The organism is Enhygromyxa salina, from assembly GCF_002994615.1.
Lineage (GTDB): Bacteria > Myxococcota_A > Polyangia > Nannocystales > Nannocystaceae > Plesiocystis > Plesiocystis salina_A.
In genome coordinates this window covers 1-42,807 of record NZ_PVNK01000249.1, presented here as the reverse complement: position 1 = coordinate 42,807, position 42,807 = coordinate 1, and the positions used below count along the sequence as shown (strand labels likewise).

General features: G+C 69.7%; 35 protein-coding genes and 1 pseudogene. 20 read left to right on the top strand and 16 right to left on the bottom strand.

The features are described 5' to 3' along the window. Positions 1–496: 496 nt before the first annotated feature. The 4 genes from ENSA5_RS28760 to ENSA5_RS28745 form a co-directional block, all read right to left on the bottom strand. Positions 497–3,625, bottom strand: coding sequence for an efflux RND transporter permease subunit (locus ENSA5_RS28760; protein ID WP_106394912.1), 3,129 nt, complete (start codon positions 3,623–3,625; stop codon positions 497–499). Then, a complete protein-coding gene (locus tag ENSA5_RS28755; RefSeq protein WP_181198248.1) occupies positions 3,622–4,851 on the bottom strand; it encodes an efflux RND transporter periplasmic adaptor subunit in 1,230 nt (409 codons plus the stop codon). The genes ENSA5_RS28760 and ENSA5_RS28755 overlap by 4 nt, the downstream gene beginning before the upstream one ends. 328 nt (positions 4,852–5,179) lie before the next feature. Next, on the bottom strand, positions 5,180–6,934 hold the full coding sequence (locus ENSA5_RS28750) for an aldo/keto reductase (RefSeq protein ID WP_106394910.1): 1,755 nt from the start codon (positions 6,932–6,934) through the stop codon (positions 5,180–5,182). Positions 6,935–7,160: 226 nt separating this feature from the next. Continuing rightward, positions 7,161–9,068, bottom strand: coding sequence for a type VI secretion system Vgr family protein (locus ENSA5_RS28745; RefSeq protein ID WP_106394909.1), 1,908 nt, complete (start codon positions 9,066–9,068; stop codon positions 7,161–7,163). 215 nt (positions 9,069–9,283) lie between these two features. Here ENSA5_RS28745 and ENSA5_RS28740 point away from each other — a divergent pair, with 215 nt between their 5' ends. From ENSA5_RS28740 to ENSA5_RS28730, 3 genes are all read left to right on the top strand, one after another. Then, entirely contained in the window at positions 9,284–9,910 is a 627-nt protein-coding gene (locus tag ENSA5_RS28740; RefSeq protein ID WP_106394908.1) for a DUF6484 domain-containing protein, read from the top strand. 9 nt (positions 9,911–9,919) lie between these two features. Then, positions 9,920–11,320 carry a hypothetical protein gene (locus ENSA5_RS28735; RefSeq protein ID WP_106394907.1) on the top strand — a complete coding sequence of 467 codons (1,401 nt, stop codon included), beginning with the start codon at positions 9,920–9,922 and terminating at the stop codon, positions 11,318–11,320. Positions 11,321–11,439: 119 nt separating this feature from the next. Beyond that, positions 11,440–12,099: an NADPH-dependent F420 reductase gene (locus ENSA5_RS28730; RefSeq protein WP_106394906.1), complete on the top strand. Its 660-nt coding sequence runs from the start codon at positions 11,440–11,442 to the stop codon at positions 12,097–12,099. A gap of 5 nt (positions 12,100–12,104) precedes the next feature. Here ENSA5_RS28730 and ENSA5_RS28725 read toward each other — a convergent pair whose 3' ends face one another. Further along, entirely contained in the window at positions 12,105–12,563 is a 459-nt protein-coding gene (locus ENSA5_RS28725) for a nuclear transport factor 2 family protein (RefSeq protein WP_106394915.1), read from the bottom strand. A 134-nt stretch (positions 12,564–12,697) separates the two neighbouring features. On the opposite strand from ENSA5_RS28725, the gene ENSA5_RS28720 reads away from it, so the two are divergent. From ENSA5_RS28720 to ENSA5_RS39855, 6 genes are all read left to right on the top strand, one after another. Continuing rightward, a complete protein-coding gene (locus ENSA5_RS28720; protein ID WP_106394905.1) occupies positions 12,698–13,564 on the top strand; it encodes an SDR family oxidoreductase in 867 nt (288 codons plus the stop codon). Between the two features lie 60 nt (positions 13,565–13,624). Further along, on the top strand, positions 13,625–14,716 hold the full coding sequence (locus ENSA5_RS28715; RefSeq protein WP_106394904.1) for a metallophosphoesterase family protein: 1,092 nt from the start codon (positions 13,625–13,627) through the stop codon (positions 14,714–14,716). Between the two features lie 67 nt (positions 14,717–14,783). After that, positions 14,784–15,419 carry a hypothetical protein gene (locus ENSA5_RS28710; RefSeq protein WP_106394903.1) on the top strand — a complete coding sequence of 212 codons (636 nt, stop codon included), beginning with the start codon at positions 14,784–14,786 and terminating at the stop codon, positions 15,417–15,419. Positions 15,420–15,424: 5 nt separating this feature from the next. Next, positions 15,425–15,874 (top strand): Fur family transcriptional regulator, encoded by a 450-nt coding sequence (locus tag ENSA5_RS28705; RefSeq protein ID WP_106394902.1) that lies wholly within the window; start codon positions 15,425–15,427, stop codon positions 15,872–15,874. A gap of 18 nt (positions 15,875–15,892) precedes the next feature. Beyond that, positions 15,893–18,361, top strand: a complete 2,469-nt coding sequence (locus ENSA5_RS28700) for a TonB-dependent receptor (RefSeq protein ID WP_106394901.1) — start codon at positions 15,893–15,895, stop codon at positions 18,359–18,361. A 26-nt stretch (positions 18,362–18,387) separates the two neighbouring features. Next, positions 18,388–18,933: a MerC domain-containing protein gene (locus ENSA5_RS39855; RefSeq protein ID WP_106394900.1), complete on the top strand. Its 546-nt coding sequence runs from the start codon at positions 18,388–18,390 to the stop codon at positions 18,931–18,933. A 79-nt stretch (positions 18,934–19,012) separates the two neighbouring features. On the opposite strand, the gene ENSA5_RS28690 is transcribed toward ENSA5_RS39855, so the two are convergent. Continuing rightward, on the bottom strand, positions 19,013–19,567 hold the full coding sequence (locus tag ENSA5_RS28690; protein ID WP_106394899.1) for a hypothetical protein: 555 nt from the start codon (positions 19,565–19,567) through the stop codon (positions 19,013–19,015). A 128-nt stretch (positions 19,568–19,695) separates the two neighbouring features. On the opposite strand from ENSA5_RS28690, the gene ENSA5_RS28685 reads away from it, so the two are divergent. The 6 genes from ENSA5_RS28685 (at position 19,696) to ENSA5_RS28660 (ending at position 26,036) form a co-directional block, all read left to right on the top strand. Beyond that, complete coding sequence (locus ENSA5_RS28685) at positions 19,696–20,304, top strand: hypothetical protein (protein ID WP_106394898.1); 609 nt, start codon at positions 19,696–19,698, stop codon at positions 20,302–20,304. After that, a complete protein-coding gene (locus ENSA5_RS28680; RefSeq protein WP_106394897.1) occupies positions 20,301–21,074 on the top strand; it encodes a hypothetical protein in 774 nt (257 codons plus the stop codon). Before ENSA5_RS28685 ends, ENSA5_RS28680 begins: the two co-directional genes overlap by 4 nt. Further along, a complete protein-coding gene (locus tag ENSA5_RS28675; protein ID WP_106394896.1) occupies positions 21,071–21,760 on the top strand; it encodes a hypothetical protein in 690 nt (229 codons plus the stop codon). Before ENSA5_RS28680 ends, ENSA5_RS28675 begins: the two co-directional genes overlap by 4 nt. Before the next feature lie 44 nt (positions 21,761–21,804). After that, a complete protein-coding gene (locus ENSA5_RS28670; RefSeq protein WP_106394914.1) occupies positions 21,805–22,551 on the top strand; it encodes a response regulator transcription factor in 747 nt (248 codons plus the stop codon). Further along, entirely contained in the window at positions 22,548–24,080 is a 1,533-nt protein-coding gene (locus tag ENSA5_RS28665) for a sensor histidine kinase (RefSeq protein ID WP_106394895.1), read from the top strand. The genes ENSA5_RS28670 and ENSA5_RS28665 overlap by 4 nt, the downstream gene beginning before the upstream one ends. Before the next feature lie 360 nt (positions 24,081–24,440). After that, positions 24,441–26,036 (top strand): NAD(P)-binding domain-containing protein, encoded by a 1,596-nt coding sequence (locus tag ENSA5_RS28660; protein WP_106394894.1) that lies wholly within the window; start codon positions 24,441–24,443, stop codon positions 26,034–26,036. Positions 26,037–26,066: 30 nt separating this feature from the next. Here ENSA5_RS28660 and ENSA5_RS28655 read toward each other — a convergent pair whose 3' ends face one another. After that, positions 26,067–27,596 carry a cytochrome P450 gene (locus ENSA5_RS28655; protein ID WP_106394893.1) on the bottom strand — a complete coding sequence of 510 codons (1,530 nt, stop codon included), beginning with the start codon at positions 27,594–27,596 and terminating at the stop codon, positions 26,067–26,069. 24 nt (positions 27,597–27,620) lie between these two features. Between ENSA5_RS28655 and ENSA5_RS28650 the strand changes: the two genes are divergently transcribed. Together ENSA5_RS28650 and ENSA5_RS28645 are read left to right on the top strand one after the other, a co-directional pair. Beyond that, positions 27,621–29,099: an NAD(P)/FAD-dependent oxidoreductase gene (locus ENSA5_RS28650; RefSeq protein ID WP_146156215.1), complete on the top strand. Its 1,479-nt coding sequence runs from the start codon at positions 27,621–27,623 to the stop codon at positions 29,097–29,099. A gap of 117 nt (positions 29,100–29,216) precedes the next feature. Continuing rightward, entirely contained in the window at positions 29,217–29,687 is a 471-nt protein-coding gene (locus ENSA5_RS28645; protein ID WP_106394891.1) for a hypothetical protein, read from the top strand. On the opposite strand, the gene ENSA5_RS28640 is transcribed toward ENSA5_RS28645, so the two are convergent. After that, positions 29,675–30,787 (bottom strand): 3-oxoacyl-ACP synthase III family protein, encoded by a 1,113-nt coding sequence (locus ENSA5_RS28640; protein ID WP_106394890.1) that lies wholly within the window; start codon positions 30,785–30,787, stop codon positions 29,675–29,677. The two genes, ENSA5_RS28645 and ENSA5_RS28640, sit on opposite strands and share 13 nt — an antisense overlap. Positions 30,788–30,817: 30 nt before the next feature. Continuing rightward, positions 30,818–32,491: a thiamine pyrophosphate-dependent enzyme gene (locus ENSA5_RS28635; protein WP_181198247.1), complete on the bottom strand. Its 1,674-nt coding sequence runs from the start codon at positions 32,489–32,491 to the stop codon at positions 30,818–30,820. Positions 32,492–32,548: 57 nt separating this feature from the next. Here ENSA5_RS28635 and ENSA5_RS28630 point away from each other — a divergent pair, with 57 nt between their 5' ends. Then, positions 32,549–33,706: an aminotransferase-like domain-containing protein gene (locus tag ENSA5_RS28630; protein WP_106394888.1), complete on the top strand. Its 1,158-nt coding sequence runs from the start codon at positions 32,549–32,551 to the stop codon at positions 33,704–33,706. On the opposite strand, the gene ENSA5_RS28625 is transcribed toward ENSA5_RS28630, so the two are convergent. Further along, entirely contained in the window at positions 33,696–34,895 is a 1,200-nt protein-coding gene (locus ENSA5_RS28625) for a metallophosphoesterase family protein (protein ID WP_106394887.1), read from the bottom strand. The two genes, ENSA5_RS28630 and ENSA5_RS28625, sit on opposite strands and share 11 nt — an antisense overlap. Positions 34,896–35,264: 369 nt before the next feature. Here ENSA5_RS28625 and ENSA5_RS38985 point away from each other — a divergent pair, with 369 nt between their 5' ends. Together ENSA5_RS38985 and ENSA5_RS28615 are read left to right on the top strand one after the other, a co-directional pair. Next, positions 35,265–36,473: a fibrinogen-like YCDxxxxGGGW domain-containing protein gene (locus ENSA5_RS38985; RefSeq protein ID WP_258183042.1), complete on the top strand. Its 1,209-nt coding sequence runs from the start codon at positions 35,265–35,267 to the stop codon at positions 36,471–36,473. 113 nt (positions 36,474–36,586) lie between these two features. Beyond that, positions 36,587–37,354, top strand: coding sequence for a lysophospholipid acyltransferase family protein (locus ENSA5_RS28615; RefSeq protein WP_146156214.1), 768 nt, complete (start codon positions 36,587–36,589; stop codon positions 37,352–37,354). Position 37,355: 1 nt separating this feature from the next. Here ENSA5_RS28615 and ENSA5_RS28610 read toward each other — a convergent pair whose 3' ends face one another. The 6 genes and pseudogenes from ENSA5_RS28610 to ENSA5_RS28585 all read right to left on the bottom strand — a co-directional run. Continuing rightward, on the bottom strand, positions 37,356–38,231 hold the full coding sequence (locus ENSA5_RS28610) for an STM4011 family radical SAM protein (RefSeq protein ID WP_106394885.1): 876 nt from the start codon (positions 38,229–38,231) through the stop codon (positions 37,356–37,358). Then, the gene (locus tag ENSA5_RS28605; protein WP_308726581.1) at positions 38,228–39,607 is read right to left on the bottom strand and encodes an STM4012 family radical SAM protein; all 1,380 of its coding nucleotides are present in this window, start codon (positions 39,605–39,607) and stop codon (positions 38,228–38,230) included. The genes ENSA5_RS28610 and ENSA5_RS28605 overlap by 4 nt, the downstream gene beginning before the upstream one ends. After that, positions 39,604–40,437 carry an STM4013/SEN3800 family hydrolase gene (locus tag ENSA5_RS28600; protein ID WP_106394884.1) on the bottom strand — a complete coding sequence of 278 codons (834 nt, stop codon included), beginning with the start codon at positions 40,435–40,437 and terminating at the stop codon, positions 39,604–39,606. The genes ENSA5_RS28605 and ENSA5_RS28600 overlap by 4 nt, the downstream gene beginning before the upstream one ends. Before the next feature lie 179 nt (positions 40,438–40,616). Beyond that, positions 40,617–41,303 (bottom strand): HAD family hydrolase, encoded by a 687-nt coding sequence (locus ENSA5_RS28595; protein ID WP_106394883.1) that lies wholly within the window; start codon positions 41,301–41,303, stop codon positions 40,617–40,619. Continuing rightward, complete coding sequence (locus tag ENSA5_RS28590; protein ID WP_146156213.1) at positions 41,300–42,268, bottom strand: RpnC/YadD family protein; 969 nt, start codon at positions 42,266–42,268, stop codon at positions 41,300–41,302. Before ENSA5_RS28590 ends, ENSA5_RS28595 begins: the two co-directional genes overlap by 4 nt. A gap of 183 nt (positions 42,269–42,451) precedes the next feature. Continuing rightward, positions 42,452–42,807 (bottom strand): annotated as a pseudogene (locus tag ENSA5_RS28585) (hypothetical protein); the annotation flags it as partial.

Sequence of the window (42,807 nt, the reverse complement as noted above, 5' to 3'; positions counted from 1 at the left end):
CTTTAGACCCCCACAGGCGTCAGCGACTCTGCCACGCACGGCCGCAAGCGGCCGGTCGGTCGCTCGCTCCGCTCCCTCCCTCGGTGGGCTGGGATGAGCTTCGCAGTCGCCTCCGTGGCCCCCTAAAAGGGGGCTCGATTTTAGATCCCCACAGGCGTCAGCGACTCCTTTAGACCCCCACAGGCGTCAGCGACTCCTTTAGACCCCCACAGGCGTCAGCGACTCTGCCACGCACGGCCGCAAGCGGCCGGTCGGTCGCTCGCTCCGCTCCCTCCCTCGGTGGGCTGGGATGAGCTTCGCAGTCGCCTCCGTGGCCCCCTAAAAGGGGGCTCGATTTTAGACCCCCACAGGCGTCAGCGACTCCTTTAGACCTCCACACGCGCCAGCGACTCTGCCACGCACGGCCGCAAGCGGCCGGTCGGTCGCTCGCTCCGCTCCCTCCCTCGGTGGGCTGGGATGAGCTTCGCAGTCGTTTGCGTGGCCCCCTGGAAGGGGCTTAGCGCTGCGAGCCTGGGTCGTCAGCTGGGGCGTGGCGACGCTTGGCCCGCCGAGCCTTGCGCTGGGCCTGCCTGCGCTCGGCCTTGCGCCGGATCACGTAGAGCGAGGGCACCAAGATCAGCGTGATCGTCGTCGCAAAGATGAGCCCGTAGCCGAGCGCCAGCGACATCGGGGACAAGAGCGCGTCGCGACCACCGAGCCCGTAGGCCGTGGGCATGACCCCCGCGACCGTGGTCAGGGTCGTGAGCAGCACGGGCCGCAGGCGCTCCGACGCGATCGTAGCGACCTCGTCGATCAGCTCGCGCATGCTCCCGTCACCGGAGCCGGTCCGATTGAGCGAGGTGACCATCACGATCGAGTCGTTGACGACCACGCCCGACAAGCCGGTGATCCCAAGCAGCGCAAACAAGGAGATCGGGATCTGGTGGGCCGCGTAGGCCCAGACCACGCCGATCAAGCCGAGCGGGACCGCCGAGACCACGAACATCGCCTGGGTCATCGACCCGGTCAGCAGCATCACGACCATGACGATGCCGACCAGGGCGAGCACGAAGACCGTCGGCATCTCGCCGAGGGTCTCGCCGGTCTTGGTCGCCTCGCCGCCGATCTCGACCCGGACCTGGGGCTCGAGCTCCGTGTAGCGCGGCAGGAGCTCGGCCTCGATCTGCTTGGCCAGCGAGGTCGCCGTCTCGCCCGAGCTTGGATCGATGCCCGAGGTCAGGGTCGTCGCGCGAATACCGTTGCGGTGATGGTAGGTCGCGAGGGCGTCGACCTCGATCGGCTCGACGAAATTGCGCAGGGCGTGGAGCTGGCCCCGCTCGCTCCGGACCGGGGTCAGGAGCAAGAGATCGAGGTCCGAGCGCGCGGCCGGATCAAAGCGGACGCGAATGTCGACGCGCTCGTCGAGATCGCGCAGCTCGGTCACGGGGATGCCGAAGAACGCGGCCTTGACCGTGCGCGAGACCGTGTCGACGCCGACCTGCTCGAGCGCCATCCGGCGGTGATCGAGGCGCAGATCGACCTGGCGGATGCCAGGCCGCTGATCGCTGTCGAGATCGACGACCGCGGGCAACCCCTGCAAGTAGGCGCGGACCTCGTTGCTGACCCGGCGGCGCAGGGCGTCGTCGTTGCTCGACACGTGGATCTGGACCGGCCGACCCAGCGGCGGCCCGATCCGCGCGGCCTCGTAGACGATCTCGACCTCGTCGGGCACGTGGAGCTCTCGCTTGACCCGGGCGATCCAGGCCTGGGCCGAGTGCTCGCGCTCGTTGCGGAGGTACACGGTCACGTAGCCCTCGTGGTCCGATACGCCGCGGGCCCGCTCGCTCCGACGCACGGCCTGGTGGCCAACCCGCGCCGTGATCCCGTCGACGTCGTCGCCGACGATCGCGGGCAGCTGCTGCTCGAGCCCGCGCAGGATCGCCTCGGTCCGCTCGATCGGGGTCCCGAGCGGGGCCGTGACCTTGAGGTAGAAGGCCTCGGTGTCGTCCTGGGGAAACAGGGTCACGGGCATCGAGGTCCGCATGTACTGCACGGTCCCGACCAACAGCCCCGCGAACACCAGCGGGACGAGGACCGCGTAGGGCAGCAGCTTGCGCAGAGACGCCGAGTAGAGCCGCTCGAGCGCCTTGATGAACCCGGCCTTTTGCTTGGCGTGCCCGCGCCTGCGCCCGCCGTGCCCGACGATGTGGCTGGGCAGGATGAAGAAGCACTCGAACAGCGAGACCGCGAGGGTCAAGATCACGATCGCCGGGATCGCCCAGGAGAACTTGCCGGGGATGCCGCCGAGCATGAACAGCGGCGAGAACGCGAGGATCGTCGTGAGCGACGAGCCGATGACCGGGACCGACATCTCCTTGGTCCCGGTCAGCGCCGCGTCCTCGGGGTCCATGCCGGCCTCGAGGTGAAAGGCGATGCGCTCGGCGATGATGATCGCGTCGTCGACGACGATGCCGATCACGAGCACGAAGCCGGCGAGCGAGACCATGTTGATCGAGATGCCCAGCGCCGGGATCAAGGCCGCGACGCCGAGCAGCGCGAAGGGCAGCCCGAACGCGACCCAAAACGCGATCCGGCCCGAGAGGAACAAGAGCAGCACGCACAGGACCAAAACCACGCCGCCGACGCCGTTGGTGATGACCACGTCGAGGCGGTTGCGCGTCTGGCGAGACAGATCGTTGAAGGTGTGGACCTCGACGCCCGGCGGCAGCGCGAAGGTCTCGAGCTCGGCGTAGACCGCGTCGACGGTGTCGAGGATGTCGGCGCTCTCGCGCTTGCGGACGATCAGGCTGACGCTGTCTTCGCCGTTGGCGTGGACGCGCAGGCCCGTGTCTTCGCGGGTCTCGCGGATCTGGGCGACGTCGCGCAGGCGCAGGGCCCCGCCGCGCGGGCCCGCGAAGCGCAGGATCGTGTCGCCGACCTCCTCGGCGTCGCGGAACTCGCCCGAGAGCACGACCTGGCGCTGGCGTGGATAGCTGGTCAGCCGCCCGCCCGTGCTCTTGACGTTGCGACGCGAGAGCGCGGCCATGACCTCGTCGAGGGTCACCTGCTGGGCGCGGGCCCGGACCGGATCGAGCAGGACCTCGATCTCGGGATCGCCGATCCCGACCTCCTCGACCTTGCCGACGCCCGCGATGCCCTCGATCCGCGGACGCAGGAGCTCGACGGTCTCGACCATGGCCGCATGGGGCCCCGTCAGCCCGATCTCGAGGACCGCGGACTTGGCCGGGTTGAAGCGCGCGAGCACGGGCGGGGCCTCGAGCTCGGCCGGGAAGTCCTGGATCGCGTCGATCGCCTTTTGCAGATCACGCTCGACGGCCTCGACCTCGCGCGGGCCGAGGTCTTCGTAGAGGTCGACGCTGACGACCGAGAACCCGTCTTGCGAGGTCGAGGTGTACTCCTCGACGCCGTCGACCTCGCGGATCGCCTCTTCGATCGGCACGGTGATCTTCGACTCGACGTCGTCGGGCGAGGCGCCAGGGAGGATCGTGTTGATCGCTATCGAGTTGATCGTGACGGCCGGAAAGCCCTCGCGCTGGCTGCGGCTGACGACGAGCAGGCCGACCGCGATCACCGCGATCGTGATCACGTGGACCAGCTGCGGGCGGCGGAGAAAGAAGCGGATCACGGGCTCCGCGACCCTCCAGGCTCGACGCTGCCGGGCTGACGGGGGCGACTCGCCAGCGGGCCCGCGGCCGGGCGGCGCTCGAGCTCGACCAGGACCGCGTCGGCCAGGGTGTGCTGGGCCGAGGTCGCGAGGACCTCGCCCGGCTCGACGCCCGACAGGATCTCGACCTCGTCGTCACCGTAGACGCCGACTTGGACCTCGCGCTGCTCGACCACGCGCCGCTCGAGGCCGTCTGCGACCCCAGCTTGCTGCGCGTCCGAGGCCGGCGCGAGCACGAAGAGCGTGAGCTTGCCCGCCCGCCGGGTCAGGGCCGCGCGCGGAGCCAGCACGCGCTCGCTGCCCTGGCGCAGCGGCAGCTCGACGGTCGCGACCATGCCGCCGCGGATCCGCCGCTCGGGGTTGTCGAGGTGATACTCGACGTCGAACAGACCCGTGACCGGATCGGCCGCGGGCGCGAGCACGGCGAAGCGCGCGGGCGTCGACGCGCCGCCGAGGTCCTCGATCGTCACGCGCGCTTCGGCGCTCTGGTCGAGGCGCCCGAGCTCGCTGCCCGCGAGCCCGACCCGGACGCGGATCTTGGACAAGTCGACGAGATCGAGCAGCGGCGCGCCCGGCCCGATCGTGTCGCCCGCGTCGACGAGGCGCCGGGTCACGACCCCGTCAATCGGCGCGCTCATCCGGGCGTCCTTTGACGAGCGCCGGGCCGAGCCGAGGTCGGCCCGGGCCCCGTTGAGGGCCGCCGTGGCCCGGTCGAGGGCGTGCCTGGCCGGATCGAGCTGGGCCGCGGCGAGGCTGCCCTTGGCGACCAGGCCCTGCTTGCGCTCGTAGTCCGTGCGCGCGAGCTCGACGTCGTACTCGAGCGCCTCGACCCGGGCCGACGCGCCCGAGACCGCCAGGCGCTGGCGCGAGCCGTCGATGCGCACGAGCAGGTCCCCGGCCGCGACCTCGTCGCCGTTTTCGACCTTGACCTCGAGCACGCGCCCGCCGGCCTCGGCGCGGAGGTTGGCGTCACGCCAGACCGTGGTCATGCCCGTCGCCGTGACCTCGCGCTCGAGCACCCCGAGCCGAGCCTCGGCGGCCTCGACCCGGATCGCGCCCGCGCCCGGATCGACCACGGCCTCGCTCGGCGCAGGCGCCTCGTCGGCCTGCTTGCAGCCGAGCCCCAGGACCACGGCGACGATCGCCGCGGCGCCGCCGAAAACACCGATCCTGGGCCATCGGACCATGTTTGATTTGATCCCACGCACAGCCCGCGCGGTCAATGGCCCGGCGAGGGAGCACGCCTCGTGCGCCGCCGCCCGCTCCTCACTCGCCCTGCCCTGCTCGCGCTCCCGACCGTCGTCGAACTGTCCGCCGCGCTGGCGCGGCCGCAGAGCGCGAGCGCGAGCGCGGCTAGCAGCCCGGGGTGCAATGCATCGTGTCGCCTCGCGCCGGAATGTTCGCCGAGGGCGCGAAGCCAAAACGCCGCTGTACCGGGCGTACTGCAAGTTTTGGCGACAAAGCCATCGGCGAAAAGGCCAAGCGAGGCGGCGCGAGGCATTGCACCCCGGGCTGCTAGAGCTCCACCGTGCTGACGCTGCCCGCGAAGACGCTCTCGAGCGGCTCGAAGCGGGCCCCGAGCCGCTCGGCGAGGCCGCGCTCGGCGGCTCCCCGGCCCCAGACCCGACACGCCACGGGATCGAGGCCATGGGCTTCGACGAGCGCGACCGCGAGCCCCGGGAGCGGCTTGCGGCACCAGCACCCGATCGGCCCCGGCGGATGCGTGCACCACAGCGTCGGGATCTCGATGTCGCCGAGCCAAACCGAGTCCGGCCCGGGCGCACCCTCGGGGCGCCAGCCAATACCGAGCACGAGGTAACCCTGCGCGATGTGGTCCGCGAGCGGCCCCTCGTGCGCGGCCTCGAGCTGGCCCGGATCGACGAACACCGCCCGCGCCTGCCCGCTCGCGGCGCGGCGGACGAAGGGCCTCACGTCCACGGCGACGAAGCCCTCATCGAGCGTTGGCGCCTCGAACACCGCGCGGAAGTGGAGCTGGGCCCGCGGGGGGAAGGAATTGGGATCGCTGCGATTCGCTCGCTTCATCTCCTCGGGCCCGAGGACCTGGCCGTGGCGCTCGAGCATCCGCTGGCAGGCGTTGACCTGGGCGTCCTCCAGCGAGGTGTCGATCCACACGCAGCGCACGGGCACGCCGTGGGCCCAGGCCGTCTCGATCATCAGGTTGCGCGAGGACCGGCGCGGGTAGGTGTTGTCCAGGACCACGCGTCGGCGACCGCTGGCCAGCGACTGATCGAGGATCGGGGCGAGGTCTGCCAAATTCCCGCCCGCGTCGTCGCGGTTGAGTCGCAGGTAGCCCCGGTCGACGAAGTCTCGGACCTGCGTGGTCTTGCCGGACGCGGGCATGCCCATGATCAAGACGACCTCGCCGTCCGCGTGATCGGGTGGACGACGCGCGGCGATCGGAGTGGTCAGGATCCGCGCGGCTGGAAACGCTGCCTCGAGCCGCGCGCGCTCGTCCTGCGTCAACTCGAGCTCACGCGCGACGCCGAGATCGCGGGCTGTCTCGAGCCGCGTCGGGCCGGGGATCGGCCACAGGTTGTCGGACAGCGACAGCAGCCAGGCCAGGACCAGCGCGTGGACCGAGACTCCGCGTTGGTCCGCGAGCGTTGCGAGCACGGGGTGCCTGGCCAGCCCGCGCGTGCGCTTGGGCCCGCCGAAGGGGCTGTGCGCGATCAGCTGGATGCCCTCGTCTGCGCAGTAGCCCACCACCCCTGTGCGGATCGCCCCGCGGTCGAGCGGCCACAGCCCGACCTCCACGGCCGAGATCTCGGCGTGCTCACGAGCCTCGCGGAGCTGGTCGAGGCGAACGTTCGACACGCCGACGCGGCGGACCAGGCCGCGGTCCTGAAGCTTGGCGAGGGCCCGGACCGAGGTCGAGAGCTCGCGCTGAGGATCGAGCGCATGCAGGAGGTACAGATCGATCGGCGCGCCGAGCCGCTGCGCGGAGGCCTCGCACGCGGCGGTCAGATGCTTGGCCCGCCCGTCGGCGAGCCAGCGCCCGGCCCCCCTTCGGGTCAGCCCGCCCTTGCTGACAACCGTGACCTCGCCGCGATCGCCCGCCCATTGGTCGAGCGCTTCACCGACGAGCCGCTCGTTGTGTCCGATGTCCCGGGCGCTCGGGCCGTAGACATCGGCGGTGTCGAGCAGGCGCACGCCGCTGTCGAGGGCCAGGTGGATCACTGCGATCGCCTCGGCCCGCGTGGGCCCGCCGACGCTCGACAGGCGCATGCATCCGAGGCCGAGGCGGGTCATGCGTCAAGCTAGTACCACGTGCCCGAGCTCCGATCCGGCTCATCCACGGCGCTGAGGCCCAATGGGCCTGTGTCGCCGCTCTAGCAGCCCGGGCTGCTAGCACCCCGGGCTGCTTGCACCCCGGGCTGCTTGCACCCCGGGCTGCTAGCGCTGAATCAAGCGCTGCGCGCTCGACTCAGGCCTGGCAGCGCGCCGAAGGGCCAGACGCGACAGAGCTCGCGCTCGGTCAATTGCTCCCGATCTTGTTGCCCTTGAGCACGATGTTGCCAGAGCCCTTGAGCGTGAGGTTGTTGCCCTTGAGCACGATGTTGCCGTTGCTCTTCATCGTCATCGACGCGGCCCCACACTTGAGCGTGATCTTGTCGGCGGCCTCGATCAGCGTCTCCTTGTCGCTGGTGAAGCTCATGTTGTCGCCAGAGGTCACGGTCCGGAGCTTGCCGACGCTCTCCTCGACGTTGTTGCCGATGCTCTCGGTCCGATCGTTGCCGACGGTCTCGGTCTGATCGTGCTTGATGACGTTGGTCTGATCGTTGCCGATCTCCTGGTACTGATCGTGACCGATCGTCTCGCGGTGGTCGTTCAAGATCTCGACGAGCCAGTCCTTCTCGCCGTGGATGTAGATGTGCTCCTCGCCCTTTTGGTCCTCGAAGCGCAGCTCGTTGAAGCCGCCGCCGCCCGGCGAAGAGTTGGTCCGCCAGCCGGTCTGGGTCTTGTTGTCGGGCACCGCGAAGGGCGGCGGATACTCGCCGTTGTAGACGCAGCCCGTGCACAGCGGACGATCGGGGTTGCCCTCGAGGAACTCGACCATGACCTCCATGCCGATCCGCGGGATGAACTGCGTGCCCCAGCCGAGCCCGGCCCAGCTCTGCGAGACCCGGACCCAGCACGAGGACTTGGCGGTGTAGCTTGGCTGCTCCTCCCAGTAAAACTGGACCTGGATGCGGGCGTGCTCGTCGGTGTGGATCTCCTCGCCCTCGGGCCCGGTGACGATCGCGGTCTGGGGCCCGTGGACGCGGGGCTTGGGCGTGGACGGCTCGGGGTGGACGACCGCGTCGTAGGGCACGCACTCGAATTCGTTGGCGTAGAGGGCCTCGGCGCCGCCGTCGTCCTGGGCGTTGTAGTTGTGGCCGCCGCTGTGGGTGACCGAGGTGATCAGGTACTCGATCTCGAGATCGGCGCGCTCGGAGTTGGCGAGCTTGAAGCGCAGGCCCGGGCGCATGCTCATGCAGTTGCTCCGGCCCCGGGCGACGCGCCCGGCGATCGTCGACGCGTGGCGAAGATCGAGGGCCCGGTCGCCGAGGTCGTCGCTGATGTAGCGGCGGCGCCCGTGGGTGTAGACCCGGCGCTCGCGGCCGCGCGCGTCGGTCCCCACCGCGGGCTCGCTCAGGAGGTTGCGCGGGGTCATCCAGTCGTAGTCGCGGCGCAGGGTCCCGGTCGTGGTCAGCTGGTTGGCCCACTCGAAGGCCTGGATCGACTCGACGTCGGCGAGCTCGGGCTGGGTCCCGATGATCGGGACCTCGGGGGTCCCGTCGAGGTTCTCGAGCTCCTGGTACTGATCGTTGGCGTCGCGGAAGGTCAGGGTCTCGATCCCGGTCTCGCCGTCGTGCATGAACTCGTAGCTGATGCCCTCTTCCTCGAGCAGGCGGCAGACGTAGTCGAAGTCCGACTCGCGGTACTGGGTGCAGTAGTCGCGCGGGTCGCTGCCCCGGGTCACGCTGCCGAAGTCGACGGCCCGGCCGTAGCCGCCGAGGCCCTCGTCGAGGACCTCGCCGACGATCGTCTGGACGCTGACCTCTTGCCAGATGTGCGATTTGACCCGCTGACGCAGGAGCTCGAAGGCCGGCACGACCTCGAAGCGCGCGGTCATGTGGTGATCGACGACGCCCGTGTACTCGACCCGGCAGACCACGCCGCCGATCGCTCGCTGCTCCTGGCCGCCGCGGACCAGACGCAGGGCGGCGTCACAGCCGAGCAGCCTGTCGGTCTCGACCTCGGTCTCGGTCTCGGCGTCGATGACGACCCGGTAGGTGCGGTTGAGGCTCTCGGCAATGAACACGCGCGTGACCGTCCACGGCGCGCCCTCATCGGACAGCGTCAGCTCATAGGCAGCGGGCGGGAGACTGAGCTTCAGCATGATGATCCTCGCAGCTCGACCAGCGCTGCGTGTCGCCAGGCGCCCTGGCGACACACCGATACGGCGACGGCGGTCGTCGCTCGAAGGTGCGCTCGGAGGGGGCACAATACCGGCGCCGAGCCGTCCACGGCAACCGTGTTGTCGGGTCCTGACTCGGGCCTGCGGCCTGACAGACTGTCGCGCCCCGGCGGCCCCTGGTAGACTGCCGACCGGCCGTGAGCGAGTCTGCCAACCACGAGGGTGAGGGGTCGCCTGCGGGCGAAACCGCAAAGACCGAGACCGAAGAGACCGAGGAGACCAACCTGGCCGAGACCAAGGCCGGGCTCCTCGCTGAGCTGCTCGAGCTCGACCCGCGAGCCGCGGTCGCGGTCGCGGACGCTCGACTCGGCGTGCGGGTCGGCAAGCTGGTCGAGTGGGCGTCCGGCGCCGCACCCACCGTCGAGTTCGAGGGCAACGAGCGCGGTCCGCTCCCCGCCCGCGCCACGATCCCGCTCGATCCGACCCTCGTCGCCGAGGCGATCCAAGATCAGCGTGGCGTGGTCCTGACCTTCGAAGACGGCCGCCCCGACGCGCCGATCATCACGGGGCTGCTCCAGCCCCTGACCCACGACGTTGACGGAGAGGCCGAGGCCGAGGCCGAGGACGAGGCCGACACGCAGCTCGAGGCCCGGATCGACGGGCGCAGGGTCGAGCTCGAGGCCGCCGACGAGATCGTCTTGCGCTGCGGCAAGGCCAGCATCGTCCTGCGTCGCAACGGCCGCGTGGTGATCCGCGGCACCTACGTCGAGACGCGCTCGCGCGGGGTCAACCGCGTCAAGGGCGGGTCGGTCGAGATCAACTGAGGCCGTCCGATGCCGGCGCTGCTGTGGGATGTCCAGGACCAGCACCTCAGCGAGGCTGAGTTTTGCTGTGAGACCTGGGAGCGCAGCATCGACTCGCCGATCTACACGCTCGGCGAGGTCCGGGCGTTCCCCGAAGAGCGGCTCATGGCCAACATCATGGGCCTCGTCGTCGGCGGGCAGCCGGTCCTCGATCGCCTGGTCCGGCCGATCCTCGACGAGGACCTCGACGACGACCGCTTCCGCACCGCCGCGGCCGCGCTGGCGATCCTCGACGGCGCCGGGCGTGACGGGCCAGACATCGTCCTCGGCTACCTGACCATGGCGGGCAGCGAGGGCAGCTGGGGGCTGGTCCGGGCCATGCACCTGTCGCGGCGCACGGACCTCGCCGAGCGCCTGATCAGCTCGCTGCCCGACCACGACGGCCTCGCCCTCGCCGGGCGCCTCGAGGGCCTCGTCGGGTTGGGCGTCGACGTCGGCAAGCGCCTGCGGGTGTGGTTCAAGCACGACCTGCCCCGGGTCCGCCGGGCCGCGGCCTGGCTCGCGCGTCACTCGACCTCTTCGAAGGTGCTCAAGCGCCTGCTCAAGCTGATGCGCGACCCCGACCCCGGCCTGCGCGAGGCCGCGATCGAGAGCGCGCTGATCCGCGGGCTCCCCGGCTCGTGGCAGCTGGCCTGCGAGGCCGCGTTCGAGCAGCCCGAGCCGGGCCCCGGTCCCGGCCTGGCTGCGGGCGGCGCCGGCTCGCTGCGCCGCGCCGCGCTCGGCTGGGTTGCGATGCAAGGCAGCGCGGCCGCCCACGCCCAGCTCGTGACCATGCTCCGCGGGCGGCCCGACTCCGATCTGCTGTGGGCCGCGGGCGTCAGCGCCAGGCCCGAGGCGGCCGCGCTCGCGGTCGAGCTCCTCGACCACCCCACGCTCGCGCGCCTCGCTGGCGAGCTGCTGACCTACGTCGCGGGCCTGCCGACCACGGTCGACGACTACTGGCTCGACGAGGGCGCGCACGGGGCCTACGGCGCCGACGCAGACGAGGCCCTGCCCGAGCTCGACGACGACGACCTCGACGCGGAGCTGGTCCCGCCGGACGAGCGGCGCCTGCGGCTGCCCAACCCCGCGACCGTGCGCGCGTGGTGGTCCGAGCGACGCCACGCGTTGTCCCCGGGCCTCCGCTACTTCGCCGGCCAGGCGCTCGCGCCCGCGGTCGCCGAGCAGGCCCTGATCCGCGCGCCGATGCGGCGCCGCCACGCGCTCGCGCTCGAGCTTGCGATTCGCAGCGCCGGGATCGGGATCCTCGACACCCGGGCGCCGGCTCGCGTCCAGCACAGGCGGACGACCGAGATCTTCGCGACCCTCGATCGCCTCGCCGCCGAGGGCCGCGGGACCGTCGATTTTCAGGGCGGGCTCCCGCTGATGTAGGCCGAGAGCTCGCAGCCGAACTCCGTCCAGTCGCCGTCGTTGGTCCAGGGGGTGCCGCCAGCCGCGAAGACCTGCGTTCGTGCTCGGCTCGCTCGTCCCCTCCGGGCTACACTGCGGTCATGAAGATCGCAGTCCTCGGGACCGGGATGGTCGGCACCACCATCGCCACGAAGCTCATCGAGCTCGGCCACGAGGTCACGCTCGGCTCACGCAAGGCCGACAACGACAAGGCCAAAGCCTGGCTCGAGCAGGTCGACTCGGACCGCGCGAGCGCGGCGACCTTCGCCGACGCGGCGGCCAGCGCCGAGCTGGTGTTCAACTGCACCGCGGGGGCCAAGTCGCTCGAAGCCCTGCGCATGGCCGGCGCCGAGAACCTCGCCGACAAGATCCTCGTCGACCTCGCCAACCCCCTCGACTTCTCGAACGGAACGCCGCCCACGCTCTCGGTCTGCAACGAGACCTCGCTCGGCGAGCAGATCCAGGCCGCGTTCCCCGAGGCCCGCGTGGTCAAGACCCTCAACACGATCAGCGCCGAGGTCATGGTCGAGCCCCGCGAGCTGCCCGGCGAGCACGTCGTGTTCGTCTCGGGCGACGACGCCGACGCCAAGCGCTGGGTCGAGCAGACCCTGCTGCGTGACTGGCTCGACTGGCCCGAGGTCGTCGATCTCGGCGACATCAGCACCGCCCGCGGGACCGAGATGTACCTGGCGCTGTGGGTCCGGATGTGGGGCGCGCTCGGCACCCCCGCGTTCAACATCTCGATCGTGCGCAGGGGCTAGGGCTGCTAGTTGAGCATCCGGCCGCCGCCCGAGCCGCCGCCTCGGATGTCGTCGTCCTCGTCGTCCTCGTCGTCCTCGTCTTGATCGGCGATGCTGCGCGCGATCAGCCCGGCCTGGTGGTGGAGCATCCGCCAGCGCCCTTCCTCGCGCACGAACACGTTGGTCGCGGCGAGCTCGGCCTCGGGCAGGACCTCGACGCAGGCGACCACCGCGACCTCGCCGAGCAGCTCGACGACCTGATCCCGGAAGCGCACGGGCGTCGGGCGGCGCAAGATCCCCCGCCAGCTGGCCATGACCCGATCGCGGCCCCGGAGCAGCTCCCAGCCCGGATGCATGCACAGGATCTCGAGGTGGTCGGACCAGACCCGATCCATGGCCACGAAGTCACCGGACGCGAACGCGCGATAAAACTCGCGGTTGGCCCGCAGCAGCTCGTCCACGGCCAGTCGGGTCGCTTCGCTCATCGGGCGCAGCATAGCAGCCGGCGCCAGTTCGCCCCCTGCGAGATCCCGACAGGCCCTCTCCTGGCCGAGGAAGCGGCGAACATTCCGGCGCGAGGCGACACGAGGGACTGCACCACGGGCTGCTAGGATCAGGCATGTTCGCGCCCGAGCTCCTCTCGAACCACAATATCCTCGTCACAGGCGGCGGCACCGGCCTCGGCAAGGCGATGGCCATGCGCTACGCCGCGCTCGGCGCCAAGGTTGCGGTGCTCGGTCGCCGCACGCAGCCGCTCGAGGACGTCGTCTCGGCGATCACCGACGCAGGTGGCCGCGCGGCCTGGGCCAGCGCCGACGTCCGCGATCGGCCCAGCGTGGACGCGGCCCTCGACCAGCTCGAGGACGAGCTCGGCCCGCTGACCGACGTCGTCAACAACGCCGCGGGCAACTTCTTGTGTCCGAGCGAGGATCTCTCGCCCGGCGGCTTCGATGCCGTGGTCAAGATCGTCCTCTACGGCACCTTCAACATCACCCAGTCCCTGGGCCAGCGCTGGATCGAGCGCGGCCGACGGGACGGGGAGCGCGGCTACAGCGTGCTGTCGATCGTCACGACCTACGCGTGGATGGGCTCGGCCTTCGTGCTGCCCTCGGCCTGCGCCAAGGCCGGGGTTCTGGCCCTGACCCGCTCGCTCGCGACCGAGTGGGCCTGCTACGGGATCCGCCTCAACGCCATCGCCCCGGGCCCCTTCCCGACCGAGGGCGCGTTCTCGCGGCTGGCGATGCCGGGCACCGAGGCGCTCGGAAAAGACCGCGTCCCGCTCGGCCGCTACGGCGAGCCGCGCGAGCTCGCCGAGCTCGCGGTCTACCTGACCGCCGCGTCCTTCGTGACCGGGGAGTGCGTGACGATCGACGGCGGCGAGTGGCTCAAGGTGGGGCAGGAATTCGCGTCGATCACGGATCACCCGCGGACCCAGGTCAAGGAGGTGTTCGCGGCCATGCGGGCCAAGACCCATCCCAAGGGCTGAGGCGCGCGCCTTGCCACGAGCGAGGATCGCGGGCCCGTCCCGTGGCACCATGGACGCCTCGTGCGCCCCTCTCTCCTCCTCGCAATCCTCACGAGCGCCCAGCTGGCGCTGCTCGGCTGCACCGCCGTGCTCATCGAGTCGAACGACGTCGGCGGGTCCGAGGCCGAGACCGCGCAGACCAGCGAGAGCAGCGACGGCGACACTGACACCGGCGACACCGGCGACGGCGACGGCGACGGCGACGGCGACACCGACGGCGGCGACGGCGACGACGGCGACGGCGATGGCGACCCGTCCCGCTTCCGCGTGGTCGTGATCGCCGATCTCCACGTGCCCGGCCCCGACTACACCGGCGACGACGACTCCTTGCTGCTCGCGCGCGAGCGCCTGCTCGAGACCCGCGACCAGATCGCCGCGATCGAGCCGCCCCCGGCCTTCGTGGTCGTGCTCGGCGATCTCGTCCACGAGGCCTACGGGTCCGACGATCTGGTCTGGTACCAGACCAACGCCAACGCCTTCGCCGAGGTCAGCGAGATCTTCGACGGCTTCGGGATCCCCGTGTATCCGCTCTACGGCGACAGCGACTACGACGTCCCGACCACCCCCAAGACCTTCTCGCACCAGGTCTTCGCCCAGATCTTCGCCACCGACCCCTACTACACCGTCGACCACCTCGGCTGGCGCTTCGTGTTCGCCAACAGCCAGTACGGTCAGACCTACGACAAGGGCACCAACATCTACGATCCCGCGCTCGGCTCGTTCGGCAGCACGCAGCTGACCTGGATCGGCGACCAGTTCAGCGCGGGCATGCCCACGGTCTTGTTGAGTCACTTTCCGCTCTACACCCTGGCCCTCGACGAGGCGCCCAACAACGGGCCCTACCCGGACCTCGAGACGGTGCTCAAAGCCGACGGCGAGTCCGTCGCGCTGGTGCTCTCGGGTCACGATCAGCAGTGGACCAACCTCCCGGCGACCTATGCGGCGCCGCACATCGTGTTTGGATCGACGCGCTACGACAGCGACAATTTCTTGCTGATCGAGTTCACCGCCAACGCGCTGCAGTACGAGATCCTCGACCTCGCCAAGGTCGGCTGGGGCACGCAGGAGGCCGAGACCTGGATCTACGATGGCACCCCGATGCCAGCGGGGTGAGCCCAGAGCCCTCGCTGGCCCCCACCCCTTGGTTGACAGATGCAATAAGTTTGCATAAGTAAGCGAGATGCATTTCAAGAAGGCCCTCGGGGTGTTCTTCCTGACAGTCTGCGCCGCGACCGGGTGCGTCACAGGAGACGATGATCACGATGATCATGATCATGATGATGACGGTGATCACGACCACGAGACAGAGGTGATCTCGCGCGTCGAGCTTACCTTCACGCCTACCGGCGGCGGGGACGCTGTCACGGCAGCGTTCTCCGACCCCGACGGTGACGGCGGCACCTCCGGCACCTCCGAGCCGATCGAGCTCACGGCGGGGACGGAGTACGAGCTCACGATCACCTTGACCAACGACCTCGAGGATCCGCCCGTCGACATCACGGAGGAGATCCGGGAGGAGGCCGAGGAGCACCAGATCTTCATCGCGGACGACGCCTTGCTCCTGACCACCGCCTACGCCGACCTCGAGTCCGACTACGGGTCCAACACCGTCGACGAAGATCTGCCCGTCGGTCTGGTCCAGACGGTCACCGCAGAGACTGCGGGCACCGGCAACTTCCGCGTCATCCTGCGCCACTTGCCCGAGCTCAACGACAGCCCACAAAAGACGGCTGGGCTCGAAGAAGACTTCGCCGCCGGCACAGCCCTGCCCGGCGACGTCGATGTCGACGTGAGCTTCGAGTTGACGGTAATCTGAGGGGCGTGGCCGCGCGAATCAGCAAGTCCCAGCGTCGAGAGTTCGTCGAGGAACTGCACGAGGCAGGGTTGCGCGCCACCCCCGCCCGTCTCGCCGTTCTCGGCGCGGTTCGTCGCGCCTCGGCCCCACTGACCCACGCCGAGCTCACCCGTCAGCTCGACGGCAACGGCTGGGACGCCGCGACCATCTACCGCAACCTGATTGCGATCACGGACGCCGGCTTGATCGTGCGCAGCGACCATGGCGATCGACGCTGGCGCTTCGAGGACCGCGCCCGCTCGAACTCGAGGACCGAGCACCAGCACCCGCACTTTTTTTGCACGGACTGTGGCTCGGTCAGCTGTCTACCAGAGGTCGAGGTTCGCATGCCCCGAACGCGGGGCCTCCCGCGCTCGGCCGCCGACGGGGCCTACGACGTCCAGCTACGCGGCGTCTGCGACAGCTGCTCCGACTGAGCGAGCTGACGGCACATCATGATCGGGTCGCTCGCGTTGCTTGCGATCTTGGCGGCGCCCCCCGAGGCGCCCCCGAGCGTCGCTACCACCGAGGATGACTGCACGCTCCGCTGGCGCGTGGACGTCGTCGACGAGGACACGGGCGAGCCGGTGCCCGGGGCCACGGTCGAGATTCAACCGAGCGACCAGGCGCCGCGCCGCTACCAGACCAACGACGCGGGCACGCTGCTGGTCCGGCGCCTGTGCCCCGGGCCCATGCGCGTGTCCGTGTCCAAGTCGGACCACGCCAGCAGCAGCGAGACCGTCGAGCTCGACATGCCCGAGACCCTGTCCGTCGTCGGGCTCCCGGCGCTGCACGACCATCACAGCGAGCACGTCATCCTCATCCACGACGAGGGCCAGTCGACCGTGGGCTCGAGCGAGGCGCTCGCCGGCGCCGATCTGGCCAAGACCCGCGGGCAGGGCCTGGCAGACGCGATCTCGACCATGTCCGGGGTCACGACCCTGCGCGGGACCGCGGGCGGCATGGCCAAGCCGGTGATCCGCGGTCAGGTCGGGCGTCGCAACCTGATCATCTTCGACGGCATCCGCCACGAAGGGCAAAAGTGGGGCCTCGACCACGCGCCGGAGATCGACCCCAACGCGGCCGGGCGGATCACCGTGGTCAAGGGCGCGGCCACGACCCGCTTTGGGCCCGACGCGATCGGCGGCGTGGTCCTCGTCGATCCGCGCCCGATGCTGCGCTCCCCCGGCGTCGCCGGTGAGGTCAGCCTCCTCGGCATGAGCAACGCGCTCGGGGGCGGCGGGGCGTTTCGCATCGACCACGCGCCCGCGCGCGCGCCGGGGCTGAGCTGGCGCGTCGAGGGCAACATCGCCCGCCACCGCGCGGTCGTGACCCCCGACTACCCCCTCGACAACACCGGCGCGCTGACCTGGAACGCTGGCGGGCGCGTCGGCTACCTGTCCGAGCACGTCGACATCATCGCGGGCTACCGCCTGCTGCGTACCCAAGCGGGGATCTGCAGCTGCCTGCGGGTGTCGACCAACGAGGAATTCCAGATCGGGATCGCGCGCTCGGTCCCGCCCGAGGTCGACCTCTACTCGACGGAGTTTGCGATCGAGCGCCCGCGCCAGGAAGTTTGGCATCACCTCGCCCACGCCCACGCCCGCGTCGGGCTCGGCGAGGCCGGCGAGCTGCACCTGATCTACGCCTACCAGTTCAACGATCGCTCCGAGTTCGAATCGGTCCGCAGCAACATCACGGGCCCGCAGATCGAGCTGCGCCTCGGCACCCACCGGGGTGAGCTTCACTACGAGCACGTCGCCGTCGACCTCGGCTGGGGCTGGGCGCTCGTCGGGACCCTCGGCGGCGAGGTCAACTACCAGGTCAACGCCTTCGACTCGGCCAACACGCTGATCCCCGACTACCGCCAGTGGTCCGGGGGCGCGTTCGCGGTCGAGCGCTTCGTCGGCGAGCAGATCGAGTTCGAGTTCGGCGCCCGCTACGAGGGCCTCGGTCGCACGGGGTTGCTGTCCGAGCGTGACTTCCTCGGCCAGCGGGCGGGCGGGCGCCTCGACGAGTCCGCGTGCACGCGAGACGCCGACGGCGGGGCCGAGTGCCAGCAGCAGTTTCACACGCCCTCGGCCAGCGCTGGCCTCATCGCCCACCCCTCGCGCAAGGTCCCCGAGCTCAACCTGCGCCTCGACCTCAACTCCTCGGCTCGGATCCCGGCGATCGACGAGAGCTACATGAACGGCGCCGCCCCCTCGTTCCCGATCCTCGGCCTCGGAGACTCGCACCTGGGTGTCGAGCGGACCTGGGGCGCGGCGACGGGGATCGGCTATGGCGGCGACTGGCTCGAGCTCGAGCTCGCCGCCTACACCAACTACATCGACGACTACATCTACTTCACGCCCGAGCCCCAGGAGGGCCAGTGCGCGCCCTTGAGCTGCACGACCCGCGGGCCCTTCCCCGTGTTCGTGTTTCGCCCCGTCGACGCGCTCTTCGTCGGCGGAGAGCTGCGCTTCGACCTTCGCGCACCCCGGCTCCCGCTCGAGCTCTCGGGCGACGCGGCGTGGGTTCGGGCCTGGGATCTCTCGCCGGGCGAGACCTACCTGACCTACGTGCCCGCCGATCGCTACGGTCTGCACGGGCGCTGGCTGTGGCCCGACACCAAGGTCTCGTCGCGGGGCTACCTCGAGATCGGTGGGACCTTCGTCGATCGTCAGCGTCGCTACGACGTCGAGGCCGACTTCGCCGAGCCGCCGCCAGCCTACGTCATCCTCGAGGCCGGGGCCGGGGTCGAGTTCCCTACCGACGAGGTCCTGATGCGCCTGAGCCTGCGCGGGACCAACCTCCTCAACCAACGCTACCGCGAGTACACGAGCCTGCTGCGCTACTTCGCCGATGAGCCGGGCTGGGGGGTGCAGCTGCGCTTCGCCGTGGAATTCAGCGCCGGGATCGGCAGCGAGGGCTCATCCACGTAGCGAATTCGAGCGCAGCAACCTTGTAGATGCATGCGCTTTGCATGTACAAGTACAGCACGATGAGCACGACGGCGTGGAGGCGTGTCTGTGGTGACGAGGGGTTGGATCGCGCAGGCACCGTGGCCAGCAGCGTGTGCGCAGCTCACTGTGTGGTCTGCGCCGTGCTCCCCGCGGCCTTCGGCGTCCTCGGTCTGGGCTTCTTGACCGGACACGGAGCCGAGTGGACCTTCACGCTCGTGGCGGTCGCGTTCGCGATTGGCGCGCTTCACTTTGGTTGGCGACGCCATCGCTCGCGCGGGATCGCGCTCTTGATGGTCCTCGCCATCGTGGGGTTGCTCGCTTCACGAGGCATCGAAGGCGTCGAGCCACATCACGATGGTGAGCACCACCATGACGAGCATCATCACGTCGCATCGGCCGAGCCCCCTGGGTCGATACACCTCGCCGGCACGGCCCTGGGCGTCCTCGCGGGTCTGATGCTCGCGACCGGTCACGTCCTCAACATTCGTGCGTCACGCCGCTGTTGCCCCCCCTCGACAGGCCAGCTGGACCAGTGTCTGAGGCCAGCATGAAGGTGGTTTTAGACCCCCCCTGGGCGTCAGCGACTCTGCCACGGGGGCTGTTTTAGACCCCCGCAGCCGTCAGCGGATCCTAGACATATCCGAACAGCGCCGCGCGCAGCCGCTTGAGCTCATCGACGAGCTCGTGGTCGCCCTTGCGCATCGCCATGCCCGTCGCCCGGGCCTCGGCGATCAGCACGTTGACCAGCTTGTCGGCGAGCTCGAGCTGCGCGCCTAGCTCGCGCGCCGAGGCCTCTTCTTGTGCGGACAGCCCGTCCATCGCCGCGACCGTGGTCGCGCCCGAGAGCAGGTAGCAGGCCTTTTGACTGCCGGGCGGGAACAGCCCGCTCGCGTCCTCGAGCGTGACCCGATCGAGCTCGAACTCGACCACGTGCTGCTGGATGTCGTAGGGCAGCGCCGACATGATCATCAAGAACTTGAGCCCGGTCATCTCCTCGCGGCTGAGCCCATCGACCGCGGCGACGGCCTTGACCGCTTTGGCCAGGTTGATCTCCTCTTCGAGGGTCAGCTCGAAGCCAGGGGCGCGGACCGAATTCTCGGCCACACCGCGCTCGATCTCCGCGCGCACCTTCGGGTCCATGTCGTCGAGCAAGCGCCTGGTGCTGTCGGAGATCAGGTTGGTCATGGTCCGTGACCACCTTGCCAAGTCCGGGCGCAGACGTCCACCTGCGCACAAACTGCACAAAATCGCCGTGCGAGCGGTGCACGGTGGCGCAGGCCGCTGCACGAGCGCTTGCTAGGCCTGAGCCAACGATGCACGGCACGACCACGCTGACCCTCGACGCACCGCCGGGCCCCGGCCCGAGCGCGCCGCCCTCCCCTTCGAGCCACCAAAGCCCCCTGCGAGCCCGCGACCTCTCGCTCGCGCTGCTCGGCCTCTTCGCCCTCGGAGGCGCGGCCGCGCTCGGGACCCCGACCGGACCGGCCGCGCTGCGCCTGGCTCCCAGCGTGCTCCTGATCGATCTCGCCGCCCTGGCCCTGACCGCGCCCGCGCTGATCGCCACCCACCAGTTCTTGCGCCTCGCCGCCGAGCCCGAGGACCTCGCCGCCGGGCTCGGGCGCGCGCTGATCCACGGGGGCCGCGTGGCCGCCGGGCTCTCGATCGTGGTCCTGTTCTTCTCGGCGACCACCGATCTGGCGATCCCGACGCTCCTGGCCTCGCTCACGGGTGTCGGCGTGTTCACCAGCGCGACCGCTTGCGTCGAGCTGACTCGGTCCGAGCGCGAGGCCGCGGGCGCCGTCGCCCCGATCTTCACCCTGCTCGTGCTCGCATGGTTGACGCTGAGCTGGATCATCGCGCTGCGCGTGGGCGTGGACGTCGGCGCCTGGGTGCTCGGCTTCGGGCGGGGGTTCGGAGCATGAGCGCCAACCCAACTGCGGGGACTCTGGCCGTCGTTGGCACGCTCCTGCGTGAGCCCGAGCTGCTGCTCGCGAGCGACGACGAGGCCCACGACGACGACCAGGTCCGCGACCGCCTCGCGCTCCTGGCCCCGCGCCTGCTCGCGATCACGGCTGCGGGCGCGGCGATCTTCGGGCTCGTGATCGGCTCGTACCGCGGCGAGCTCCAGTACTTCTACGCGGCGCTCAAGACCCCCTTGCTGCTGTTGCTGCCCGTGCTCGTCGGCCTGCCCGCGATCCGAGCGTTCCACGACGCCTGCGAGGTCTCGGTCTCGTGGTCGCGCCTGGCCCTCGCCGCGCTGGTCTCGATCGGACGCACGGCCGTGCTCGCGGCCGCCTGCGGGCCGGTCCTGTGGCTGTACCTGTCGCTCCACCCCGACTACCACCGCGCGGTCCTGGCCACGGCCGCGTGCCTGTGCCTGGTCGGCTGGCCGGGGCTGTGGACGCTGATCAAGAGCCTCCCGAGCGGCGGCCGCCACCGCGCGCTGGCCAACTTCGCCTCGGTCGCGGTGCTCGGCGTGTTGCTGGCCCAATCGGGCTGGCTGCTGCGGCCCTTCGTGGTCCGGCCCCAGGCCGAGGTCACGCTCCTGCGCGAGGTCGAAGCCAACGTGTTCTCGAGCCTCGCGAGCACGGGCAGCTCGGCCCGCGGGCGCTACCACGGGTGGGAGGCCGAGGGCGCCGGCCTGCTCGGGCGCCGACGCGGCCCCGCGGCGAGCGAGGAGGCCCCGCGATGATCGCCCTCGCGCTGGCGCTCGATCTGCTCGGTGAGCCGACGCTGCTGGCCGAGCTCACCCGCGCGCGCCTGCCCTCGCTGTGGGCCGCGCTCGCGCTCGGCTACGTCGGCGTCGGCGCGGCCATGGCCTGGCACCTCGGACGTCGGGGCCACGGGCTCGGCGCGGCGACCAGCGCCCTGGTCTGCTGGCCGCTGTTGATCGGTCTGATCGGCCGGCCGCCGCCGCCCAGCGAGCTGCGGTTCACGAGCCCGAGCCCGAGCGGACCCAAGCGCGCGCGCATCGACGGATGCATGGCCGCGCTCCGCCAGGGTCTGGGCGAGGATCTCGACGGCGGCGCGGAGCTGGTCGACGCCGCCCAGTTGGCCAAGCTCGCCCGCTCGCTCCACCGCGCCGATCATCGCATCGCCCGGGTCGATCGCTTGCTGGCCGAGACCCAGGCCCAGCGCCAGCTCGGCGCCGACGCTCAGCTCGAGGCCGCGATCACCGGGCTGCGCCGGGCTCGCGACCACGCCAACCACGAGCTCGAGGCGGTGCTCTCGGGCCTGCTCTCGCTCCGGGTCCAGCTGGGCCTGTTCGCGCTCGCAGGGGAGTCCGAGCCGGTCCGCGAGCGCCTCGCCGAGCTCGAGGCTCGCGTGGCTGCGCTCGCGGAGCTATCCTCGATCGAGCTGGCAGGGGTGCCGTCGTGAGCCGCCTCCTGCGCCCGAGCACCCGCGACGTCGCCAGGCACGCGATGGCCAGTCCCGCCTCCACCTCCAAGCCCTCGATCCTGGTCGTCGACGATGACCCCAAGCTCCGCGAGGTCGTCGGCTACGCCCTGCGGCGCGAGGGCTACGAGGTCCACGAGGCCCGCCACGGCGGCGACGCGCTGACCTTGCTCGGCGAGCGCAGCTTCGAGCTGCTCGTCGTCGACGTCTCGATGCCCGAGGTCGACGGCTTCGAGCTCGTCCGCCGCCTCCGGACCCGCGACGACGAGACCCCGGTCCTGTTCCTCTCGGCTCGCAGCGACGAGATCGATCGGATCCTGGGCCTCGAGCTCGGCGGCGACGACTACGTGACCAAGCCCTTCTCGACCCGCGAGCTCGTGACCCGGGTCAAGGTCATCCTCCGTCGCCTGACCCGCGGGCGCGGCGAGGCCGGCCGCGAGGCCAAGCGCGACGGCCCTGGGCTTGCGATCGACGAGTCGCAGCTGGTCGTCGGCCAGCTGCGCCTGAGCCCCGACACCCACCGCAGCTGGTGGGCCGAGCAAGAGGTCGCGCTCACGGCGACCGAGTTCCGCCTGCTCGAGGTCCTGATGGCCCGACCCGGCCGGGTCTACTCCCGCGACGAGCTCAGCGAGCTGGCCTACCCCGACACGCGCCACGTCTCCGGCCGGACCCTCGACTCCCACGTCCGCCGGATCCGGGGCAAATTCCGCGGCCACGGCGTCGACCCGATCGAGACCGTGCACGGCGTCGGCTATCGACTGCGCCAGTCATGACCCCCGACCGGCCCAAGCACAACCTGCTCCCGGAGCTGTCGCTGCGGACCTGGTTGCTGGGCTCCCACCTGCTGGTCCTGCTCCTCCCGCTGCTGGCCTTGGTCGGGACCGGGGCGTTGGCGATGGATCTGCGTCGTCAGACCCGCGTCGATCTCGAGCACCAGGCCGACGTGCTGACGGTGCTCGCGGCCGAGATGCTCGCCGCCGCCCCGGCCGAGTCCGCCGAGTCCGCCGAGCTCAGCGAGCTCGGCCAGCGCTTCGATCCCCTGTTGATCGACATCGGCGCCCGGACCCTCGCAAGCGTGCGCATCGTCAACACCGACGCCCAGGTCGTGGCCTCGAGCGCGGGCGATCAGCTCGACGAGTTCGACATGTCCCACGACGAGGTCGTCGTCGCGGCCCTGCGCGGTCGGACTGGCGTGGCGACCCGCGATCGCGAGCGCTCGACCGAGCGCCAGCCGCTGTCGAGCCCGAGCCGACGCGCGCGCGTGCGGCTGTTCATCGCCAAACCAATCTACTCTTCCCCTGGGTCTTCCCCCGGGTCTTCCCCCGGGTCCGCGGCCGCCGAACCCGGCGAGCCCGAGATCATCGGCGCCGTGCTGCTGTCCCGCACCCCCCGCGAGGAGCTCCAGGCCCTCTATCACATGTCTCCGCGGCTGATCTGGGGCCTGCTCTTCGCCCTGCTCACGACCATCGCCCTGGCGGTGTTCGCCGGACGCCTGGCCACGCGCTCGCTCGAGAGCCTCGCCGACGCGGCTCGCCGCATCACCCACGGCAGCGGCAGCGAGGGCGCCAAGCTCCTGCGCAGCGCCGGCTCCCACGTCGACGAGGTCCGCGCCCTGGCCACGGCCACGGCGGCGATGGCCGAGCAGCTCCAATCGCGGGTCGAGTACATCAACGAGTTCGCCGGCAACGTCGCCCACGAGTTCCGCACCCCGATCGCGACCTTGCGCGGGACCGCCGAGCTGCTCCGCGACGACGAGGACATGGCGCCCGCGCAGCGCAAGCGCTTCCTCGACAACGCCCTCGACGAGCTCGAGCGGCTCGAGCGCCTCGTCGACGGGCTCCTGGCCCTCGCCCGGGCCGAGCAGCCCCACGGCGGCGGCAAGGTCGTGCTCGCCGACTTGCTCGCGGCCCTGCCCGAGCGCTGGCCCGAGGTCCGCGTGACCTCGCCCCAGCCGAGCGCCGCCGTCGAGGGCAGCGCCACCCAGCTAGCGACGGTGCTCGACAACCTGATCGACAACGCCTACGCCCACGCCGGGCCCGAGGTCGAGGTCGAGGTCGTCGGGCTCGCGCCCGGGCCCGAGGGCACGGGCTTCGAGGTCATCGACAACGGCCCGGGGGTCTCGGCCGCCAACCGGACCCAGATCTTCGATCGCTTCTTCACCACCAACCGCGAGCAGGGTGGGACCGGCCTCGGGCTCGCGCTCGTGCGCCGCATCGTCGAGACCCACGGCGGCACGATCGAGCTCGACAGCGCGACCGGACGCACCTGCATGCGGGTGTGGCTGCCGGTCGCGGACGACTGACCGGCGATCGTCCTGGTCCATGGTCCACGCTTTGCCCTTTAGGCCACTGCGTGAACTACCGTCATTGTAGGTCGGTGTTCACAAATCTGAGCATTCCACTGTGACTGAAACTCGGAGCCCGGGAGGCTCAGACGCCAGCCCACTGCCCGACGGGCCCCGAATTCGGCCTCAGCACTGCTGTCTCCGAGACTATAGCGGCCGGAGCGCACCCCGTGGGGCACGCGACTCTGACAAAAATGTTGACCATCCAGCCCCCCACTCTTACAGTCTGACTGCAACTCGTCGACAGGTCGGTTCAAACACACACCAATTTGTGTGGCCATTCGATCAAGCGCGACGAGGCCTGGGAGAGCTGGAGCCATGGATGAAGTACGCGACCATTTGATCATCGGAGCGGGCCCCGCCGGGCTCCAACTTGGCTACTGCCTCCAAAAAGCAGGCCGTGACTACCTGATCCTCGAGGGCAGCGACGGAGCCGGTAGCTTCTTTCGCGCGCAGCCACGCCACCGCAAGCTGATCTCGATCAACAAGGTCTACACGGGCTCTGACGACCCGGAGCTCAACCGCCGCTGGGACTGGAACTGCCTGCTGTGCGACGACGAGCGGTTCGCGTTCCGCAACTACAGCAAGGACTACTTCCCCCACGCCGACGACTTCGTCCGCTACCTCGAAGACTTCGCGGCCCACTACCAGCTCGCGATCCGCTTCAACACCAGGGTCGTCGAGATCGACAAGGTCGACGGTGTGTTCGTGGTCACCGACAGCGAGGGCGGAGTCGAGCGGGCCCACAACCTCGTGGTTGCGACCGGGCTGTCGAAGCCCTTCATCCCCGACATCCCGGGGATCGAGCACAGCGAGGACTACTCGAAGATGTCGGTCGATCCGATGGACTTTTGTGGTCAGCGCGTGTTGATCATCGGCAAGGGTAATTCTGCGTTCGAGACCGCCGACGCGCTGATCCCCACGACCGCGCTGATCCACGTTGCGAGCCCCGAGTCGATCGACTTCGCCTGGCGCAGCCACTACGTCGGTGACCTCCGCGCCGTCAACAACAACCTCCTCGACACCTACCAGCTCAAGTCTCAAAACGCCCTGGTCGACGCCAAGGTCAACAAGATCACCAAGACCGACGCGGGGCTCGTGGCCGAGTTCGACTATGAGCACGCAAACGGCGAGGTCGAAGAGGTTCGCTACGATCGCGTGATCACCTGCACGGGTTTTCGCTTCGACCGATCGCTGTTCGGCGAGGGCTGCCAGCCGACCCTGGCCTGCGGCGACAAATTCCCCGACATGGACTTTGACTGGCAGTCGACCAACATCGACGGCCTCTACTTCGCGGGCGTGCTGTCCCACCGCCTCGACTACCGCAAGAAGCAGTCGGGCTTCATCCACGGCTTCCGCTACAACGTCGAGTGCCTCGCCCGGCTGCTCGAGGAGCGCTACCACGGCGTCCCCTACCCCCGCGCCTACGTGGCCCAGTCGGGCCCGACCCTGGCCAAGGCGATCCTCGCCGAGATCAACCAAAGCTCCGCGCTGTGGCAGCAGTCCGGGTTCCTGTGCAGCGTGCTCGTGCCCGAAAAAGACGGGACCGTCAGCCACTACAAGAACATGCCGATCGGCTACGCCCACCAGCGCTTCGCCGCCACCCCGCGCTACTGGATGATCACCCTGGAGTTTGGTCAGGACCGGATCGACACGCTGCCCGAGGTGTTCAAGATCGATCGTCCGCACAAGCTCGACGTTAAAAACGCGCACCTCAGCACCGGCATCCATCCGATCGTCCGGCGCTGCTCACATGGACGCGCGGTCGCGGTCCACCACGTGATCGAGGACTTCCGCAGTGAGTGGCCCGATCCCCACCACTACAGGCCCCTCGCCGAGTTCATGAAGGTCCCGGCGGCCCGGCGCGAGGGCCAGGCGCAGGCGGCCAGCGAGAGCGTCGTCGACGCGATCTGAGTCCGCGCGCAGCTTCGCCGCCGCCAGCAGTCAGGCCAGCGCGACCAGCTCGCGTACGCTCCCCCCCACGCTTCGCGGTGGCCTGAGCGTCGCGTCGGGCGACATCACGCGCAGTCGCAGCCCGCCTCTGGGGCTCATGATGATCCCGCTGACCCCGCAGTCGACCCGAGCACCAGCCGGAATCGCAACGCGGACGCGTTGGAGGATCGACGCGAGCACCAAGCGGATCGCGTTTGTCGCAAACCCAGCGCCGAGGCAACGCCGCGGCCCGGCCCCGAAGGGCAAGTACTCGTAGGGGCCGGGCTCGAGCCCAGACCAGCGATCGGGATCGAAGCGCCGCGGGCTGGGATAGAGGTCGGGGTCGCGGTGCGTCACCAGCGGGCTGAGCACGATCGTGGATCCCGGGGGCAGCGCATGGCCGCCAAGCTCGAACGCGACGGTGCTGCGACGAAGAAACAGCATCGGCGTCGCCGGCAGCAGACGCATGGACTCCCGGACGACACGATCGAGCAGCTCGAGGCGAGCGAGGTCGTCGAGCGCTGGCGGCCGGTCCCCGCACTGTGCCGCGATGTCCTCGCCGAGCGCGAGCTGGATCTGGGGGTGGGCAGCGAGCAGCAGCAAGGTCCAGCTCACGGTCATGGCCGTGGTCTCGTGGCCAGCGGTCATCAACATCGCAGCCTGGCCGACCAGCTCGTTGGGCGAGAACCCGCCGTCCTCGTCGCTGCTGGCGATCAAGGCCGAGAGCATGTCGTCGTCGAGGCCAAGCGCGCGGCGGCGTTCGAGCACCTCGTCGATGCGCTCGACGAGGCGCTCGCAGACCCGCAAAAAGCGGGTGTAGGGCGTGCCGGGCAGCGCGAAGGGAAACAACATCGCGCCGGGCGAGGTCATCAGCGACAGATACGCGAGCGAGAGCTCGCCGAGCTCGCGGGCCTGCGCGCCAAGGTCGAGGCCAAACAGGCACTTCATCGACACACGGAGGGTCAGCTCGATCGAGCGTGCTTTGACGTCGATGACCCCCTCGCGCGGCCAACCTTCGAGGGTACGCGCGGCGATGTCGACGATCTCGCGTCCGTAGCCGGCGAGCCGAGCCTTGGCGAACGCCGGCATCATCAGGCGGCGGTTTCGTCGGTGGATTTCGCCATTTTGTGCGATCAAGCTGCTGCCGAGTATCGCCGCGGCGCTGCCGTGCGGGATCCGAAGCGGGTTCTCGGCAAAGTTGGGAAACAGGCCAGTCGTGGGCAGAAGCTGGCGGTTGTAGCGGTGTCCGAATGCGCAGACCATGCTCGGATCATCGCGGCTGAGCGCCGCGATCTCGCCATGCTTGGCGTGCAGGCGCAACATCGTGAGCGCCGGGTTGGCGAAGAAGCGCAGGTGGTTGGCGCGCGCGCCCAGCAGCGGCCGCGGGCCGGGCAAGGGGACAGGGGGCAGGTCGAGGAACAATTTGGCCACGGCGCCCGACCATAGCAACGAGGGCGAAAGCGCTGCAATGGCAGCAACAGCGCACTTGACGCAGCGCAGCGCGGCGACGTCGCCCCTACATCTACGGTTGCGGACCGACATCGAGTTCTCGATACTCGAAGATCGATGGATCCTTCAACATCGTCCAAGCCCGTTGTCATTGGCTCGTCTGTGACCGGGCTGCTGATCAGCTACACGCTCAGCCGCAGCGGCATCGACCATCTCTTGATCGGCGGCGGCGAACCCGACGACCGGCCCCGACTCGGTGAATCCCTCAACGAGATTACAAGCTCGGATTTCCTGTGTTTCCTCGACAGCGACCTGCGCAAGCATTTTTATCAGAAGTGTCACATTAGCCTGATGCACGGCAAGAACGCCTCGATGGTCTATCTATCGAGACCGTCCCGCGAAGGCAGATTTCGGTTCCCACGCGAGATGAATGACGACACCACCCGGCGTGAGGGTATCGCCCATACGCGGTCCGTGCTGCATGCAGATCGGCTCAGCTTCGATCGGGATCTCTATCACCGTGTACGCGCGAATCCCCGCTGCGAATTCATCGAAGACCTGCGCGTCCAGATCGCGCATGACCACACGACCGACCAGGTCACGGGCGTAACGCTGTCGAGCGGCGAGACCCTCGCGCCGCGCTACCTGTTCGACGCGACCGGTCCACGAAGCCTCGTGGGCCGCGCCGCAGGGGTCGGGCGACGCTCGCTGTCAAGGCCGCAGCGAGTGCTGTGGACACACATGCGCGCCGCAGCCCAGCCGAGCGGCCTGGACTGGTGGCAGTGCGGTACCAACCTCCTGCGCCTCGACGACGACAGCGACGGCCTCCGGGGCATCGCCTGGACGATCCCGATCGGGCGAACCCTCTCGCTCGGCCTCAGCGCCGACCTCGACCAACCGGGCCTCGCGGGACTCGCCGCAGACCAGCTGCTCGACCGGCTCGTGGCCGCGTGGGCTCGACGCGGCATCGATCTTCGCAGCATCTACCCAGACACCGCGCCAGCGCAGGAGCTCACCCATGAGTACTGCCTCGCCAACCGAGGTTTTGGCGCCAACTGGCTGTCAGCCGGCGCAGCCTACATCCAGGTGTGGTTTCCCAGCTCCTCGGGCCTCAACACTTCATTGGTCGCGGCCCACCTCGCACCGCGCCTGCTCGAGGATCCAAGGGGCGCGGGCGAGATCTACGAGCAGGCGCTGCAGCTCTTCCTACCCTTCCACGAACACATGGATCACATGATCTACGCTCCGCACCTTTCGCGCGGTCGACGCCCATATGAGTTCTGGTCCAGGTGGCTGTCGTTCATCCCCGAACGGGTCGCCGGGCACCTGCGGCTGTCAGCCGACGAGATCGGCACCGACAGACAGATCTACCGGATCCTGGAGCGACTCTCTGCACACTTTCAAGCTCACCCCCTCCTACAGCTCGGCACGTGGGGCTTCCAGATCGTGCGGCCGCAGCAGTGCGAGTCTCTCGAGGAGATGGCCAGCGCGTTCGGCGGGTATTTCAACTACCGTCGTTTTCGGGCTCGATCGTACGGCAAGGGCATGCATGACTGGCTCGGCCCCGAGCTGAGCGCACGTCGCCGACGAGGCTGAGCCCCTCAGCTCCTGCTGCAGGTGTCCGCCAACGCTGGCGAGATCGCGCTCCGTGCTCATTTTCGGACAGCGCGCCGGGGTCCTGCCCTCGCTCTCATCCGTTGTACAGTTGAGGCCGTGGCCAAGACGATGCACTGGCAAGCTGTGCCCGGCCTCCTCCACATCGTGGTCCACACGGAGGAGTCGCCGTCCGACGAAGACTGGGACAAGTACCTCGCCGACGTCGTCGAACACGCGGCGGGCTGCAAAGGGGTGCTCGTCTACACTCGTCGCGCGGGACCGTCTGCGCAGCAACGGGCCCGCTCCAACGCGGCCTTCGAGAGCTTCGGCTCCGACAGTCTGGTCGCAATCATGACCGGCTCGCGGCTGACCCTGGGCATCGTCACCGCGGTCAGCTGGGTCGTCGGAGGCAACATCAAGGCGTTCTCGACCCACGACTTCGAGGGCGCCGCGGCGCACCTCGGCCTCGACCCCACCGAGCGCATTCGGGCCCGAATCGTGCTCAAGCAGCTCGCGCGCTCGGCAGGGCTCGACATCGACGCGTTCGCCGACGAGTCGGGGCGCTTTCGCCGTCGCTACGAGCAGTAGTCCATCCCGGCCGGCGGCTCGCCGAGTCCGACCTCACCCCAGCGCAGGATCACCGCGGCCGCCGCTGACACGCTCCCGGGTCCGTAGATCAGGACCCGGTCACCGGGCTGAATGCGCTTGGTGTAGGCGGCGTAGTGCAGGTTGGTCGGCGTCAACGCCGGTCCGACGTTGGCGTAGTACTGATAGACCGTGGCCGTCTTGGCCGGATCGATCCCGAGCGCGTCGACGCAGAATTCGGCGAACCACGCCGTCGGCGTGTGAAATACGAAAAAATCGATGTCGTCGAGGGTCAGGCCCGCGTTGGCCACGGCCCCCCGACAACAGCGCAAGAGGTGCTTTTGCACGGTCTTGCGCAAGATCCGGCCAGTCTGCGGGTGGGCTCGCATGACCCGGGCCGGCGCGTCGTCGTCGTCGAGCTCGAGCTGGTAGTACCAGCTCCCGCAGGTGTCCGCGGTGTGCATGGTGTAGCCCGAGAGCCACTGGGCGCCGACGGTCCCGCGGCTGACGATGAACGCCCCGCCCGCGTCACCCAGAAACCACGAGAGCGTGTCGTCCTCGCGCGCGTAGCGAGAGTAGGAGCACGAGATCGTGATCAGGACACGCTCGTACTCCCCGGCGCGGACCAGCGCCGAGGCGGTCTGCAGGGCCGTCAGCGGGCCGGCGCAGGCCGACTCGAGGTTGAAGCCTCCGCCTTGAAGTCCGAGCTGCTTGGCGACATGGACCGCGTTGCCGATGCCGACGTTGTCGGGCAAAAAGCCCACGCTGATCAGCAGGTCGATGTCACCGGGCTCGAGCCCGGCCCGCGCGATCGCCTCGGCGCCCGCGCGGACCTCGAGATCGATCGAGCCCTCGCCCGGCTCGAGGACCCGCCGCTCGGTCACGCCGCGAAAGGGATCGTTGAGATAGGGCACGATCGACGCGTCGATCGTCGCCATCTCCGGCTGACTCTCCGTGTTCGACAGGATCTGCCCGAGGGTGCTCTCGCCCGGCCTCGAGACCACGAGCTCGGGATGGCGCCCACGAAGCTCGTCGTTGGTCCGGATCCTGGACGGCGCCGCGACGCTGAGACTGCGAATGACTACGGGGTGGAGATCAGCCATGAGATCTCGACGCGCTCGCGCCCGGGGCCACTACCTCGCGTCTCCCTCGCGCAGCTTCTCCATCGTCTTGCTGCGCTGGCCGAAGGGCGCGGCCACGTCCGGGTCGATGCGGACGTCGACGACCACGGGGCCGGGGGTCGCGAGCGCTCGCTCGAGGGCCGGCTCGAGCTCGGCCGCGGAGCCGACCGACAGCCCCGTCGCGCCGAGCGCCTCGGCCTGGCGAGCGTAATCGGTCGGCGGGATCTCGGTCTCGAACGGCTCCATCCCAAACGCGAGCATCCCGTGCCGGATCATCCCGTAGCCGCTGTCGTTGAGCACGACCCACTTGGCCGGGACCTCGTACTGGACCGCGGTGCTGACCTCGTTGCCCATCAACATCGCGCCGTCCCCGACGAGCGCGACGACCGGCTTGGCGCTGGCCAACGCCGCCCCGACGACCCCGGCCGACGCCTGGGTCATCGACACGAAGCCCGCGGGGATGCGGTAGCGCCCGGGCTGATCGAAGCGCAGCTCGGAGGTTGTCCAGGCGAAGGCGTTGCCCACGTCGGCGAGGAGCACCAGGTCCGAGCCATCGACGACGACGCGCTGCAGCGCCGCCATCAGCCGACGCGGATCGACGGGCCCGGCCGGCTCGGCCTCGGTCTTCGTCGGGCTGCGGTTCCAGTCTGTGTTGACCGGGGCTGCGCTCACGGGGCTCGACCGCCACAGCTGCGACAACGCGCCGAGCAGCTCGCCGACGTCCGCGTGGACCCCGAGGGTCTCGAGCTCGGGATAGGCGACGCCGAACACCGAAGGATCGATGTCGACGTGGACGAAGCTGGACGAGGGTGTGAGCGCCTCATCGAAGCACGAGGTCGTCTCGCCCATGCGCGTGCCGAGGACCAGGATGTGCTCGGGTTGGTGCTCGAGCATGTGCCGCAGCACGCGGGGCTGACCGCCGAACATGCCCGTGACGCCGAGATACTGCGGGTGGGACTCGGGGAACACGCCCTTGGCCCGGGGCGAGGACATGACCCGCGCCCCCGAGCGCTCGGCGAATTCGACGATCGCTCGCCCGTGCTCGCGCGCGCCGTAGCCGACCCAGATCACGAAGCTGCCCGAGCTCAGGCGGCGGTGGACCTCGGCCACGAGCTCAGGCTCGGCGCCGACCTTCGGCTGCGCGAGCTCGAGCGGGCCGCCCAACTCCGGGGCCGGCGCGACCTGGGACGAGAACGGGAACATCAAATTGGCGAGGAATCCGTTGGGCCGCGCGAGCCCGGCGGCCAGCTCTTGGCGCAGGCTCGGCAGCTGGCTCGGAGACTCGATCGTGCGGGTGAGGTAATTGATCGACGCGTTGCTCAGCCACGGCGAGAGGTCGAGCGCCGCGGTCTCCTGAAACGCCCAGCGACCGCGCTCGGGCACGTTGGTCGCGCCCATGACCGCGACCACCTTGGCGCCGTCGTAGGCCGCGGACACCAGCCCGGTGATCGCGTTGGTCGCCCCGGGCCCCGAGGTCGTGAACACCGCCGACGGCGAGCCCGAGGCGAAGTAGGCCTCGCTCGCCATGAACGCGGCGCCGGACTCGTGGCGCGCGTGCACGATCTGAATGCCCGCGCGGTGCATCGCGGAGACGAACACCCCCAGCGCGCCACCAAACACGCCAAACGCCCGACGAACCCCCATCTCGATCAGCACCGCGGCCAACGCCTGCGCCCCTGTGGTCATCGGACTGGTTGACGTGGTGCGCTGCGACATCGAAGGCAGCCAGCATATACTGGGCCCATGGCGCCCACCACCCCTCTCACGAACCAAGGTGGCCGCTTCGTGCAGACCTCCGCGCCACCGGGCGTCATCAACCTCGGCCTCGGTCAGCCCTCGCCGCGCTTGCTCCCGCTCGCCGAGTTCGGCCACGCCGCGAGCGAGCAGCTGCGCGCGGGCAACGACCCCCTCGTCTTGCAGTATGGGGTCGGCCGCGGCTACGAAGATTTTCGCCGCGCGCTCGCGCGCTTCATCGCCGCCGAGTATGAGCAGGCTGTCGACTCCGACGAGCTCATGGTCACGGGCGGCACGTCCTCAGCCCTGACCTTCGTCAGCGAGACCTTCGCCCACCCGGGCGCGACGGTGGTCACCGAGGACCCGACCTACTTCCTGGCCCACGAGGTGTTCGCCTGCGCCGGGCTCGAGCTGCGCGGCGTGCCGGTCGACGAGCGCGGCCTCGACGTCGACGCGCTCGAGCAGCTGCTCGTCGGCGGCCTCCGACCAGCGTTCGTGTACTGCATCCCGGCGTTTCAGAACCCGACCGGCGTCTGCCTGGCGCCCGCCCGCGCGCGCCGACTGGTCGAGCTCGCCGAGGCCTACGCCTTCGTGGTCGTGGCCGACGAACCCTACGTCGCGCTCCACTCGGGGCCACGCCCCGGCAGCCTCTCACGCTACGACGAGGGCCGCGGCTGCGTGCTCTCGCTCGGCTCGTTCTCGAAGCTGCTGGCGCCGGGCCTGCGCCTCGGCTGGGCCCACGGCGCGCCCGCGCTGGTCGAGCGCCTCGCCAACCACGGCGCGCTGCGCAGCGGCGGCTGCCTCAACCCGGTGATCGCCAACATCGTCCACCACACGATCGACAGCGGGTTTTTGGCCGCGCACGTCGAGGAGCTGCGCGCGGTGTTCGGCCGCCGCAGCGCGGCGCTGTCACGCGCGCTGCGTGAACGAGCCCCGAGCGCGCGCTTCATCGCGCCAGGCGGCGGGTACTTTTGCTGGGTCGACCTCGGCGAAGGCGTCGACGCCAGCGCCCTGCTCGAGCGCGCCGAGTCGCTGCGCTTCATCCCCGGCTCGCGCTGCGCGGTCACCCGGGATCTGCGCCGCTACGCGCGGCTGAGCTTCGCGTTCTACGAGGAGCACGAGCTCGTCGAGGGCGTCGAGCGCCTCGCTACCCTGCTCACTTCGTGATGTCGCGCTCGAACTCGAAATTGCCCATCTCGTCGTAGAACTCGGTGTGGATCTTGTCGAGCTCGAGCTCGAGCAGCAAGAAGCCCGGCGTGGTGTCGTTCTCCCAGTAGACGTCGTTGTCGTCGTGGTAGGCGAAGTCCGTGGTCTTGGACCCCGCGCCCGAGACGATGAAGTGGGTGGTCCGCTCGCCGCCGCCGCAGGTCTGCTCGTGCCACTGGCGGTTGTGGTCGTGGCCCGACAGGTAGAGGTCGACCTTGTCGCACAGCGAGTCGTCCATGACCTCCTTGACCGTGGTCCCGGCCAGCTGCGGCGGGAAGGGCCAGCCCTCGTAGTTGCCGGCGTTGCCGTGCTCGCCGTTGGAGAAGTAGGGGTGGTGGGCGAACGCGATCTTCCACGGCGCGTCGCTGCCCGCGACCGCGGCGTCGAGCCAGGCCTGCTGGGCGCCGGTCTCGTGGTCCCACATCAGCCGAGTCGTATCCATGACGAAGAAGTCGACGTTGGCGTAGCCGCTCAGCGTGTACCACTTGTCGTACATCGTCCACTTGTCGCTGTACTCGGTGTACTCGACCTCGTAGGCCAGCTTGTCCCACTCGAAGCTGAACTGGCCGTAGTCGTGGTTGCCCATCGCGATGTAAAAGGGCATGTCCAGGTCGGCGTAGGGCAGCTCGAACTTGGTGTTGAACTGGTCGTCGTCGACCGACCCGACCCCGTCGTCGTAGAAGTTGTCGCCGAGGTAGAGCACGAACTCGCAGCCGCCCTTGTCGCTGCACACCGCCTCGATCGCGGCCGCGACGTTGTACTGGCTGGGGTTGCCCTCGCCGGCGTCGCCGATCGCGATGAAGCGCACCATCGCGTCGGGGTCGCCGTCGCCGTCTCCGTCTCCGTCTCCGTCTCCGTCCCCGTCTCCGTCCCCGTCTCCGTCTCCGCGGTCTCCGTCTCCGTCGCCGCTGTCTCCGTCCCCGTCGCCGGGATCCCCGTCTCCGTCCCCGTCGCCGGGATCCCCGTCTCCGTCTCCATCTCCGCTGTCCCCGACGCCGTCGCCCGAGTCTTCATCGCCGTCGCCGGTCTCGGCGTCACCGGATGTCCCGGTCGCAGCGTCGGCGTCCGACGCCACGCCCCCGTCATCAGCGCAGGCGAGTCCAGTCAGGCACGAGGTCAGACAAGCGAGGGGCAGTGCAAGGCGGCGCATGAACTGTTGATATCAACAAACTCCCGCGCTGGGGCTCAGCCGTGGCAGAAGCCGCAGAACAGCTCTGGAAGCTGTGCAGCTAGTTTCTCACCCACGGCCCGGCGGGGCTGGACCGGGTGAGATCACGTCAGTCGACCGTCAGGACCAGCAGATCCACCCTGCGTTTCGCGCTGTTGACAGTCACGAGACCACAACGCGACCCACGCGAGCGTGAGACCCGTAACTGCCGTCACCTGCGAGCGATGCTTTCGTCGAGGAATCGAGTGTGTGTATGCTGGCGCCCCCGGTGGCCGAGCCATCGGCAACGTGATCAGCATGTCCTTGAACAGTGTCTCTCCCGCCGGCTACGGCCGGTTCCTCCTTCTCGCCTTGGCCCTCCCGCTCGCCTGCTTCAAGGGCGGCAGCGACGAGGTCGGCACGACCGACATGAGCACCACGGACACGGGCTCGGCCGACAGCTCCTGTGAGGTCGGAACGCTCGACTGCGCGTGTACCGGGGGCGACGGCTGTGACCCCGGCCTCGAGTGCACCGACGGCATCTGCACGATGATCCTCTCCGACTGCGGCAACGGTCAGGTCGAGGCCGACGAGCAGTGCGACGACGGCAACGCGGACAACACCGACGCGTGCACGACCTTGTGCATGCCGCCGAGCTGCGACGACGGGATCGTCAGTGGCGACGAGATCGACATCGACTGCGGCATCGCGGCCTGCAACGTCGGCTGCGACTTCGGCCAGGCCTGCCAGATCGCCAACGACTGCCTGTTCCCGGTCTGCGGACCCGACGGCGACGATGGAATGGTGTGTCAGCTTCCGGCCAGCTGCTCCGACTGGCTCGCCTTCACCCCGGGCGCCACCGACGGCATCATCCAGATCGACCCCGACGGCGCCGCTGGCGACATCCCCCCGGCGGAGGTTTTTTGCCACATGAGCAAGGACGGCGGCGGCTGGACGCTGGTGTTCACGGCCAGCGACGACGGCGAGGACACCTGGACCTGGAACAACCGGGCCAAGCTCGCGGGCGAGCCCGACGCCGTGGGCGATCTCGACAGCACGAACCTCGACTTCATGTCGCCGGCCTACCACACGCTCCCGGCCACCGACATCCTGTTCATTCACCAGCCCTCCGACGTCTGGGCCCACTACGCCAACGTCGGCGACGGGGTCATGACCCTCGGCCAGATCGTCCTCGCCGCAGGCTCCCCAGTCTGCGACTACAACCTCGGCGGCAACGGCCACGAGCTCGCGGGCGGCACGCTGACCTCGAGCGGCCAGCTGTGCGACACCGACCTCTACTTCAACCTCGGCGACCACGAGATGGACCTCGCCTCGTGCATGGACTTCGGCTCCGGATCCAACACCGCGACATTCGGACCGGTGTGGAGCGCCGACAAGGGCGCGGGCTGTCCCTTCGATGATCCCGCAGAGTTTGGCCTCGGCCCCCACGGGCCCTGCGGCGCCTGCCCGCCCAACTTCGTCAGCACCGAGTTCGACTACCTCGGCTACGGCAACGCGCTGAACCTCAACACCGGGGCCGCGGGCGCGGGCGAGAACTACATGCAGATCTACGTCCGCTAGAGCGGCGATCCGTTTGGAGTCGCGTCGTCAGGTGCGTCCGGCGACCGCCGAGTCCGGGCCCGAGTGCGACGAGGCGCATTGCGCAGCGGGCCCCGGGCGCGGTACTACGCGCCGTGGCTTCGCGACGAGCACCTGCGAGCAAGGCGACCCTGCGCGACTGGGCGCGCTCGATCCCGGCCTCGGCCGCCCTGGCTTCGGCGATGATCAGCTTCGAGCTGCCGCTGCGGGCGATCGACAAGTTCATGGGCCACCAGCCCCTCGTCGACGCCGGTCACGCGCTGGCGCGCGTGCTGTGGCAGGCCTTCGCGCTGACCGGGGCCGAGCTCGAGGTCGTCGGGCTCGAGCACGTCGATCCCGACCAGCGCTACGTGATCGTGGCCAACCATCAGGGCTTCTCGGACGTGATCGTGATCGCCAAGGTCTTGCGCGCCCTCCAGCCGCGCTACGTGGCCAAGCGCGAGCTCGCGCGGGGGTGGCCGAGCATCTCCTATCTGATCGAGGCCAGCGGCTCGGCGATCATCGATCGCAAGCAGCCGACCGCCGCGATCGCCGAGATCGAGCGCCTCGGCCACCAGGCCAAGCGCGAGGGCTGGAGCGTGGCGATCTTTCCGGAGGGCACCCGGGCCAAGGACGGCGTCCCTGGCCGCTGGAAGGCGCGCGGGACCAAGGCGCTGCTCGACACCGCCGGCCCCTGCCCGGTCCTGCCCGTCTCGCTCTCGGGCGGCTCGGAGCTGTTTGCCCACAACGGCCTGCCGTTCAAGGCTGGCGTGCGCATGGGCTGCCACATCCACCCGCCGGTCGAGCCGCCCGCCGCAGACGAGGACTTCGGCGTCTGGCTCGAGGGCGTGCGCCAGGTTGTCGCCTCAGCTCTCGCCCAATAACTCAGCGCCCGCGCCACGCCGCAGGGACGCGCGCGGCGAGGCCGTCACCAAAGCGCCGCCGGAGGCCGAGCTCGTCGAGCTGAACGTAGCCGATGAAGCAGCCGCAGCTTTGCTGCGGGCAGGGCTCGTCGCCGAGCATCGCGTCGAGCTCGTCCGCGTAGAGGTTGCCGAGCGAGCGCTCGACGAAGTGACAGCGGCTGACTCGGCCGTCGCCGCGGACGAACAGCGCGCTGCGTCCGGCCGCGCAGCTCCGACCGAGGCTCGGGTGGCGCATGGCGTTGTACGAGAACAGCGGATCGACCGCGGCGAGCCGCTCGCGCTCGCCGTCTGCGTAGTAGCCCGGCCCCGCGCTCTTGTAGGCGTTGATCCACAGGTAGACCTCCGGCCGCAGGCGCGCACGAAGCGCTTCGATCAACGCGAAGTGCTCGCGCAGCCCGACCACACCGACGCTGTAGCGCAGGCCAAGCTCATCGAGCTCGGCGCAGCGACCCACGAACGCGTCGAGCGTGGTCTCGCTCGGGTGAAAGGTCGTCCACAGCGCGAGCGTGGCCCGGTCGGCCCCGGCGAGCAGCTCGAGGCGACTCGATAAATTGGTCTGGATCGCGACCGCGGCGACGTGGTCGAGGGTCGAGAGCTCGACGAGCGCGCGGGCGTAGTAGGGCCGGATCAGCGCCTCGCCCCAGGGCGTGAACAGGATCGACAGCCGCCGGCGGTGGCGAGCGTGGTCGCGGGCCCAGGCCACGAAGCGCGCGAGCGCGAGCTCGTCCTGCTCGAGCTCGGCGCGCGAGCTGACCTGCTTGGCGAAGGGGCAGTAGGCGCAGTCGTAGTTGCAGCTGGCCAGGGGCCCGCGCCAGTTGATGTGGAGCGCGTCGGTCATCGCAGCGTGAAGTCGCGCGAGGCCGCCTGCACGGCTTCGGAGTAGAGCCACGGGGCGATCGCGTCGGCCCACTCGAGGCCGGTGGTGGTCGGGCGCAGGCGGTCTTCCTCGCGCTCGATCAGGCCGTGATCGCCGAGCTGCCCGAGCTCGGCGGCGAAGTCCTCGAGCGCCTCGGTCGCGAAGCGAGCGCGGTAGGCCGCCAGCGACAGACCATCACGCACGAGCAAGGACTGGATCAGCCAACGCCGGCGCTGCTCGTCACCGTCGAGCTCGATGCCGTAGTTGGCCACACGCAGCTGGGCGTCGTCGCGCTCGATCCACGACCCGATGATCTCGCGGATACCCGCGCTGCCGACCGCGTAGTCGCTGCTGTAATGGAGCGTGCGGGTGTAGGAGCGCGCGCCGACGCCCAGGCCGATCATCCCGTCGGCCTGACAGCTGTAGATGACCTCGGGCTCCGCCCGCTCGCCGCCGCGCCGAAACATCCGCATCGAGACCTGGGTGTAGCCGCGCGCGAGCAGGTGGTCGCGGCCCGCTCGCAGGCACGCGAGGCGCTCGTCGTCCCAGCTCCGCTCGCGTCGGCCGAGACCGGTCAGCGGGCGCTGGTAGAGGGGGTAGAGGTACAGCTGCTCCGGCGCCCAGCCAAGCGCGCGATCGATCGCGGCCACGAAGCTGCCCGGGGTCTGGCCGGGGATGCCGTAGATCAGATCGATGTTGAGGGTCTCGAACTTGCGCTCACGGATGCGGTCCAGCGCCTGCTCGCCGAGCGTGACCCCCTGCGGCCGGCCAAGCGCGCGCAGCTCGGGCTCGAAGAAGCTCTGGATCCCGATGCTGATCCGCGCGGTCCGGCGGGCCTCGAGCACCGCGAGGCGCTCGTCGGAGCAAGTCTCGGGCGAGGTCTCGACCGAGCCCGGCCGCGCCCCGAGGTCCACCTTCATGCGGGTCGCGAGCAGCTCGAACACGCGCTCGAGCTGCGCGGCGTCGAGCAGCGTCGGTGTGCCCCCACCGATCGCCCAGCGGGCGAAGCTCGCGTCGGGCACCGCCTCGCGGACCGCCTCGATCTGCCGGGCGAGGGTCTCGAGCCAGCGACCCGGCAGCTCGGCCGCCGGGTGCTTTTGCGTGAACAGGTTGCAGAACCCGCAGCGGACCGCGCAAAAGGGCACGTGGACGTACAAGAACAAGCGCCTTCGATCCTCGCCGGCCCAGACCTCCGCCAGCGGGCGCGGCCGCGCCAGGCTCCGGTAGGCGGTCTTGTGGGGGTAGGCGTAGGCGTAGGCGACGAAGGGCGAGCCCTGCAGCAGCTCGGCGACGTCGCGCGGGCGCGGGTCGCGACCGTAGCCGCGCACACGGTTGAGCTCGGGGGGGACCCCGGTCACTGTTCAGCCTCGACGTGGAGAATCTGCGGGAGCAGCACCTCGGCGTAGGGTACCTCCCACACGACCGGGTGCGCGAGGCGATGGCCGACGTGGCCCTGCTCGCCGTAGGCGGTGCCGTGGTCCGAGCAGACGATCGCCAGCACCGGCGCGCGTCGACGAAGGGCCTCGAACAGCGGCCCGAGCTCGCCGTCGACGTAGGCCAGCGCGGCCGCCTGGGTCTCGGGGTCGTCGCGCTCGCGCCCGGGTAGGTAGTGGCAATTGGGCTGGTGCAGGGCCGACACGTTGACGAAGCAAAACACCCGGCGATCGTCGGGCTGCGCCGCGATCCGCTCGCAGGCCCAGGCGACCTGGCTGCGCGTCGAGTCCCGCGCGGTCACGCCAAACTCCGGACACCAACGGTGCTCGTCGAACAGCTCGGGCAGGACCCGACCGAGGGGGGTCTGCTCGTTGAAGAACCCGACCCCACCCGCGCAGATCGTGTGGTAGCCGCGGCCGCGCAGGCCCGAGACGAGGTCGGGGGCATCGAACACCGCGGTCTGCTCGGTCGTGGTCTCGCTGCCCGCGAAGGCCATGGCGAACAGCCGCGGGTGCGGGCCAGGCTCGATCGGGGTGGGCAAGAACCCGGCGAAGAAGGCCTGATGGGCGGCCCAGGTGAAGCTGCCCGGGGTGTGGCGTCGCTCCCAGGCGCGGGCCGGGGTCCGGTCGAGCAGCGCGCTCAGCCACGGCGTGCGGCCCTCGAGCAGGGCCCGCTCGGCGACGTCGAAGCGCAAGGTGTCGAGGGTCAGTAAGACCAGGTCGTGGGTCCCCACGCAGGCCGCGGCGTCGAGCATGGGGCGTTCTAACCCTGAATCGAGCGCTGCGCGCTCGACTCAGGCCTTCTAATCTTCAAGGGGCCTTTCGAAAAGGCCCCTCGCTGCGGCGGCGAAGCCCCCTCCGCTCACCCCCAAACGCTCGCCTTCCGGCTCGTACTCGCCCTAGATCATTCAGCTTTCTCAATTCAGCGCTTGATTTAGGTCGAGCTCAGATCGGCGGCCGGGAGCCCGAGCAGCCGTCGAACCGCGCCGGAAAAGTGTGGAGCGACCATGCTCGGCGCGGGCGAGGAGCGGGGGTACGTGCGGCCATGTGCGATCCAGCAGCTCGCGAGCCCCGCCGCGGCCGCGCCCGCGATGTCGTGCTCGGGCGAGTCGCCGATCATGATCGCGTGGTCGGGCCGAAGGTCGAGCTCATTCAGCGCGAGCGCGAACATCCTCGCGTCAGGCTTGGCGAGGCCGTGCTCGCCGGAGATCAGCACAGCGGCGAACAAGGCAGCGTCGATACCCGCGGCGGCGAGCTTGGCTCGCTGCGTGCGCCCGCCGCCATTGCTGACCAACGCGAGCACCAGCTCGCTGCTCGCTAGCTGCTCGAGTGCCTCGAGGATGGCGCGCTCACGCGGGATCAGCGCGGGGAGCTCGGCGCGAATCCGGGCGGCGAGCTCTGAGTCGCTCGGGGCCAATCCGGGATGATGACGGAGCAGCTGCGCCGCCAACGACTCGAGGCTGCGACCGCGAGTGAAGCGCGCGGCCTCGCGCCCATGACCCCGGGTTTGTAGCCACGCCCGCACCGCTGCGTCTCGGTCGACGAGTGTCCCGTCGAGATCGATCAACACCGCCCCGAGGTGCTCGCGCGCCGGAATGGGTCGCGCGCGTGCCGGGCTCATTCCTCCTCGAACAGGGCGTGGACATCGGACACCTCACGGGCCCCGCGCGCCCAGCTCTGGAGGGTCACGAGCGCTTCACAGCCGCGGATCCGGGCCTCCGCCGCGCGATCGACTGCGATGCCCCGGACCTCGAGAAGGGCGAGGATTAACTCGACGAGGGTCTCTCGCCGGCCCTGCTCGCGGCCCTGTTCGAGGCCCTGCTCACGGCCCTGTTCGAGGCCCTGCTCACGGCCCTGTTCACGGCCCTGCTCGAGGCCCTGCTCGAGGCCCTGTTCGACGCCCAAGAGGAAGGTGCCGCTCTGGCGTTCGATCTCCCACAATTTATCTCGTTGTTGCACCGGTAGCTCCTTGATGAGCAGCTCGCGCCGTCGCTTCGACAGCGCGGCGAGGATGGTTCGAGTGTAGCGCAGACGCGTCTCGTCTGGCAGGCCGCCGCACGCTTGGATCCCGAGTCGAGCGGCGTTGAGGTCGCCCCCGTATCCGTGCAGGGCAGCGGCAAGCACCGCTGCGGTCGGGCGCGCGATCGCCTGCTCGACCGAGGTCGGCACAGGCACATTGCCCGCGTCGATGACCTCCGCCTCGACCCGCGGTGGCGGACCCTCGGACCACGCGACCACGGCGGCCGACAGCGCAGGCGAAAACGAGACCACGAACACCCAACACGGAAGCTGATGCCGCTTGGCCAGCGCGGCTTGATAGAAGGGGATGCTGTAGCGCTTGGCCTCGTCGCGCTCGAGCTGGACCTCAATACAGATGACCACCCCACGCCGCGGGTCGCCCGGCTCTCGAGCACACAAGACGAGGTCCGGCAGCCCGACCGGCTGAGACTTGGCGTCGGTCGGCAGCGAGTCGACCTCGGTCCGTCGGTCGACAAGAGTCCCCAAGCTCGGCCGCGCGAGCCCCAGCAGGTCGAAGGGCAGCCACGGATCATCGCAGAACACAGACAAGATCCCTTGGTGGAGCACGCCGGGCACATCTGCGCTTCGGCCCGCGCGAGTTGGCGTTGCACAGTTTTTGTTATCCTCGTGCAAATGACTCGACCTGGCTTGGACTCTCGCTGGGGCGTTCACCAAAGAGCAGCTCGACGCGGATGTGGGCGACGAGCTCCGAGTCGCTCGCAGCCAGTCCGGGCTGACATCGCGCCGGGCTCACTCCTCCTCGAACAGGGCGTGGACATCGGACACCTCACGGGCCCCGCGCGCCCAGCTCTGGAGGGTCACGAGCGCTTCACAGCCGCGGAGCCGGGCCTCCGCCGCGCGGTCGACTGCGATGCCCCGGACCTCGAGAAGGGCGAGGATTAACTCGACGAGGGTCTCTCGCCGGCCCTGCTCGCGGCCCTGTTCGAGGCCCTGCTCACGGCCCTGTTCGCGGCCCTGCTCGACGCCCAAGAGGAAGGTGCCGCTCTGGCGTTCGATCTCCCACAATTTATCTCGTTGTTGCACCGGTAGCTCCTTGATGAGCAGCTCGCGCCGTCGCTTCGACAGCGCGGCGAGGATGGTTCGAG

Coding starts and splice junctions, on each gene's coding strand:
- ENSA5_RS28670 (WP_106394914.1), top strand. CDS start 21,805: ATGGCCAGTCCCGCCTCCACCTCCAAGCCCTCGATCCTGGTCGTCGAC.
- ENSA5_RS28610 (WP_106394885.1), bottom strand. CDS start 38,231: ATGACCGACGCGCTCCACATCAACTGGCGCGGGCCCCTGGCCAGCTGC.
- ENSA5_RS28630 (WP_106394888.1), top strand. CDS start 32,549: ATGGCGCCCACCACCCCTCTCACGAACCAAGGTGGCCGCTTCGTGCAG.
- ENSA5_RS28750 (WP_106394910.1), bottom strand. CDS start 6,934: ATGACCCGCCTCGGCCTCGGATGCATGCGCCTGTCGAGCGTCGGCGGG.
- ENSA5_RS28720 (WP_106394905.1), top strand. CDS start 12,698: ATGTTCGCGCCCGAGCTCCTCTCGAACCACAATATCCTCGTCACAGGC.
- ENSA5_RS28635 (WP_181198247.1), bottom strand. CDS start 32,491: ATGACCACAGGGGCGCAGGCGTTGGCCGCGGTGCTGATCGAGATGGGG.
- ENSA5_RS28725 (WP_106394915.1), bottom strand. CDS start 12,563: ATGAGCGAAGCGACCCGACTGGCCGTGGACGAGCTGCTGCGGGCCAAC.
- ENSA5_RS28640 (WP_106394890.1), bottom strand. CDS start 30,787: ATGGCTGATCTCCACCCCGTAGTCATTCGCAGTCTCAGCGTCGCGGCG.
- ENSA5_RS28690 (WP_106394899.1), bottom strand. CDS start 19,567: ATGACCAACCTGATCTCCGACAGCACCAGGCGCTTGCTCGACGACATG.
- ENSA5_RS28650 (WP_146156215.1), top strand. CDS start 27,621: ATGGATCCTTCAACATCGTCCAAGCCCGTTGTCATTGGCTCGTCTGTG.
- ENSA5_RS28660 (WP_106394894.1), top strand. CDS start 24,441: ATGGATGAAGTACGCGACCATTTGATCATCGGAGCGGGCCCCGCCGGG.
- ENSA5_RS28680 (WP_106394897.1), top strand. CDS start 20,301: ATGAGCGCCAACCCAACTGCGGGGACTCTGGCCGTCGTTGGCACGCTC.
- ENSA5_RS28710 (WP_106394903.1), top strand. CDS start 14,784: ATGCATTTCAAGAAGGCCCTCGGGGTGTTCTTCCTGACAGTCTGCGCC.
- ENSA5_RS28745 (WP_106394909.1), bottom strand. CDS start 9,068: ATGCTGAAGCTCAGTCTCCCGCCCGCTGCCTATGAGCTGACGCTGTCC.
- ENSA5_RS28730 (WP_106394906.1), top strand. CDS start 11,440: ATGAAGATCGCAGTCCTCGGGACCGGGATGGTCGGCACCACCATCGCC.
- ENSA5_RS28625 (WP_106394887.1), bottom strand. CDS start 34,895: ATGCGCCGCCTTGCACTGCCCCTCGCTTGTCTGACCTCGTGCCTGACT.
- ENSA5_RS28755 (WP_181198248.1), bottom strand. CDS start 4,851: ATGGTCCGATGGCCCAGGATCGGTGTTTTCGGCGGCGCCGCGGCGATC.
- ENSA5_RS28665 (WP_106394895.1), top strand. CDS start 22,548: ATGACCCCCGACCGGCCCAAGCACAACCTGCTCCCGGAGCTGTCGCTG.
- ENSA5_RS28735 (WP_106394907.1), top strand. CDS start 9,920: ATGCCGGCGCTGCTGTGGGATGTCCAGGACCAGCACCTCAGCGAGGCT.
- ENSA5_RS28700 (WP_106394901.1), top strand. CDS start 15,893: ATGATCGGGTCGCTCGCGTTGCTTGCGATCTTGGCGGCGCCCCCCGAG.
- ENSA5_RS28595 (WP_106394883.1), bottom strand. CDS start 41,303: ATGAGCCCGGCACGCGCGCGACCCATTCCGGCGCGCGAGCACCTCGGG.
- ENSA5_RS28600 (WP_106394884.1), bottom strand. CDS start 40,437: ATGCTCGACGCCGCGGCCTGCGTGGGGACCCACGACCTGGTCTTACTG.
- ENSA5_RS28675 (WP_106394896.1), top strand. CDS start 21,071: ATGATCGCCCTCGCGCTGGCGCTCGATCTGCTCGGTGAGCCGACGCTG.
- ENSA5_RS28685 (WP_106394898.1), top strand. CDS start 19,696: ATGCACGGCACGACCACGCTGACCCTCGACGCACCGCCGGGCCCCGGC.
- ENSA5_RS28655 (WP_106394893.1), bottom strand. CDS start 27,596: ATGTCGGTCCGCAACCGTAGATGTAGGGGCGACGTCGCCGCGCTGCGC.
- ENSA5_RS39855 (WP_106394900.1), top strand. CDS start 18,388: ATGCATGCGCTTTGCATGTACAAGTACAGCACGATGAGCACGACGGCG.